Source organism: Paenibacillus uliginis N3/975 (assembly GCF_900177425.1).
Classification (GTDB): domain Bacteria; phylum Bacillota; class Bacilli; order Paenibacillales; family Paenibacillaceae; genus Paenibacillus_AQ; species Paenibacillus_AQ uliginis.
In genome coordinates, this window is record NZ_LT840184.1 from 5,639,787 (window position 1) to 5,697,457 (window position 57,671).

Genomic DNA, 57,671 nt, shown 5'->3' on the forward strand with positions numbered 1-57,671 from the left:
GTTACTTTGTCCATCTATCTACTGTAAACGGGCGATCCGCAAGACAGCGATTGAATATGCTACTAAAAAAGAATATTAAGGGTAAGGATATCCCATCGGAAAAGTTCACGTCCACCTTTGTTCTCCCATGGCAACCTATGAAGTACATTCCAAAGCAAAGGTAGAACAACAGCAGCTGGAAAGGAGATATCCGTCCCACCAAGGAGAGAATAAGCATGCAAATGCAAAAAATATTTAATACTGAAGCGCCTAACCAATCTACACGCATCATTGAAGGCGAATGCTCGGGCATTTTAAACTGGAATGACATCCGGATGCCACATATGTACAAGCTGTACAAAGTGCTGCTGCTGAACCACTGGATCGCTGATGAAATTCCGATGTCCAAAGATGCACAGCAGTTCCCACGTCTGGATCCGGAAGAGCAACGTACATTCAAGATCAATATTTCCCTGCTTGCTGTATTGGATTCGATGCAGACGATGTTCGTCGGGGATGTGAAACGGTACTTCACGGACTCTTCCCTTGAAGCAATCTCGGCGATTATCGGTCAGCAAGAGGTTGTCCACAACCAATCCTACTCCTACGTTCTATCTTCTATCGTTTCTGAACAGGAGCAGAAAGAGATTTTCGAATACTGGAAGCACGATCCGGTTCTGTTAGACCGCAACCGGTTCATCGCTGACATCTATCAGTCTTTCCGTGACAACCCGTCACCACAGACGTTCTTCAAATCGATGGTGGCTGACCTGATTCTGGAAGGTATTTTCTTCTACAGCACGTTCGCCTTCTTCTACAACCTGGCACGTGACCAGAAAATGATGGCGACAAGCCAAATGATCTCCTACATTCAGCGTGATGAGAACCAGCACTGCTACTTCTTCGCCGAAGTGTTCAAACAGCTGCTGATAGATTTCCCTGAACTGAACTCTAAAGAGAACATCGACTACCTGTACCGCACGATTGACCGCGCCGTTGAGCTCGAAACAAACTGGGCTCATTACACACTAAGTGAAGTTCGCGGCATTGATCTGAACGAGCTGTCTGACTACATCAAATACATTGCTAACCGTCGCCTGAAAATGATGGGTCTTGAAAAAGCTTACGAAGGCGTGGATGTGAACTGCATGCCTTGGATCAAGCCTTTCTCCGACGAAGCATTGAACGCAACGAAAACTGACTTCTTCGAAGCTAAATCCCGCAACTACGGTAAAGTTGGCGACGACAACGGATTTGACGATCTGTAAAATCTATCTGTTCAATAAAAACCTCCGTATTTTTCTCATGGAAAAAGTACGGAGGTTTTCTATTCGTATAAGATTGCCTAAATCAACTATCTTCCTCGTTAATAATAGCTAACGTTTGATGATCTTCCCACTTTCCGTTAATTTTGACGTTCTTCCTGGCGATGCCCTCTTTATGAAATCCAGATTTTAAGAGTACATTGATTGAGCCTATGTTGTGAGGCATCACCCCGGCCTCAATTCTGTGAAAATTCAATTCCTGAAAGGCAAACTTCACGACCAGTTTGACCGCTTCAGTCATATATCCCTTTCCGTTATGCTCTTGATCCAGAAAATAACCGATCCAGCAGCTTTGCAAATCTCCCCGCACGACCTCGGACAGTATGACTTCACCAATTATTTGTTGTGTGTCTTTTAACACAATGACAAATACATATCCCTTATCCTCTCTACTCGACTCTACTGCCTCCCGGATTCGTACTAATTGCCCCTGATGCGTGTAAAAGATGTCTTCTCTCAACCCGGTGAACAACTGGAAAAAATCCCTGTTCTGTACCTCAAGCTTTAATAGTGATTCGACATGGAATTCCTCCACCGGTTTTACAACAATACGTGCTCCTTCTAATAACATTCTTGCATCTCCTCTTCCTGTAAAATAAAAAACACCACAGAAGTCCTGTGGTGTACATGTCGATCTATGTAACCACAGGTAGCGACCTGTGGTGTTTATTCCCACTGTATCCTTGTTTAGTTCAAGCTAACCGAAGGATAAAAGTCGCTGAGCATCCAATTTTGGACATACTTCTCCCGTGATTCGTTTGATCAAAGAAAACAGCAGTAGAGTATCCGATTCCTTTAGATAAAGACACCAGCGATCTTTTTTTCATCTGAATACTCTCTCCTCTCTCGTATATCCTTATTATAAAATCCCGCATCAATATTATTAAATCTCATAATTACAATTACTTTATGAATAACAGGATATAGCATTCCTGTAGATATATCAAATCTTATAAAATTACATTACCGTTCCCTTAGGCGCGTCCTTTGCCGGACGTTTACCCAACTTTAGATGCTTCAACTGTGCCACAATAATAATGCTGATCACAACGAGCAGGAACCACGAACTGATCTTGCCGATATGCACCAGACTCCAGACCTTTTCCTGACCTGGATACGTCCAGGCGCCAAGGAAAGTCGAAATATTCTCCGCGATCCAAATAAAGAACCCGATCAGCAGAAAAGACAGCGTCAACGGCATGCGGTAGGTTTTGCCCAGGACATCAAAATGCACTACAGTTCTTAAAAACACCAAAAAGAGTAGTAGAGTCAGCAACCATCGAGCATCCCATACGAAATGGTGAGTGAAGAAATTAGCATAGATTGCAGCACTTATCAATACGGTCAAGATCGGCAGCGGCCATCCCGTTATACGCAAGTTCGTCCGGCGCCATGCTTGACAAATATAGCTTGCAACGCTCGCGTACATAAAGCCGCTATAGAGAGGGACCCCGCCGATTTTGCTCCAGCCCTCTTCGGGATAAGACCATGACCCCATATGCACCTTGTACAGCTCCAGCATTAACCCAATCACATGGAATACGCAAATGACCTTCAGCTCATCGAACGTCTCCAGCTTGGCTGCCACCATCCCGACCTGTGCGAGCAGACAAATGATCAGAATGAGGTCATACCGATGAATACCCGGAACCTCCACCATTTTGGTCACACCGAGCGCAGCGAAAATAATGACCGGAAAAATACAAGACAGCGCCTGCTGAATGCCAAACGCCCACAGCTTGCGAATAAATGTCATACGTCCTCCTGTTATGCAAACTTAATATGTCCCAACGTACTATAAGCCGGACCGCTAAATAAAGTACAATCCAGTAACCATTGTAATCGATAGCAGCCGTAATTTAAAAGGCTCTTGCCAATGGATATGATTACCTACGCCCAAAATCCACTTGAAGCTGAAGCTCATACTTTGTGTTTTCTTGACAAGGCACCCTTACGTGTTACTCATCAGCAAGCAGTTCCCGCAGCATAATTTCGCGATTGTTAATAAACTCTTTCATAATAATAAAGTGGTCCGTCTCCTCCAGACTGCACTCTTCAATGCCGCCCTCGTTCAGCTTCAATATCCGCGCGTCTGGATATGCCATAAGAATAGGTGAATGGGTAGAGATAATGAACTGTGAGTTTTCTTGTACGAGATCATGAATGCGTGTCAGCAGCGCCATTTGACGGAATGGAGACAGCGCCGCTTCAGGCTCATCCATAATATACAGCCCATTCCCACTGAACCGGTGTAAAAAGGTTGCAAAAAAAGACTCGCCATGGGACTGCTGGTGCAGTGACTTCCCGCCATAGGATTGATACAGACCTGGGCATTCCCGTTCCAGTGAATCAATCTCGGAGGCAACATTATAATAGCTTTCCGCACGGAAAAAGAATCCGTCCCTCGGCTTTCTCACACCCCGTACCGCCCGAATATATTGGTACAACTCCGAATGTGTCTCTTCCGTGGCGAATGAGAAATTCATCGTTCCACCCTCCGGATTAAAGCCAAGAGCAGCCGCAATGGCCTCCAGCAGCGTAGATTTTCCCATGCCATTCTCCCCGACAATATAGGTTACCTTCGGGTGAAAATCCAGTTGATCGAGCGTCGATACCGCCGGCAGGTTAAACGGATACTTCTCAAAAGAGGGGATTCGATCTCTCAGCAAGGTTATAGCTCTTAAATATGCGTTTAGAGTGGATATTTCGATCTTTCCCACACCCTTTCCCGACCTTATTGAACCGCGTAAGTAAATGAGTAATATGCTTCATTCCATTATACCGGATAACGGCCTTAGCCCAAAAACGGCGGATTTCCCGTTTACATACCGGAAATCCGCCGCTGTTGTTCGTTATCTCTAATCATTCATTAGGAATTGGTATAATTCCTCGATCTTCTCATCGGTCAAAGCTCCACTATTATCGAACACCTTGATGGATGTTTTCGGAATATCCCAGTTCACATCCGGAACGAAGTCGACACGCTTCTTGAAATCATCCCAATGCTCCAGCTTCCACTGGTCACGCTCGGTTTGTCTGTCGATAATGCGCTCCTTTTGTAGCTCCATGTCCTGAAGTGCAACAACAATTACCTTCACATCGACCTCGTTCTTGGTCAGACCTGCTGCCGAGATAACCTCTTCAATCCATACCCGGTTTTTTAGTTCTGCCGTAAACGGAGAGATCATAAATACGTTCTGACCCGCATTCAGGTTCTCGATACAAATATCCTTCGTCGTGTCATACTCCAAATCACGCAGATTTTCTTTGTAAAATGCGGAATCCCGGTCATTCGGGTCCAGACCGTTAGCCTCCAGAAACTTTTCAACGAAACGTCCGCCTACGGTATCACGATCCAGAAATGCCGCAGGAATACGAACCGCAAGCTTTTTGGCTACGGTTGTTTTACCTGTTCCGGCCACACCAACAAAAAACACTAGCTTTTGCATATCGTACCTCCCTCCCCTATGAGAAAATCTGGTCTTCCTAACGGGTTAACTTGCAAATTTAATTGCGCTGCATTCTCAGGCGCGTTTCCTCTATCAATTCTTCAACAGCGGAATCCAGACGCTCCTGAAGCTCCTCAGCAATATCGAACCCGCCATCTTCCTTGCGATCCACTTGAGCATTGACAGCATACACGCCCCCCAAAATATGACGGGCACCAATCGAGGATAACACCGGCTTTAATGAATAGTCGATAGCCAGCAGATGAGCAAGACTCCCTCCAATGAACAGCGGCAAAATGATTTTGCCTGCCAAACCTTTTTCCGGAATCAAATCCAGGAACGTCTTGAGCACGCCTGTATACGAAGCCTTGTAAACCGGGCTCGCGATAATGACCACATCAGCTTCGGCTACAAGTCCGTTAGCCTTGACGATATGCTCGCTTCCAAACTTGGTATGAATTAAATCCTCTGGTGGCAATTGTGCCACATCAATCCGTGTTACTTCAAAATCAGCAGCAGCCAGACTCTGCTCCGCAAAATCCATAATGGCATTCAGACGGGAGCCTGCTGTAGGACTGCCGTTAATAATGACAGCTTTAGCCATTACCTATCCCCCCCTGTGTAAAAATATCGTGTCGCCCCTTACAGGCGTTCGGTAATATTGTTGTCCTTTATCAGGACCGGCCTTCCGGCCGGAATCCAGAAAAAAAGACTTCACAAGATTACTGTAAAGTCCTCCGGTGGTCCGGTCGTAACCTATATAAGACAAATTCATAGGGAATTCATCAGATTTAGTAACATGTTATCAATCCGTCGCTATATTTGTCAATCCTGTGAAGCCTTATGCCATGCGTCTTTTCCCCATTCCAGCACCCACCAGCCATACTGCAGTACGATCAGAAAGGCAATCACCGTCGAAGGAGCCGGACCGTTAATGCTCTGCGAGAAAGCAAGCAGACCCCCAAGCGCCGTATACAGCAGCACTCTGCAAGCATTCATAAGCAGGGAGTCCCTCTTCGGCAGCAGCAAGAGTAGTGACATCCTACGTGTTGCAAAATCATAAACGCACTTTTTATATATTAGCCAATGGAGACAGCCATGCAGTGCGAACAGAACCATGGGTTGGATAATTAAAAATACATACGGATGACCCAGCAGCTGGAAACGCTCCAGAAGCCAACCTTCTTGATGCTGGGGACCCCAAATGTCTAAGGTGCCTAACCAGTTCCATTGAAGACGCACGACAGCATAGATGGATAAAAGCGAAATAAAGAAGCTCCATAAGAAAACAAACTGTCTTTGTGTCATCTTTACACCCCTTTGATTAAGTACGTTTATACTTCATCACATGACCTATTCAGGAACTGAATTACTCTCCGCCAGCAGTGGGGAATACATCATCAGTGCGTGGTTTTCCGTAATCATCTCATCGCTGATGAAGTCACCATCCATGGTGTACACTTTCCAGCCGATCATGTTATTCCGTGCGTGTTTGGAAATATTTTACCATGCTTTTCATCTTGATAAAGAACATTTTTTTGTGATCAGATCCCTAATTCGTCAAAAATCATGACTTTACCGCACTTCTATCTGGGCATCTGCATAGAGATAAAGCATCCCTGTGAATTCCTCAGGGGAAATATCAAGGAGGAGTTGCCATGAGCAAGGTCTACCCGTACTTCGGGTTCAAAACCGTCTGTGAGGAGCAGCCCATCTCGTTCCCGCCGCAGCATCAGGATTGTCAGCCGGGACTAGAGAGCCTGATGGATCCCCGTCCGATCAGTGAGGACCCTGAATACCGGGGAAGCGGGAAGCTGGCAGGCAAAATTGCCATCATTACCGGCGGTGACAGTGGGATCGGCAAAGCGGCTGCCATTGCTTTTACCAAAGAAGGGGCCAATGTGGTCATTCCATACTTATATGAAACGAGCGACGCGGAGGAGACGAAGGAGCGTATAGAACAGCTTGGACGGCAATGTCTGCCGATCAAAATCGACCTCCGCTTTAAAGCCAACTGCTTCGCTGTGATGGAACAGACGATAGCGAGATTTGGAAGGCTTGATATACTCGTCAATAACCATGCCGTGCAATACGTCCAGCACAGCATACTGGACATCTCAGAACAGCAGCTCTATCACACGTACCACACGAATGTGTTTCCTTTCTTTTTCATGATACAGGCGGCTTTACCTCATCTGTCACGCGGAGATTCCATCATTAATACAGCATCTATTACCGCTTATCAAGGGGCCAAAGAACTCATCGATTACTCTTCGACCAAGGGTGCTATCGTCTCCCTCACCCGTTCCCTTGCCCTCTCTCTCGTTGACCAGGGCATTCGCGTGAACTGCGTAGCCCCAGGACCGGTATGGACACCGCTTATCCCATCCAGCTACTCCGCCGAGGAAGTATCGGTATTTGGTACGGATACGCCAATGAAGCGGGCCGCTCAGCCGTATGAACTTGCGCCTGCTTACGTATATCTGGCTTCGAATGACTCCTCCTTTGTAACAGGTGAGGCCATTCATGTAAACGGCGGAGATATGATCACCAGCTAAGTATTGAGGGTTATAAAATTGACATCACATGTCACTTCACAACAGAATATTGTCCTCCATACAAAGACATCAATTAATGAACCTCTATCGGCGTACCTCAAAGAGGACAGACCCCACTTAGCGGCAGTTTTTCTTGTGAGATAAAGATACATTTCACCCCGAAAGTTATGCTTTCTTAAATAAAGAAAAAAAGCCCGAATTTCTCCGGGCTGAACAACTTTCTGATTTTCTTATCTTTTAATGTCTCCACCATTTCCATAGCAAGGATGGTTCTTCTTTTACGGTGATCCGCTCGTCTTCGGCTGTATCGGAAATGTGCTTAAACCGTTTGCAGCCAAACTCCAGACGGTAATACTCGCCTTCGTGGTCTATATCCATACGGGTATGAATCCGACTGACCACATTTTGCATTTCCGAAAAACCTTCGAACATTTTGCTCGACCTCCCTGGATAATGACCGGCAGCCTTTGTCCTGCCGAGGAGTAAGCTCCCATTCATTTCAGGGGGCCGGCAAGATCTAAGCCGCAGGTGATTTAGTAATCTGAGTGAATTTTGTTTACGCTTTCATTTTAGCATATCCCCCCATTTTTGAGAATGTGATTTCATCGTTTTCGAGCTGCAAAGTCCTCCGTATGAGGACATTTCACAGAACTGAAACAATTGCCAATCCGGGCAATGCTTGGGGACATTCCTCTAAGCTATAACGTACTTTAACTTGGCTTCGAAACAAAATCCTTACAGGAGGTTAAGACTTATGAATTCCGGTAACAAGAGATTGACCGGGCGTATGGATATGGGATTTTATGCGCTGAATAAATTGGCCTGTGCTGGTGCCATTCTGTTACTTCTAACCATTATTTCCTGGCTGTGGCCTGCCAGTGCCGACAGTCCAGCATCTATCCTCGGGGTCTCCATCCCGCTGGAGCATTGGGTGTATGGCTATGCGTTAATCGCATCCCTGGCTGCCGATGCCATTATTTCTCTACTTCCGTCATTGAACAACGTGAAACAAGCCGCCCTATACGGAGCAGCCGGCTTCCTGTTCTTCGCTTTATTTACCGGAGGAGACACCGATACATTTTGGGTACGCGGGTTAGCCGGAGCCTTCATGCTCCTGATGTACTCATGGGGCAAGCAGACTTTCACAAGCCAATCGCTCACCACACCATTTTTTGCGCTTGTGGTCCCGCTCCTTTGCTGGTTTGTAATCTAGAAGCGCGATACGCGCGCAGCACCTAGCTCGTGGTGTGGTGTAGCGCGTTGCATGAAGTCTTCGATCTACGGTAAGGGAATCATAACCCAGTAGCGGCTTCCATGAACGGGCTTGCCCATGCGGAGAACGATAAATGAGTATCCCATGTCACCGTATTTGTGGCTTGGGCACACCCCCAGAACAGAATCCGCTGGTACAGCATATGGACCTTAAACCGCTTCTCAAAAACGTCCTGATCGCATGATTGTAGTCCCGCTTTATACGCTTGGAGGAACTGACGTGCCGTACCTTCCTTTCCGTTTTCCAGATACAAAGCTGTCATTTTGGGAAGATCTGCTATTCCGTCGCCAAAATATGAGGTCGTAAAATCAAACAGCCCGCTCACCTTCCACGAATCTGTCGACTGCTGCAAGAGTAGATTTCCGGGCTTGAAATCACCCATTACAAAGCAAGGGTACTTCAGATCATCAAAGGCTTCTTTCGATTCTTTCAGCAGCTCTTCCACCCATGCTGTGTCTTCAGCAATTATCTCGGAATAACGTTTGGCGTCATCCAGCCAGTACTTAATCGTATCAAACAGCCAGGTCGTGTATGAATCGTGGAAGGGTCGCACGTTCCCTGTAGCGGGATCAAATTCACCGGGTTGGTCCACCTTCCAGCGGTGGAGCTGGAGCAGCGTGTCGGCAAGTAGGACGGCTATGTCTGATTCATCTTGTGGGTTAAGTTCTGCTTCCAGTTCGGGAGAGAACAGATGACTTCCTGGCAGTCGCGGCATAAGCGAATAGCTCCACCCAAAAATATCATCGCCCTCATCCACAAGATACGGTGTGGGCACCGGGATGTCGGTATGCTGATCCAAATATTCGATGAAATATCGCTCCTCCAAAAACTGTCCGGCAAACACAGGATTGCCTTTAAGAACAAACTCACCAGCTGATGAAGACACAAGCAGGGTCTGTCCCATGGCCCCTTGATCCGTCCTACAGAAGGAAATCAGCCTCCCCAGATCAAACCGGTCCAGCACACTCTGCAGCTGTTCCCCGTTGACTTCACCTAACTTATTGGAAGAAAAGTATATTTGTGTAGTCAATAGAACCTCACTCCTGATCTGAAGATTATAAAGCTTACTAATTTCTATTATATATGTACCCTTTAAAGAGGACGAGCCCACGCAGTCCGCAACCTATGACAATTCACTCTTTATTGCTTTACAAAAAAAACGAAGAACGCCGCACCCAGGCCGGATATCGTATCCGTCTGAAGGTGCGGCGCTCTCTATTCTATACATTGTGCACATCAACTTCATAGGTCATGCGTGGTGCTGTAGACAGCGCATAAATCAATACGCCACTGTGAATCGGGTCCGTATAAATTGCGGATCGTCCAGCTCATCCAGCATCGCAACTGCATAATCTTCCGCTGAGATGCGGCTCGATCCGCTCTCATCCGTAATCAGCCGGTCCGTACCAATCCGGAACTGCCCGGTACGTCGGCCTGGCTCAATGATCGCCGCTGGACTTAAATAAGACCAGTCAAGATCACAGTCCTGATAAATGCCATAAGCGTCCGCATGGGCCTTCGCTAGAGTACGAACCTCCTCCGGAAATTCCGGTGTATCCATTAGTGCCTCTCCGCTATCCGTAATCAAACTACCGGCGCCGCCTACAATAAGTAGCCGCTGCACACCCCCGCGTCGTATTCCTTCAATCAGTGCCCGTGCCACTTCCAGCAGTTCTTCCTCTTCGCCGAATCTCGGTCCGTAAGCACTGATGACTGCATCATGTCCCTTAACGGCTTCAGCAATCGAAGAAGGATCAACGGCATCGGCCCGAACGATGTTCATTTTGTCTTTATGTTCACTGAGCTTATCCGGGTTTCGAACTACCGCAGTAACTTCATGGCCTCGCCGAATCGCCTCATTCGCAATCCGCATTCCAATCGTTCCTGCTGCTCCAACAACCGCTATTTTCATGTTTGTCCTGCCCCTTTCAACTATGATCATTTCATCGTCTTTTTCGGTTCAAACCTTGATATTTCACAAATTTTAGCAATAAAGCAACCAAAGACCTATATTAATATGCATTATTTTCACCGATAGTATAGATAGACATGCATAACTACGAAAAATATTTGCGCAAAAATCCCTCGCCCTTTGCGTTGGCCTTATGTTTTGTCGAATAATGATGAATCACATCTAACCATGTCCCTCCTGTCTCTATTTATCAAAACAATGTGTAAGGAGAACATTATTCATGAGAAATCAATCCAATCACCGATTCTACCTGTTGCTTGCCTGCTGTCTATTGTTCCTCGGCAGTCTGGCCCTCCCATCCAACAGAGCCCAGGCTCAGCCGAAACAAAAAGCAACCTGGTTTTGGGACACAGCTATGATCAAGGAATCATCCGAGGATATTCTGTCCTTCGCTTCCGCTAATGGCGTGAACACATTTTATCTGCAAATGAACCGTGATGTACGTCCAGAATACTACAAGAACTTTATCCGTCAAGCCACGGCAAGAGGCATTGAAGTCCACGTCCTTGGAGGCTCACCTAGCTGGTCGCTCGAGTCAGAACGCTACCGTCTGGAAATCTTTTTGGACTGGACCGCTGCTTATCAGGCATCCGCTGCCCCTGAGGAACGTTTTACCGGTGTACATATTGATATCGAGCCGCACGTGCTTGGTGAATGGAGTACAAACCGTTCTTCCCTGATCAAGCAGTGGCAGAGTAATGTTCGCTTTCTGGCCGACGGAGTACGTTCCCTGAACCTTCCGATTACGGCTGATATTCCATTCTGGCTGTATACTTACAATCTGCCAGATGACTCCATGTCGATGAGCCGCTGGATCATTTCCAAAGTAGATGCTGTCGTCGTAATGGCTTACCGTGACCAGGCCACCAACATATATAATCTGGCCATTCCGGAAATGGATGAAGCTACTGAACTTGGCAAAAAAGCAATCATTGCTGTCGAAACGAAATCAGGCGGTGAAGGAAATTTCATCACGTTCTATGAAGAAGGCTCCTCCATCATGAATGAACAGCTGCAACAGGTGGATGCCATGGCAGCTCAGCACGCGTCTTATGACGGTCTTGCCATTCACGAGTACAGAGCTTGGAAGGATCTAGTTGACCGGGGGAATTAAGCATGTATTTCACCTCACAATTCCTTGAAACATCAAACGTTTCACACATAAAAGGCCGCCGGTAACGGCAGCCTTTACTCTTGTTCGCTCTTACGTCACAAACACTCCAATCGAACATCCCCGCTCCAACTGATCATGCTGCCAATAGAAGTAAGAGTACATAACCGAGTGTCAGTTTCGCACGCTTTATGGGACCTTTTTCTATGGGTATATGTGTATTCATACGAATTCCCTCCTTGATTCCGAGTGAAATTTCATACGCACGTGATCCTGTATATTTCAGTATATTCCCCGCATCAATTTTGACCACAACTAAATTTGTTTCCTAAGAGCAAAAAAATAGCAGCAAGGAAGAAACAAAACCAAACTTGCCAATTCCCCTAAGGCATTGAATATGGTGCTTTTTACACAGACAGCCGTCTTCTTCTTGCAGTGCCTGTGATATGTCTTTTCCGTGAAAAAACGAACCTTGTCTCTTCTATAAAAGAGTACAGCTTGTCTTGAAATCCCATCCTTCTTGTGCAATAGTGAAAGAAGAAAATTGAAGGAGGGGTCGGCTTGTCCCTTGCTGAATGGATTGATGGTTTTTTCGGCTCGATGGAAGGTCTGCTGGCAGTGCTGTTGTCAGCGGCCGTATTCCTGGGCATATACATATATAGTGCTACCCGACTTCAGGCCGCCCGAACGGAGACGCTGGAACGCATAAGGCAGTCCTTGACACTTTACACACAGCTGGCCGGACCGCTCACCGCCGTTATCGAACATCCTGACGAGGCAGACCTGCCTGATGAGCAGCTCGTGGGACTCTTGCAGGAATGTAAAGCGGCAGATCGGCTGACGATGGATCTGCTGGAGCAGATCGACAACTATCTGCGCGACCGTGACGATTCAAGGCTGCCGCAGTTGAGCAGAACCTTGGAACGTGAGATGAATGGGCTCGTTCGGGAACGCGGCGAACTTCTTCGCCGCATAGAAACTCCTGGTTGGGGAAGCGGTCTGTGGCTGCTGCTGAAGCCAGCTGTACCTGGCGTAGCTTTTGCTGCTGCTGTGTTCTGGACCTTTGAGCTCATCTCTGAGCTGCAGTATCCAGAGGCATGGACGGCCCCCGAGGTATGGTGCCTGTGGCTCTCCTGGATGATTGCTACTGTTTCCTTTTATCGACTGCTGATGGACTCCAGACGCCGTTCGCTCGGCGTGATCTTCTATGGGCTTCATTTTCTGATTGCTGCAACCGCTCTGCCGAACCTGGTCTGGCCCGAAGCTTCCCCTTATGTGCTGGCCACACAGCTGATGCTGTACCTGACAGGATTCTGGTTCACGTCTACCCGCTCCAGAAAAGAACGGCCTTATGCGGGCCATCCGGAACTGCTGGAGATGTACTCACAGCATCCCGGGGCTGCGTCAGAGGACGACATCCAATCAGCTAAATGTCCCTCCCCCCTGCCTCCCCGCGATGGCAGCACAGGCAGCAAGCATCGTTCTCTTAAATAAATATCCACATAAAGGCGTCCTAGGGTCAATATCGACCAACAGGACGTCTTTTTAATGTTGAATAATCCTGTCAATCCTCCATGAAAGACAATTACCCCTTCATTCTCATCTCGACAAATAACTTTACTTGTGTTAATTTATTTACACAAGTAAATATTCAATGGAACAATCTCACTCATTCCGCATTATCAGAGAAAGGAGACATTCATGAACCAACCTCATATTCCCTTACGGGAACTCAAAAAAGCCAAAACAAGAATAGCCTTGTACGAGGCCGCGATGTCACTGATCGGAGACCGCGTGTTCCGTGAAGTCATGCTGGACGACATTTGCCGGATGGCAGAGGTATCACGGGTAACCTACTTCAACCTGTTCCGCAAAAAAGAAGATCTGCTTCTGTATTTCATGCGAATCTGGCTGACGGGCAGGATCATCGACATCCAAGAGCAGCAACTTCGCGGTTTTGAAGCAGTTCGGCATCTATATCGCCATATTGCAGAACAGTCACGGGAAAAAGCCGGAATTATGCCAAGCCTGATTGCCTTTTTGTCGGAAATGAAAATGCATCCGTGTATGCCGGAACTCAGTCAAGCTGAAGTTCAGCTTCTGTTTCCCGGTCATGAGGAGCTTGGCGCCGAATCTCCCGATATGTTTGCTCTATTTGAACGTTGTATGTCAGAGGCCGCTCAAGATGGCACACTAAAACCCGGGGTTCCCATACCGGAAGCTATACAGTTTCTGTTTATGGTGTTTTATGGCGCTTTTCTTACTTCACAGCTCTACGCTTCGGATGATATTGGATTCTTTTATGAAGCCCAGCTTAAATTGATTGAGAATTAGAGATTTAGGGAGGAGTTAATATGGGTAAAGTGATACCAGGCCGCTATACGGCCCAGATGGATGGTTCGTTTGTTGTGTTTATTATCGGAATGCGGGTCAACCGCCTGTGGGCAATCCACAAATGGCTGCCGGTCTTTCGGGCTATGGGGCCCATGATGCGAGAGCTTTATACGAATCGGGAGATTGGTTTTCTGGATGGGAGCGTACATTTATCTTGGCGCGGCGTAAGCCTCATCCAATATTGGAGATCCTTCGAGGAGCTCGAACATTATGCGCGACATGGAGACAATCATCTTAAAGCTTGGAAAAATTTCAACCGCAGCATTGGAACAGACGGCACCGTCGGTATTTATCATGAAACGTATATGGTGCAGCAGGGTCAACACGAGTCTGTATATAACAACATGCCGATATTCGGACTAGCTAAAGCAGGCCATCACATTCCGGCAACTGGAAGAAAAGAAACGGCGAGCCGCAGACTCGGCCGGGATAGCGAACCTGCTGTACCCACTCCGCCGAATCCTCTACAGCGCGGATGATGTGCAGGATATCAAGAGCCATATGAAAAAAGCACTTCCGGATAAAGATTTCCGAAAGTGCTTTTTATGCGGCCCGGCTCTACTTCGTACCCGAACGAGGTGTTTGCTGCCTGGCTGAAATCCGGCTGGACTTTTCCGGTGGGACGGCGCCAGAGGACGTATTCCCAAAACGCTTGCGCTCCGTGCGTTCCATCTGAACGATCTGTCCCTCATGCACAACGATATGCAGCGAACCGAACTCCATATCGTCCAGAAGGCCTGCAATACGTTCCAGCCACGTTTCATCCACTTTTAAAGGTTTCGCCATGGATACCGCCTCCTTTACCCGGGTCATAAGCCCTTTTATGATACCGCTGCGCTTAACAATAATAATCCCCATCAAGAAATCCGGAAGCATCCGGATTCAAAAAACATCCTTATCCAACCTGTATAGTATGAATTAAACTTAGCATGGTCTGGAAACCTATGTCAATGGGCACTTTTTCGTGATAACCAATTTTTGAGCAGCAATGTAATGAGAGCCAGAAGCAGAAGCAGAGACGCTACCGCGAAGGATACCGAGAATTGGTATTCGTTATACAATATTTCTACATGAAGCGGCAATGTATTCGTCTCCCCCCGGATGTGACCGGATACGACAGATACCGCACCGAATTCTCCCATAGCTCTCGCGTTACACAGGATGATACCATACAGAAGTCCCCACTTGATGTTCGGCAACGTAACCCGCCAGAATATGTGCCAACCGCCTGCTCCAAGGGTTACCGCTGCCTCCTCCTCCTTCGTCCCCTGATCCTCCATTAACGGAATCAGTTCCTTCGCAACGAACGGAAAGGTAACAAACAGGGTGGCGAGGACGATGCCCGGTAGGGCGAATATAATCTTGATGTCATGCCCATCCAGCCATGGTCCGAGCCATCCCTGCCGTCCAAAAACCAGAACAAAGATTAATCCGCCTATCACGGGAGAGACAGCAAAAGGCAGATCAATCAGTGTAATCAGCAATCCTTTTCCTTTAAAGCTGAATTTCGTTATACTCCAAGCTGCAATGACGCCGAATATCGTATTCAGCGGAACGGTGATGACTGCCACGAGCAGCGTCAGCCGTAGCGCCGACAACGCATCGGGATCGGACAGTGCCGCGGTGTAAACGTCCCAACCCTTTTTCAGCGCCTCGGTTAGTACGGTCAAAAGCGGCAACACGATCAGCCACAGCAGCACCATACCCGCCGCACTGATCAAGGTCCATTTCACCCACACTTTCTCCGCTGATGCCGGAGAGGAAGGGACGCTGCCGGGTATTCCCCGTGCCATCGGTACGGTTCCTGCCATGATAAAATCCTCCTTGTTCTCCGTTTAGCGAGCGGTCTTCCGCGTCCAATGCTGTAATAGATTAATGCCCAGAAGCATCAGGAAAGAGATGAGTAAGAGTAGCAGCGCCACAGCCGTGGCTCCGGCATAGTCAAACTGCTCTAGCTTCGACATAATGAGCAGCGGGGCGATCTCGGTCTTCATCGGCATATTACCGGAGATAAACACCACCGAGCCGTACTCTCCAATGCCCCGCGCGAAGGCCAATGCAAATCCCGTCAAGAGCGGTGGAATGAGCGCAGGAAAGATTACTGTGCGGAATGTCCGCCAACGTCCCGCCCCGAGCGTAGCCGCCGCTTCCTCGGCATCCCGCTCTGCATCCTGCAGAACCGGTTGAACAGTCCTTACCACGAACGGGATACCAATGAACATCAGCGCCAGTGTAATGCCAAGCGGCGTGAAGGCCACCTTGATTCCGAGCGGCTCGAGAAGAGATCCGATCCAACCGTTTGCGGAATATATGGCTGTAAGCGCAACTCCCGCCACAGCGGTCGGGAGGGCAAACGGGAGGTCAATCAGTGCATCCCAGAGCTGCTTACCGGGGAACTCATACCGCACAAGTACCCAGGCCAGCAGCAATCCGAGTATCGTATCGATCAAGGCAGCCAGCGCTGCCGTTCCAAGACTGACCTTATAAGATGCCAGTACACGTGGATCGGCCGCAATTTCCCAGAACTTGCCCCAGGTGAGTCCTGTATGGTTCAGCAGCAGAGCAGATAGCGGCACCAATACAACCAGACTCATGTAAAACACAGTGAATCCCATTCCGATTCCAAAGCCAGGAAGCACTCGGCGCCTGCCTCTGCTCTTTGCCTGAAGTATAGCCATCATTCCTCATCCTTTCCCACCTTCAGCCTAATGGGCTGATCAGCTGCCAGGCACGTAAATCTTGTCGAATATGCCCCCGTCATTAAAATGCTTAACTTGCGTCTCTTCCCAAGTTCCGAATATATCCTTCAGTGTAAATAGCTCGATCGCCGGGAATTTATCTTTAAATTTCTCACTTACACTGTCCAGCGTTGGACGGTAGTAGTTCTCCGCGGCAATTTGCTGCCCTTCCTCACTGTACAAATATTTCAGATAGGCTTCTGCCACCTTTCGCGTCCCGTGTTTGTCAGCAATCTTGTCTACCACAGCAACCGGTGGCTCAGCCAGGATACTCACTGACGGATTTACAATTTCAAATTTATCCGGGCCAAGCTCGTTGATCGATAAATAGGCTTCATTCTCCCAAGCCAGCAGCACATCTCCGATTTGCCGTTCAACGAACGTCGTTGTTGCCCCACGGGCTCCGCTGTCGAGCACCGGCACATGGGTGAACAGTTCTTTTACATATTCCTGAGCCTTCGCTTCATCGTTGTTGTTGGCCTTCAATGCATATCCCCATGCCGCCAGGTAATTCCACCGCGCACCGCCCGATGTTTTCGGATTCGGTGTGATAACCTCCACGCCTTCCTTGATCAGATCCGGCCAGTCCTTAATACCCTTCGGATTGCCTTTACGTACAAGGAACACAATGGTCGATGTGTACGGCGCACTGTTATGCTCGAACTTCCCTTCCCAGCCATCCTGGATCAGCCCGGCTTGACGGATTGCATCAATATCATATCCGAGTGCCAGCGTGACCACGTCCGCTTCTAAGCCGTCAATAACGGATCGGCTTTGTTTGCCAGAGCCCCCATGCGATTGTTTGAATGTGACCTTCTGTCCTTTCTCCTTCTCCCAATAAGCTGCAAATGCTTTGTTATAGCTCTCGTACAATTCACGGGTCGGATCATAGGATACGTTCAAGAGCTCCACACTTTTGGCTTCTGCTCCGCCCGTCTCCTCCTTTCCTTTAGCCGAAACGCTCGGGTCAGTTTTATCCGTTGCGCAAGCTGCCAGTGCCGCTGCCATCATGACTGCCAGACCTACCAAAACTCCTCGTTTTAACACCTTTTTCATATGGAATCACTTCCCCTATTTTTCTTTAGACGGATTGCCAAGCTATCACACTTCATTTGACAATCCGTCTTTACTAAACAGGAATACAAAAAGAACGGAGGACCCCCATAAGGATGTGGTCAAATCGGCCGTAGGCCGTATCTGCTTCATCCTTGTGGGTGTTCCTCCGTTCATACGGTGAGAACAATTTATATAATTCCTACCTGTTTAGTGTGTTATAGGTAATTGTAATGACTCCACTGCAACCTGTCAAACCTTTTTTCACAACATCATACAGAAGCTACAATCTGATAAAGTTCTTCCGGTTCATGGATCAGGTATGTAGGTTTTCCCTGAATCAGCAACTCCTCGGCGTCATATCCCCACGTAACCATGGCGCAAGCAATACCCGTGTTCTGGCAGGCCTCCGCATCCCGAAGCTCATCTCCAATGTAGAGTACCTCATCCTTCGAGATTCCCCGCTCCTTCAATAGCTTCCGGAGTGCCTTCTCCTTACCGAATATATTGCTCGCCGTGTATACGAAATCAAACATCTGACTGTCATGAATGCCAAGAAACTTCTGAATGTTATCCTCACTGTTGGACGACAGAATCCCCATCGTCATCCCTTGTGACTTCACCCTGGAGAGGACATCACGTATGCCCGGCACAATGTCCAGATCAATCACATCGTCCTTATATTTCTTCTTCACGTCGGCCACAAGCATCGGCAGCTTGTAGATCGGACATTTCATCACCTTTAGCCGCTCTCGTATCGAGAGGGAAGCCAGGTGTTCAATATCCTCATCTTTAATCTTCTCATAACCGTATTTATCCGCCAGATCGTTCATCAGCTTCACAACCAAGTATTTACTCTGGACGAGCGTTCCGTTGAAATCAAAAATGAGCACCTTGTACACGTCGTTCCTCCTTTATGCCACATATCTTATATAAGATTTTCTACATGGCAAGGAAGATTCCTGTTAAACGACATCCACGTTTTCCACATTTCTAAAGGACATATAAGCGATTAACAGACCAATGATTCCAAGGGTAATCGGAATAACGATAAAAGAGCTGATGTAAAAACCACCGTTATTGTTGAGGAGCGTAATGAGAATAAAGGAAGAAACAATCGTTGCCGCTACCGATTTCTTACGCATTCCGAAATACAGAGGTATCATGCTAATCCCAGCTGCAGACAACCCCTGGATCAACATTTGGATTCCTTCATTTATGAGCAACTCCATAGAAGGAGTCCCAGGAATGATGTGAAGAACAGAATTCAATGCGATAAAGACGGCAATCACCGTTACATTCGAGATCAAGATCGTAATGAAAGTAATCCCCATAATCAGCAAGAGTTTAGCCGCAATCAACTTCTTACGCGGCACCGGATACGTAAACATAATCGAAATCGTCTTGTTGTTGTATTCATTAATAATGAGCTTACCGATCAGGACCGCTGCAAAAATAACAAACACCACTCTCACCATAACGCTCATCGCCGTAAACATTTCATCAAATGTAGAAAAGGCTTCTTTAAGATCCTGTTCTTCAACATAAGATATAAGTCCTATAAGCACAATGATCAAGAAACTTGCGATTAGAGCGCCCTTCCAGTACCATCCCATCTTGTGCTTTTTCAGTTCCAACTTCATCAACTTAAGCATATTTCTCTCCTCCACCCGTCTGATCGATGAAATATTCCTCGAGCGAAGTACGCTTATGATGAATAGACTCAATGGTCACATCGTTCAGAATAAGCGTCTTCGATATTTCAGGCTGCGAAACATCCGATTGGTAAATACGGATCGTATCATCTCCGATGACTTTGAAATTGTGGATATTCAGGCTGTTTTCCAGAACAAATACCGCTTTTCGGCAGTCTGGTGTAACGATTTCGATAAAGCCCAAATTGCGCGTTTTCAAATCGTTCATCGAGGCTTCCTCTTTAAGGACACCGTTCTGGATAATGCCAATCGTATCGGCAACCTGCTCAATTTCGCTGAGCAGATGGCTTGAAATAAACAGGGTCATATTATACTCCTTGCTAAGCATATGAAACAGATCCCTAAAATCCTTGATGCCTGCCGGATCGAGGCCGTTGATAGGCTCATCCAGAATGAGCAGTTCAGGCTTCGTTACGAGGGCTCTGGCCATGCCGAGTCTTTGCTTCATGCCGAGGGAGAATTCCGCGACAGCCTTCTTGTCCGCTCCGGTAAGCTTCACCAGCTCTAGTGCATCACTGATCGCCTTTTTGTTATACAAGCCCATGTACTCACAGTGTATCTCCAGGTTTTCTTTTGCCGTCAGCTTATCGTAAAAAATAGGGTATTCGATAATGCTCCCTATGCGCTTGAACATTTCAACGGAGGAAGGTTTCAGCATCTCTCCAAACAGCTCAATTTCACCACTCGTCGGCTTCACAAGATTCAATATCATTCGCATGACCGTTGTCTTACCTGCACCGTTCGGTCCAAGAAATCCGTAAATTTGTCCTTGGGAAATGTTCATGCTGACATCCGATACCACTTCTTTACCGTTGAATACTTTAGTTAAATTGCGGGTACTGATTATATAACTCATAATGATAAACTCCTCTCGTCACTTGCTTAATTCCATTCTAGACCGAAGCCCTATCATATTTATTTCGCAATTCTTACGAAACTCTTAAGTTCACGAAAGTCGACCCAGTTTGACGGTAAACACCGTAGATTTAAAGGGTTTGCTCCTTACGGTAATGTCTCCATACATTTCCTCCACTAGCCTTTTCGTAATCGTAAGCCCGAGTCCGCTGCCCTGGAACGATTGGTTTCTGGAATCCTCCAGCGTATACATCCGTTCAAAAATAAGCCGCTGATCGCGTTCGCCGATTCCTTTTCCCCGATCCCACACATCCACGTAGACGTGATCGTCATCGCAGCGCAAGGTTACGCCGATCTTGTCCCCATCCCCGCCGTAGCGGATTGCATTCGAGAGAAGATTGTCCAATACCCGGCTGAGAGCTTCCTCGTTCCCTTTGGCATAGACCGGTGTATCAGGAATATCTATTACTGCCTCGAGCTTGCGGGATTGCAGCAAATCGTAGAACATAAGGATGCTACTGCGACATATCTCGTTCATTTCCACCCGGGTCAACGGAATGTCCCGATCCCCCGACTCCAGCTTGGCCAAATCAAAAAATCGATTGATCAGTTCCACAATTTCCACCGCTTTGGAATGAACCTTGGTAAGAAGGCGCTTCTGTTCCTCAGGCTCCATATCAGGCTGATGTGCAATCATCTCAATATAACCAAGCACCACGGTAAGGGGTGTCTTTAAATCGTGTGAGATGTTCGCCAGCATTTTGCGCATCGCAAGCTCTGTCCGGGTAAACTCCACTTCATACTGCCGTTTCAATTCAAGCAGCCGATTGACTGTATTCAACAGTGTGTGCACACCGGGATCCTGGGTGACGAGTAGCACTTGCTCTTGCGAGGAGGACGCCATGACGGCCTCCAGCTTATCGGTAATATACTGTATATTTCGCGCAGTATTTCTCCGTGATATGTACTGAACGATGTTTAATATGGTAAGAAGCACGATGACGCCCAGCAGAAAGAGGGTCAATCCCATGCTAGAATTCCCCCAACCTGTATCCGATACCCCATAGTGTTTTTATATATTGAGGTGCCGAGGGTTCGTCTTCGATTTTCTCACGCAATCGGCTCATATGGACGTTAATGACATTTTCATCTCCGTAGTAATCATCGTTCCAGACAGAGCTGAATATTTGCTGTTTCGTAAATACCTTTTTCGGATTGTTCAAAAAAAGCTGTAAAATCTGCAGCTCCTTCGCAGTCAGCTTGACCTCTACTCCGTTCTTGCTCACAGTCAGGTTATCCATATCCATGGACAGCTCGTGTACGTTGATCACACGGGACTGCTGCGGCAGCTTATCGACATAATGTGTGGCCCGCCGGATCGCCGCTTTCACTCTCGCAGACAGCTCGATCATAGAGAACGGCTTCGCGATATAGTCATCCGCACCGAACCCCAGCCCGATCGCCTTGTCCGCTTCCCCGCCTTTCGCGGATAAAATCAGGATTGGAACATGGCTCTTCTCCCTCACTATTCGGAGGAAGTCCATCCCGTTAAGCTTCGGCAGCATCAAATCCAGCAGGATTAAATCGAACGTCTGATGGCTGAACATCTGCAGCGCTTCCTCCCCGTCATGGGCATGAAACAGTTGAAATCCCTCACCGGATAAGTAACTCACGACCATTTCTCCAATGGAAAGATCATCTTCAACAAGTAGTATGGTACCGTTCATACAGTATTTTCCTCCTATGTATATAAAAAAACTTCCTCTATTACTTTAATCCTAAAACCGCAACCAGTAAATGGATTGGGTCGCGAACCCTGTCATCCCTTTTGTCTGTTGTGAGATGCTACGAGTACGAATCGTTCCTACAATCGCTCTTGCCCCCGAATTTCCTAAGTGATTCTTAGCGGAAGAAATTCGGGGACACGAGCGTATGCTTCCGATGCAGCTTTCCGTTGGAAAGCTTTTAGGAGACCGCTTTCGCTTCTTCGGAATCGTTTCGTCCTCTCCGCTGCTTCCTGCGTATATCTACTTTAAACTTTTATACATAAAGAAACCGTTCTTTAATAAATGGAGGTACGACCCAACCATTTACGAAAGGAACGGTTTCTTAGTACATTCAATATACAATGCTTCAACTTTATTTGCCCATGGATTTGGAAAAAACATGCCTCAAAAACATTTTGTTCGCATTGTTAAGCGGGAAGTACGGGAAGTGTATTCTGCAAATCAAGAATAATCAGGGATAGGGAGCGTCCCAGGCCGGAACACCCCCTAATGACATTCTTTTCAGATGATTCACTAAACTGCTTCAATCTTCAATAAGAGTCCATACGCCTCTACCATTGATACATCTGCACTTACGCCTTCTCCACCGGACAGATGCACACCGGGCGAGGAACCTCGATCGTATATCCGGTTGATTCTAGCTTGCCTGTATCCTTATCGATTTTATAACTTGCGATTAAGCCGTTGTCCTGGTTAGCGGATACGAGGAAGCCGCCTGGCAGAATGTTAAAGTGACGCGGGGTCTTTCCTCCAGAGGAGACCCAGTTCACTGCATGCAGCATTCCGGTATCCGTATCGATCTCATACTGGACAATGCTGTCATGGCCGCGGTTGGAAGCATACAGGAAGCGACCGCATGGCGAAACGAGAACATGGGCGCCCGTGTTATCCATAACCACGTCCTCCGGTAGGGTGGAAATATGCTGCAGCATCTTCAGGTCTCCGAACGTCGCATCATATGCGTACACGGTAACCGTACTGTTCAATTCATTTACACCGTATAACCATTGCCCTGACGGATGGAAGGCAATATGGCGAGGACCGGACCCAGGCGGCAGACTAATCTCCCGGTGGGTCACAAGCTTCCCATCCTCGAGTCGGTACAAGTTGACGTCATCCATCCCCAGATCATTGACCACTACATATTTATGGTGAGGATCCTCGAATATGGAGTGCGGATGTGCCTCGGACTGTCGGTCATCCCTCAGTCCTCGTCCGCTGTGGCGGATAATGGAAGTGATTTCCCCGACGGCCCCCCCTTCTTCCAGCGCGAACACCGTAATCCGCCCGTCACTGTAGCCGGTTGTAAACAAATATTTCCCATCCCTCGAACGGGATACATGACAGGTTCCCGAGGAATCTGTCGGTTTGCGGCTGAGTACGCTCAGCTTGCGCGTTTCTGGATCAGCGCTGTATGCCACGACCTCGCTAGCTTCTTTTTCACTGACTGCATACAGCACACGGTGAAGCTCGTCAAAGTCCAAATAAGTTGCATTTTCAATACCCGATGTTCCGTCCAGCAGCTGCATCTCTCCGCTCTCCCGGTTAAGGGCAGCCAAATAAATACCATTATCTTGGTCAGAACCATAGGTTCCTATGTAAAAATAAACGTCCTGCTCCATCATCACGTCGTCCCACACTCCTTTAATTTCTGAAAGAAACTGTTGTGATTGCTTCCGTTATAATGTATTACCCAACGCCGGCTGACCTTTATCCCTCCTTCCTCAAATTCACGAAAAGATTACTTTCGTATACATCTATTATATATCCAATATTTACATAAATCGAAAGGTATTGCCCCTACTGGGTTTGTCATGTACGATTACCTCTGTGTCATTAATCACATTACCTCTATTTTACTCATCATGAAGGAGATGACAGCTTTGATTAAGAGAAGAATAGGACTGCTGGTTTTTGCCATGTTATTTGTATTTTCCAGCACAATTCAAGCTGCTCCCGCCAAAACACCGGCCCAAATCCGTGTGTTCCTCGACGGACAAGAAATTAAATTTCAAGCTGCACCTGTTATTAAAAACGGTGTTACATTCGTACAATTCCGCCCTTTGTTCCAAACGCTTGGATATAAGGTAAACTGGACTTCCGCCACCAAGCAGGTTACCGGAACACTGGCCGACCAGAAGCTGGTGATGAAGCTTGGATCAACCATTGCTTATGTAAACGGGCAGAAGACGAAACTTCCCATTGCCCCTTATACAAAAGCCGGTAATACACTCGTCCCCCTTCGTTTTGTGGCTGAATCCACAGGATTGCCTGTAAAGTGGGACGCCAAAGCCCACACAATCAAAATCGATCGCAAAACGGTTACGGATAAAGCTAGCGCTGAAATCAAAAAGCTGTATAAAAATCAAGCAGCTGCAGAAAGCAAGGGCGATTTCAAGGGAGCGATGACGGCAATTCATCCGAAATCACCTAGCTATAAAGAGTACGAGCAGAGCTATAAAGAAATGGCTGGATACAATGTCAAAGTGTCCTCCTTCGCTTATGACGTAACGGTAGCTGGCTCATCCGTTGTGGCCAGCGTTGAGAAAACCTACGAGCGTACCAGCGGACCATTTATCTGGGATTACACCATATATTACGATGTAATCTTGAAAAAGAATGCCTCAGGTGCATGGAAAGAATACGACAGTGCCCTGCTCGATATCGAGTATCATGTTCCGGACGGTTTCCTCGAACAGAAGCCAGTAGTGCCAGAAGCGGAACAGACCGCGATGCTGAATACACTTCAAACTCATTACAAGGGAATGAATGAGGAGGACCGCGTAACTCTATTGTCGGCGGTTTATCCGAAATCCCCTTATTTTGAAATGATGAATGAAGCGATTAACGCAGGTATTTTTGATGATTTGAACTTCCATATCCAAGCTGACGCTTCCCATATCGTCCTGTATCAGGATAATGAAGCTGTGATTTATACGGAAGAAACCGATGATGCGGATGGAGACACATACACTTCCTCCTCCCTGTACTGGTTGAAAAAGAATAACGGCCAATGGCTCATTTACGATCTGATTGATATTACAGATTAAGCCCTATACCGATGAACACCCTGTCTTTATACCGTCAAACGGTTAAGGACAGGGTGTTTGCTATCCACTATTTTTGATTGCCCATGCAGACATACTTCCTTTCCACAGACATATATCATAGGTAGTACCTTTAGGGGAGGAAAGATCTCTCGGGTAGACAGGTCCTCACGTATAAGCGATAATAATTCTCATAAATATATTTCTCATTATTCTATCAGGTGGTGATCAAGATGGAACAGACACAGGAACTGTCCACCCGGGATACCATTCTCCATATGTTAAAGACTCAGGGGCCTCTCAGCGCCAAGTCGATAGCTTCTACCCTGCTCGTCACCGAGATGGCTGTCCGCCGACATCTCGGTAGTTTTGAAAAGGATGGCGTCATTGAGACCGAGCTGGTTCGTCAGGCCATGGGTCGCCCGCTTGCCCTGTACCGTCTCTCACCGCATGCAGAGTCGCTCTTTCCGAACAAATACTCCACGCTTTCGCTGGATCTGCTCGACGAGCTGACCGAGGAAGCCGGCGAGGAAATGGTCACACGGCTCTTTGAACGCCGGCGCAACAAGCTGCGGCAGCGCTACGAATCGGGAGTTTCCGGCAAAGAGTTGGCTGATCGTGTTCGCACCCTGACCGACATTCAAAATGACAACGGGTATATGGCTGAATGTGAGCAAACCGATGATGGCAAATATGTTATTAAAGAGCATAACTGTCCGATCTCTCAAATTGCTAACCGGTATAATCAGGCCTGCAGCTGTGAGCTGGAGCTGTTTTCATCTCTGCTACAAGCGAAGGTGGAACGGACGGAATGTCTCGCAAGTGGAGGCTGCCGGTGTGTCTATGTGATAACAGAATAGAAGAAACATGGGTCCGTGTAATCAACGGTCTGCCTGAACAGAGTTTATACTGTAGTTTTCAAAAAGGAGCTATCCTCACCGGTTAGGCGGGGGCAGCTCCTTCTTGTATTGGCAGTCTCTATACCGTTAGCGGTTAAGATTATATGGAATAGGTACCTCGATATCCTTCTCGATAACACCCGGATAGCTGGTTAATGTAAAAGTCAACGGCTGCGGGTACTCCTTCGGTATAAGATACAAATACTCCGTTGTTTTACTCCATCCTGTATCGGAATTTGAGCTCGTTGTCGATCGAACTCCTCTCGATGAATCATCCAGCTTATGTTTGTTCCCTTCCCCGTCAATGAACTCTTCATCATATTGAACACTGCCATAATTCATCTTCTCTTCTTCCTCGTACTCTAGTGTAAGAGTATGACCTTCCTTCTTTCTTGTATATTGTCCAAATTTCATCTTATTGTCTGGCGAGTTTAGCACAACCCTCTTCTCCGTATCCACCACAACACTCATCTTGGCAGGGTCCACTGCATACAGACCACCCGCTTTCAAAGTAATCGAGTCGGGTTGATCCAGTGCATTGGAGGAAAAGAAATAAGTTACTTCGCCATCCTCACCCGGTCCCCAGCCCAAAGTGCTCGTAAGCCGAGTGGTCTTCCCGTCTTTGACCGATTCCAAATAACCTTCCCATAGACCCGACACCTTCATCGTGTTCCCTGCATCAATGTTCCCTTTCAGGGCAATGCCTGCTGGAGAAAACACAACCTCCCTCATCGTCATCTTCTGTCCCTGAATCTCGATCACCTTATTTAGCGGAATGGTTCGGATATACTTCCGGTAGGTATTCATATCCAGAGTCAGGTCAATACTCAGCAGCTCTTCATCCTCTGTCGGGATACCGGCGCGGGCATTGGCCGAATCCCTCGCAACACGGAACTGAACGGATAATTGGTCTGGTATGGAATGGGCGTCCGAGAAAATAGAGTTGCTTTCCAAATGATGAACACCCGGCTCCAATTCATTGCTTCCCTCATAATGGGTACCTACTGGAAGTTCGCTTCCCACAAGATCGGTTAGCTTTGTCTCCCTTATAATCGCCTTCCGGTCAGACCGATTCTCCAGCGTATACAGCACCTTCAGCTGCTGGGATCCGACCAATATACCGTCTACAGTAATAGTGTAGTCCCCCTTCGTTTCGGACTTGCCCACCGGCTGAATCATCCCGTGTTTATTGGCCGTATTCAGTGTAATGTCCTCCCCGAAATCATGCCCCTTAAGCGGAGGATAAGGTCCGGAAGCCATCCGTTCGGTCTGCTGCAGAGAACCGCTCAGCACCAACAGAATTACTACAGCTAAAGCTCCTGCCAGGAGGGCCATTCCTCTGTACCGTACACGGGATCGCTTGGAGTGTCTTCCTTTGCGAATCCCTTTCTGTATAGCGACTTCCAATGCGTCATCCGATACGTCTGCCGCACTGGCTTCAGCGTCTTGAAAATAACTCTTTAGCATCTTCTCTTCTTTCTCATACATGGATCGCCGCACCTCCCGGCTTCATTTTTTGCCTCAGCAGCTTCAATCCCTGGTGTAGTCTTGTCTTCACAGTTCCCTCTGGACAGTCCAGCACCTTGGCAATTTCCGTTACCGTCATGTCCTGATAATATTTCAGAATTAGAACATGACGATATTTAGGCTTCATCCGATTCAGTGCGCGTTCCAGATCAAGCTTACTATCGTTGATCATTTCCCCTGTGCTGGTAACACTTATCTCTTCATATGGGACAACGCGCTTCCTTCGCTTTTGCTCATCCACACAGCAGTTAATTAAAATCCGGATCAACCAAGACACAAACACCTCAGGGTTTCTGAGACGCCCACATTTGCTCCATGCCCGGCAGACGGTCTCTTGAACTGCCTCAAGCGCATCGTTCTCATTGTGCAAGTAGCTGTAAGCAATACCGTACAGCCGTCTCCTCTGCCCCGTAATCAGGGCATGAAACGCTGCTTCATCCCCTCTGCAAGCCGCTGCAGCCAGCTCCCTTTCTTCCATGACGAGGCTCCTTCCCTCGAATTCTAGCCCTCTTTATTGTTAGTTCTGTATAATTAGACTGACCTTTAAGGTAAAACGTTTTATTTTTTTACCAAGTAGAAACGGCCGTCCTTTAAAGACGGCGGCCGTTTCTGCGAAAATACAAGTCAAGTATAAGTCCAAACTTAGACTTGACTTGTATTACAGAAAAAAAGCCGCCGGAATTATTCCAGCGGCTTGCCTGAGCCCTTCAGCATTTTCAGGACTCCATTCTCGTATCCAATCTTATAGGTGACCTCATATTGCCGATAAGAAACGACATCATTTTTGCGCTCTTCCGCTGTAATGAGTCCGCTCACTTCCGTCTTTCCGCCCGTTCCAGTCAGGGCTGATATGTAATCAACTGTCACCTGCTGTGTATTTAAATAGCCTTCACGAAACTGCTTATAGGTCGTTCCCTTTTGCCACTGGCTGCCGAGCAAAGAATACGCCGTTACGTAATCTTCCACACTCAGGCTTAAATAATATTGGATGACAAGACCTTCTGCCTCTTCCTTGCTGATTGAAGCAGGCGCAGAGGACGCAGTGTTTGGGGCGGATGCCGTCTTGGTAGAGTTCGAGGTTCCGTCGATTTGATGTCCTGTCCATTCCTCCACCATAGCCGCAACTTGGCTGATCGGAATACTAAAGCCTATCGTTCCCTGTTTCATGATCGCCGAGTTGATACCGACCACCTTGCCAGTGTCCGAGTTAATGAGCGGTCCACCGCTGTTCCCTGGAGCAATGGGTGCGGAGGTCTGGTACAGATTGCTGTAGACATATTGATCAAGCTCAAATTCCCGATCCAGTCCACTAATGATTCCGGTCGTTACCGTATTCTCCAGACCATGCGGGCTCCCAAGTGCAAGCACCGGATCTCCGACTTCCGCCTTGTTTCGGGTCTCCAGCGGTAGCGGGTCTTTACCTGCCAGTCCTGGAACCCGAATAACGGCTACGTCCATGCTAGCCCCGATCCCAATGACCGTTCCGGCATATTCCTGCTTGTCTAGTCCAGTCACGGTCACATCGCTGTATCCCTCAACAACGTGCGCATTGGTAAGCAGATCACCGTAGCGGTTAAACAGAAATCCTGAGCCGAGGCCATCCATCGTTTTGACGGTGAACACTTTCTTTTGGCTTTGCTTAATGATCTCCTTTACGGTTAAATCCTTCTCGCTGGACTGATCCTTAGCATCATTTCCTCTGTCGTTGTCAGGTTGAGCCGAAGTACTCTTAACATCGTTAGCCTTCGCTTCTCCCCCCTTGCTCTCTTGCGAAGTCTGTACGCTGTCAACAGCAGCGAGTAGCGGTCCCTGTTGCCCTTCCTTCGCTACGGTAACGTAAACCCAGACCGCTCCAACGGCTCCAGCTCCAAGTATGATGATGCAGGACAGGAAGCTTGCCAAAATCCTCTTGTTCATGAACGTCTTCCCCCTATTCCACATACCACGTGATGTTGTCTACAACGGCTTGGCCTTCGGTATAAGCACCGTACAGAACCGACCTGAACTCTCCGCTTTGCCCGCGTTCCAGTACATAAGGAGAAACATCAATCGTTCCGCTTCCAAGGAACGACCCGTCCAAATTATAGACGGAAAGTTCAATCAGAACCGAAGAGATCGGTCTAGTTGCTACATTCCTAACCTGTCCCTCGACTCGCAGATCTCCATAATCATCCAGCACCGTGTTCATATGAACAACTTCTACAGCAGCTGTACGGTTAACCAGATCTTCTTCCGCTGCCTTCTGCCGGGCAATCTCAATTCGCTTGGCCTCCGCCCGTTCAAAAGCAGCCTGTTCCTGAAGAATTCGGTCTTTCTGCTCGATCAACCGTTTATCCTCCTTGGCGTATGCCAGACCACCTTCTACCGCCAGAGTTGCACCGGAGAAATCATTCGATTTCAATCTTTCCGCTGCATCACTCAGACTAATTTCAATGATTTTTGAAATAATCTGTTTCTCAAGCTCTGCAGCTTCTTTTCCCTTCAGTTTATTGATGGTTTCCAGCTTCTCCGCCAGCTTGGGTACTGTCGCCAGCTGATCTAGCTCGGCCTTAACTTTCATAACAGACAATGTAACCTGTAAGCTGGACAAGTCATTCTTCAGCGGCTTGAACAATGGCTCTGAACGGGATTTCAGCTTTTTGCTCAGCTCCCCAAGTTTTTTCTCAGCAGCTGTAATCTTCTTAGCTTTGAGACTACTGCGGGCCTGGGCTAGCTGTTCTTCCAATTCATTAGCCTCAGCCGCAATGCCGCGGTCGAGTAATATCCCATAATGATCCGGTCTCTTCGTAAGCGCTGTATCCAACAGCTTGATGGATTCCTCATATTTCCCTTCCAGTGCCTTCTTCTGAGCTTGCATCTGGAGCTGGTTGACATCCTTATTGACTTTATCTTCATATACATAATACACAGCCAGCCCCATAGCGATTGTTAGCAGCAGCATCAGCGGAATAAGCCATACAAAAGGGCTTCCCTTCTTTCGTACAGACTTCCCTTGGTCATCGGTGTGCTGAGCGCCCATAGAGTCTCCCGATTTTCTAGCGGCTCCTTCTATTTCCTTGGATGAAGCAGAACCTGCGCGCGCAGTTGAAGCGGTCCGAGTATGAACCAACACCTCACCGCATGATGAGCATTTGAGCTGACTTGATGAATTTTTTGCACCACATGCATGACAATACAACTTGTTCTCCCCCATTAGAACGCCGTAAACGATCCGTTTCCGTGAACATGTAATATTTTCCTCCATATCATATAGTAAAATACGACTAGGTAAAAGGGGCTATTCTTCATAAAACGTCACGAAATGACGAATTTCCCTGGAAATAATACAATTTCTCAGCAAACACAAAAAAACTGTCCCTAAGGACAGTTAGCTCTAGTGATATGACAATCAACGACTTCGTCTTCTTTTGTTGCGGAATACATAATGATAGAAAATGTAGCAAAGACCGCATATGAGCAAAATAAGAGCCGCAAACCAGATAATGGGGAGCAAGTAGGGAGTATTCTTCCCCGCTATGTACAATAAGTATGCTGAGATTGTATACATAATCAAAAATATCGTAATACGCTTGTACAGATCCATTAGCACAGCCTCACTTTCTTCTGTGTCGTTGGTCAATTATCTACATTTTTTTCCGTATTCATAACATTATGGTAACTCAAAGTTCACAAAAATGCACTCAAAATTTGGAAGAAATATTAATTTTTTTATCATTTGATCAATTTATATACGTAAGAAAGTAAAAATAGAAATAAACTCCTTGCATAAACTAATGGTATTAGTTAATATATAAATAACATTAGTTCATTGGAGAGTGAATTCGAATGAAAAAAAATATTAAAGGTAAAGTCATACAATTATCGTTCATGCCGCGGCTGTTTCCTATAAATGTATACCTAGTGGAGGAAAATGACGGATTTACCTTGATTGATACCGGTATGTCATTTTGTCAAAAGGGGATTTTAGAGGCTGCCGCCTCAGCGGGCAAACCCATCAAGCGGATCTTGCTTACCCATGCCCATGGCGACCATATCGGTTCACTGGACGGTTTAAAACAGACACTCCCCCAAGCGGAAGTGCTCATCTCCCGCCGGGATGCCGTACTGCTGACAGGCAACACGGAGTTAGAACCAGGCGAGCCACAGACGCCGATTCGAGGCGGAATACCGAAAGGCATTACAGCCACACCCGACCGGCTGCTTGAAGATGGTGATATGGTTGGCTCTCTGCAAGCTATATCCACACCCGGTCATACTCCCGGTCATATGTCTTTTATCGATAAACGCAGCGGATTCCTCATTGCAGGAGATGCGTGGCAGACCCGTGCGGGACTCGCTGTATCCGGAGATAAACGTTGGTTATTTCCATTTCCGGCCATGGCTACCTGGCATAAAGAGACTGCCTTAAAAAGTGCCAAAAAACTGGCAGCACTTCAGCCCACCCTACTCGGCTGCGGCCATGGCTCTCTACTGACGGATCCTTTTGCCTCTATGAACCGGGCAATTCAACAAGCGGAAAACGCGTTTAGCAAGTAAACGTCATTATCCGGTAATATTTTTGACCGAATGACACATTTCAGAAGATTAATATGCTATTATACTGAATTCTTTCCTTCATCGTTCTGTGCTATAATTAATGGGCATGAAGTGTGACATTTTTGATGGAAAGAGGTATTCAATTGTGATTGATCTGAATTCCCCAATTCTTAAAATAGGCTCCACGATTGGAATGCTGGTCATGGCGCTCGCAGTTATCTTTATTCGGATGAAAGCAAGCAATCGTCCTGTTACTATTAAAAAGATTATTATTCCGCCGCTGGGCATGACAACAGGATTCTTGATGTTTGTCGAGCCACAAGTTAGAATCCCGATTCTGTGGGGGATTCTAGCGTTTCTTGTCGGATGGTTTATCTTCTCATACCCGCTCATTCGCGGAACGAAATTCGAGAAGGTGGACGGTCAGATCTTCATTCAACGGTCCCGTAGCTTTGTATACATTCTGCTCGGACTGCTTACTGTACGCCTGCTGCTCCACGGATATATTGAAGAGCATATTTCCATTCCGCAGACAGCTGCACTGTTCTTTCTGCTTGCCTACGGCATGATTACCCATTGGCGTCTTTCTATGTACCGCCAATATCATCAGATTACTCGTCCTGAACCGATGGTGTAATCACAACCGATTCATTGAAATATCAAGTAAAAAAAGGCTATCCGGGTATGTATCCGGACAGCCTTTTTTTATTTCACATGATTGAATTACAATATATCAATCCAAATCTTGATGGCCGTAGCCAGTATCAGAACAGCCAAAATAATCTGCAGCACTTTTGTATTAACCTTCTTACCGGTAGAAGCGCCAAGCGGGGAAGCGATCAAGCTGGCAATAACCATAATAAGAGCGGGGAAATATTCAACCTGTCCGGTCGTAACCTTCCCGACCGTGGAACCAATCGAAGAAATAAACGTGATAGCAAGCGAGGATGCAATGGTCATTCTGGTAGGAATTTTTAATACGACAAGCATGATCGGCACCAGCAGGAACGCACCAGCCGCACCCACAATACCGGCTCCGATACCTACGATCAAGGCCAGTACAGCGGCAAGCCATTTATTGAATTCCACCTGATCCAGCGGGATATCGTCAACGCCTTTTTTCGGGATGAACATCATCACAGCGGCGATCAGCGCCAAAATTCCGTAAATGATGTTGATGCCACCTTCACTCATCGACTTGGAACCAAATCCGCCGATAAAGCTGCCGACCAGAATCGCAGCACCCATGTATATAATGAGCGTTCGGTTCAAGTATCCGCCTTTACGGTAAGCCCACACACCGCTTATCGTTGCGAACAGCACCTGCACGGCACTGATTCCGGATACCTCGTGAGCGGTAAATGCAGCCAATCCAAACAACGGTGGAATATACAGAAGCATCGGATATTTGATTATGGAGCCGCCGATGCCTACCATGCCTGAAATGTAAGAGCCAATAAATCCGATTGAGAAAATGGTTATTATATATGCAAAACTCATATCCATATCATTTATCCTCCTTCTTCAATAACACTTTATCTATTGATGTCTTTAAAAAAGGGAACCGAATCGGTTCCCTTTTTTTTCTATCGAACCGCGCAACGGTTCGGTCCAATTTCCATTTCACGCTGCTTATCTTCGTCCGGATTGATTTTACCCATATTGGTTTGACGAATTTCCTGATAAGCGTTCGGCTGCGGCGGAAGGTTTTTCGTCACCATCGTTCTGAACTCTTCTTCATCCGCAATGTTCAGGCCATGATTCGATGCATACAGCTCATCCAGCTTTTTCGCCACGGTGCCATCATCGTTCAGTTCTTCCATGATCATAAAATGAGCCGGCAGTACGATGAGTTCATCTGATAGCTCTTTATAACGGGCATAAAGCGTTTCGCGCAGATCGCCCACCCAGTCCTCCGCAAGGCCCGCAAGATCCGGTCGTCCGATGGAATCAATGAACAGGCTATCGCCTGTAAGCAGATACTGATCGTCGATCACAAACGATGTGGAGCCGATCGTATGTCCAGGAGAGTAAAGCGCCTCAATGTTAATCTTGGTGCTTCCGATCACGATTTCATCACCGTTTTCCAGCGACTGGTATTGAAATACAACCTCTCCGGCATCTTTTGGAGGGAGCCAGTAAATGGCGTTGGTCTTCTCAGCAATGATCCGTCCACCGGAAATATGGTCTGCATGAAGGTGAGTATCAAACACGTGTTTGATCTCTGCATTTACACTCTTGGCAAAATCGATATAAACGTCCGTCATGCGGGTCGCATCGAATAACGCGGCTTCGCCGTTCGAGATCGCCATATAGGACAAGCACCCTTTACCGATGCGGACGAACTGATACAGCTCACCACCGTCTTTCAGATCCCCGACTTTCACAGGCATAAGATGCTCACTCCATGCCTTCATCCCACCTTTCAAGTACCCGACCGTACGGCCGTGCTCTGTCAGCATCTCTGCAACCATTACAGAGGAGCCTTCCTTCGCACATACTACGATTACTTCCTTATCTGCCGGAATCTGATCCAGAATATCCTCTACACCATCGAGCAGATCAAAATAAGGAATATTCAGATATTCGATATTCTCGCCTTCGATTTTCCAATCTTCAAAGTCTGTCTTATTTCGAACGTCCAATATGAAAAAGTTATCTTTGCGAATTGCCTTCTCAGCTACTTCTTTTGCGTGCATTTCGATGACTGACATCATGTATTGCCTCCTCTATCCTTGGTTGTTTGGTTATTTAATCGTTGCTGCTCGTCGTTGTTCCAGTCCAGCCGCTCATTCCAGGCACTACATTGATCACCCGATCAAATCCACTGGCCGCGAGCTTCTGTGCAGCCATGTCACTACGGGTTCCGGTACGGCATACGACATAGATCTCATCCTGTTTGTTCAGCTCTTCAAGACGGTTATCTAAATCTCCCAAAGGAATGGAGATGGCATTTGGAATGTGTTTGAATGCATATTCTGCAGACTCTCTTACGTCCAGAAGTATGACCGGCTCACCTGCCTGGAGTTTCTGCTCCAGCTGGGTATTGTCCGTCACATGAGGGTATGAGCGTTCAGCCGTTTCCTCACCGGAAGATTTACGTAAGTAATGCTTCAGCACATCTCCTTCTTCAATGGTGCCGAGGTATTGATGGCCGGTGCTTTCCGCCCATGCTTTCATATCTGCCTTGGATCCTTTATCCGTCGCCTCTACCTCCAGCACTTGACCTCCTTCAAGATCTTTCATCGCTTTCTTCGTTCGTACGATCGGCATAGGGCATGCCAAACCTTTTGCATCTAACATCACGTTGGAATCAATAGATTTCATGTATGAATACCTCCTGCATTTTATATACCACCCGGGGTATATTATCATTCAAAAAAAATGGCGCTTTAACGCACCGTTAATAAATCGATACCCGTCACATACAAAGTTTTAGCATCATATCTCATTCTGTTTCCCAGCGTTATTCTGTCTTTCCTTCCCACGCTACCATCCCGCCAGTCATGTTAGTTACGTTGTAACCTTGACTTTGAAGATACTCGGTTGCACGGCCGCTTCTGCCGCCGGAAAGGCATACTATAATATATTCTTTGGATTTATCCAGGTCTTGCTTGCAGTATTCTACCAATCCAAGCGGAATATTGATCGCCCCCGGAATTTTACCTTCTTCCACTTCTTCGGTTTCGCGTACATCGATAATGTTTAGGCTTTTGCCTTCGTCCAACAGCTTCTCTACCTCGGCAGGTGTTATCTCCTTCATTAAAAAGGCCTCCAATAATTATTTTTGTCTATGACCAGGCACTCATGCCGCCCTTAACATTGGTTACTTTTCCAAAACCGGATTTCTTCAAAAGTTTACTCGCTTTATTGCTTCGCATTCCGCTTTGACAGATGACAACAACCTCACGGTCCCGCGAGAGCTCTCCGCTCTTCTGGGCAAGCTGCTGCAAAGGAATGTTCTTGAACCCTCTAATATGGTTCCCGTTGAATTCTCCCAGCGTTCGAACATCAATAAACTGCTTGTTTTTGTCCATTAATTCATTTTTTAATTCCGCTGTAGTGATCTGCCGGATTCCCTTTGCAGGCAGCATGCGCTGGATCAGAAATAAGACAATAAGTGCGATTATGATGATATTGAGATATTCCATATTTGAAATTCCTCTCTTTATATTTTAGGAGAATTAATCCCCGTAAATTCAGATAAACAAGTTCACATTGCCGTCTTGGGCATCCGACAGATAAGCAGCAACACCCGCGTACTCAATGTATTCAAGCAGCTCTTCCTTCTGCAATCCAAGCAAATCCATGGTCATCGTGCAGGCTACCAACTTCACATCCTGCTCCTGTGCCAGTTCAATCAGCTGTGGAAGTGGAACGGCGTTGTGTTTCTTAATAACATCTTTAATCATCTTAGGACCCATGCCGGCAAAATTCATCTTAGAGAGACCCATTTTGTTGGCTCCTCTCGGCATCATCTTCCCGAACATTTTTTCCATGAATCCTTTTTTCACCGGCACCATCACATCTTCGTCTTTACGAAGTGCATTCAGTCCCCAGAAGGTATGAAAAATGGTCACCTCATGATCGTAAGCCGCCGCACCGTTGGCGATAATATATGCAGCCATTGCTTTATCATAATCACCGCTAAACAGCACAATGGTTGTTCTTTTCTGATCTGTCACGTTATTGATTCCCCCTTTTTAAATTTCTCATTACCCCATGGGGTATACAAATATTCAAAAAAATTTAGCCTTTCTTAATCCAGAACTTCAGAACGCCATTGTCTTCCTTATGATCCAGCAGTTCGTTCCCGCTTGATTTAGCCCATGCAGCCAAATCATTCTTCGCGCCTTGATCCGTGCTGTGAATCTCAAGCACCTGTCCCACTTCCAGATCGTTCATCGCTTTCTTGGTCTTGACGATCGGCATCGGACAAGCTAATCCCTTAGCATCCAGTACTTTATTTGCATTCATCACAAATTCCTCCTTTAAGGTTAAAAATCATCTTTCTAATTACCCATAGGGGTATAATAAAATATACAGAAAGGGGTGTCAACCCTTCCGTTATTAGCGGCTTTTTACCAACAAGTTCACTGCCTGGAGCACAAGCTCCTCAGTATTGTGGCCGTTCTCTTCCGCAGTACGTACACATTCCACAAGGTTCGAGCTGACAACGACACCGATGGTCCGGTCAATCGCTGTCCGTGCGGCAGAGAGCTGGGTGATTACTTCCTTGCAATCCTTGTCCTCTTCCATCATTTTCAAAATACCGCGAAGCTGTCCTTCAATGCGCTTTACCCGATTTTTCATTTGATCATTGTAATCCAACGCGTTTCCCTCCTGTCCACTCGATTATATATTGTCATGCCCTTAATTTCATTATATAACACATGTCCATAATGTATACCCCTAAGGGTATTAAGTCAAGACTGGAATGTCTTCCATAAAAATTTATAAGCGTTTATATATTTGTCACTTTCTTTTTTTGCCGTATATGTTATTATACCCCCAAGGGTATTATCACAAACATAACTGGAGGAATTCATAATGGGTAAAAAGATCGTTATTGTCGGCGGCGTTGCGGGTGGAGCATCTGCCGCAGCCCGGCTGCGCAGATTGGATGAGGGTTCAACCATTGTCATGGTTGAGCGCGGAGAGCATATTTCTTTTGCCAACTGCGGGCTTCCTTACTATATCGGAGAGAGTATTAAAGAACGCGGCAAGCTAATGGTACAGACCGTAGAGGGTATGAGTAAAAGATTCAATCTCGACATACGAAACCTCAGCGAGGTGGTGTCTATTCAGCGCGAGGAAAAGACGGTATCCATCAAAAATCTGACCACTGGCGAAACTACCAAGGAAAGCTATGATCATCTGATTTTGTCTCCCGGATCCAAGCCGATCGTACCGAACATTCCGGGGCTGGATGAGGCTGAGGACGTCTTCACCCTTCGCAATATTCCAGACACAGATCGGATCAAGCAATTTGTGGACATGCGGAGACCGGCTCAAGCCGTCGTGGTTGGGGGCGGATTTATCGGCCTGGAAATGGCAGAAAACTTGGCTGATCGCGGCGTCAAGGTAACAATTATCGAGATGGCTAACCAGGTGATGGCACCTCTCGATTATGAAATGGCTTCTATAGTTCATACTCACCTGAAGGAAAAAGGGGTTACCCTCATTCTTGAAGATGGTGTTCAAGCGCTGGCTGATCACGGTAAAACGATTGAGCTATCCAGTGGAACGAAAGTGTCTACGGATATGATCATTCTGTCCATCGGTGTTCGCCCCGAGAATGGGCTGGCAATCGATGCAGGGCTAGATGTAGGTGAGCGCGGCGGCATTAAAGTAAATGAACATATGCAGACCAGTGACGAGAACATCTATGCCATCGGTGACGCAGTGGAGGTATCCGATTATATTCACCAGAGTCCGGCAATGATTCCGTTGGCTGGCCCTGCAAACCGACAAGGCCGCATGGTGGCAGATCATATTTACGGAAAAAACGTATCTTATAAAGGAACGCTTGGCACTTCTATTGCTAAAGTGTTTGATCTGACCGTGGCCGCTACCGGCAGTAATGAAAAAAGACTCAAACAGCTCAATATGCCTTACCGGGCTATTCATATTCATCCAAGCTCTCATGCAAGCTATTACCCTGGAGCCTATCCCATCTCTTTGAAACTGCTCTTCAATCCGGATAACGGACAAATTTACGGAGCGCAAGCGGTTGGACAAGACGGTGTCGACAAGCGGATTGATGTAATTGCCACAGCAATCAAAGGTAAGCTGGACGTATATGATCTGACTGAACTGGAGCTGTCCTATGCCCCTCCTTATTCTTCCGCCAAAGATCCGGTTAATTACGCAGGTTACGTGGCATCGAATATGATGGAGGGCAGTGTTGAAACTGTGCAGTGGCATGAAATCGATGAGTTGATAAAGCGCGGTGGAACCCTGATCGATGTCCGCGAGCCCGGGGAATGTAAAGCTGGCTATATTGAAGGTTCCATCAATATTCCGCTGAACGATCTTCGCAGTCGTCTGGAGGAACTTCCGAAGGATGAAACGTTGTACGTATCTTGCCAAGTCGGACTTCGCGGATATCTGGCATCCCGCATTTTGGCCGAAAATGGATTCAGCGTGAAAAATCTCGATGGCGGTTGGAAAACCTACTCTTCCGTGTTCCGGCAGTAAGAATATTTATCGGCGCGTGTTCGTACGTCATCATTCATTCACTTGTTTCCCGCAAAGACCCATGGTATATTTTTATTAAACTTATAATTTAAAGGCAATGTTATCTTTTAAAAGGTACAACCTCGGCTAATACTTAGTCCTGGGTGTACCTTTTTTTAATTTAAAGGAGGACTTCTTCATGTTCTTAGAAGCTATTTATCATCGTCCGCGCAAAAACTGGTCTTATGCTTATGATGGCCGCACGATTCATCTTCGCATTCGCACGAAAAAAGACGACATCACCGAAATTTACGCTTTGACCGGAGATAAATATTTGTGGGATCAAACGATGGAATACATACCGATGTCCAAGCTGTCTTCGGATGAGATGTTTGACTATTGGGAGTGTGAAGCCCAGCCGCCATACCGCCGCCTGAAATACGGCTTCCTGCTCCAGAGCGGCCGCGAGAAACGCTGGATGACGGAGTATGGTTTCCTTGAGGAGCAACCAGCCAATCCAGACCGCCTGTTTGAATATCCGTTCATCAATCCGGTGGATGTGTTTACAACGCCAGATTGGGTAAAGGATGCTGTGTTCTATCAGATTTTCCCTGAACGTTTTGCGAACGGCGATCCGAGCAACGATCCTAAAGGCACTCTGCCATGGGGCAGCACAGACCCGACACCAAGCAACTTCTTCGGCGGAGATATTCAAGGTGTCATCGACCACCTGGACCATCTAATCGAGCTTGGCATCAACGCTATTTATTTCACACCGCTGTTCACTGCTACTACGAATCACAAGTACGATACTGAGGATTACATGGAAATTGATCCGCAGTTTGGTGACAAGGATACACTGAAAGAGCTTGTGGATTTATGTCATGAACGTGGAATTCGTGTTGTTTTGGATGCTGTATTTAACCACTCCGGCAGAACTTTTGCTCCATTTGTGGATGTTCAAAAGAACGGCGAGAAATCCAAATATAAAGACTGGTTCTATGTCCGCTCCCTTCCGCTTGAGGTAGTTGATGGAATTCCGACATACGACACTTTTGCGTTCGAGCCTCTTATGCCGAAGCTGAATACGGAAAATCCGGAAGTGAAACAATATTTGTTAAAAATGGCGGAATATTGGATCAAAGAAACGGGCATCGACGGATGGCGTCTCGATGTAGCGAACGAGGTTGGCCACCAATTCTGGCGTGAGTTCCGTCAGGTCGTAAAAAAAGCGAACCCCGATGCTTATATTCTTGGTGAAGTGTGGCATGAATCCTCCATCTGGCTGGAAGGCGACCAGTTCGATGCGGTCATGAACTATCCGTTTACCAACGCGGTGCTTGATTTCTTCATTAACCGCACAGTGGATGCTGAGAAATTCTCCTTTATGCTCGGCAAGCAGCTGGCAGGATATCCACGCCAGGCCAGTGAAGTGGCCTTCAACCTGCTAGACAGCCACGATACGGCACGATTGCTAACACTTGCGAATGGCGACAAGCGTCTGATGAAACTCGCATCACTGTTCCAATTCACATACTCCGGAACCCCTTGCATCTACTATGGTGATGAAATCGGCATGGATGGCGGGCACGATCCGGGCTGCCGCAAGTGTATGGAATGGAATGAAGACAAGCAGGACAAAGAACTGTTCACCTTCTATCAGACAATCATCAAATTGCGTAAAGAGCATACCGCTCTCCGCACCGGAACGTTTAACTTCCTGACTGCAGAGAATCAAGGTGGAAAACTGGGTTACTTGCGCGAAGACGACAACGAAAGTATCGTTGTGCTCATGAACAATGATAAAGCTGCCCAGTCGATTACAGTACCAGTCCTTGAGCAGGAATGGAGTAACCTCTGGAACGGAGATTCCATCCAGGCCGTGAAGGGACAGCTTACGGTTAAGCTGCCGGCTTACGGGTTTGCACTGCTTAAGGCTGCTCGATAATATAACTACTAATCACTAAACTAAACTCCATAAATAATTAAGGGAAGCACATATTAAGCACGTTAAATATGGGCTTCCCTTTTTATATCTGTACATAAGAGTCCATAAGCTGCGTTGGATAAATATATCCATAACATTCATATCTTCGAAGTGATATAATGGTCACTCATTATGCATTGGAATTCACCTAAGTAATGATACCGAAAAGTTATTTATGTGTCATGACATCAGGTATAGACTCTGGCCAAAATCGATTTAAACATATCGTGGTGGATGAGTTCCAGCCAAATTATGAAAGGGGTTCACTCCACTTGAAAAAGGTTGTACCAAAGACTGCTTTATCCATTGCATGCCTTGTCTTGATCTGGGGCTTGTCCTGGTCCATTTATAAGATGGCACTGACCAGTACACCGCCGCTTCTTTTTGCCGGCATGCGTTCTCTGCTTGGAGGCCTGCTGTTAGCCTTAATTTTGCTGCCAAGCTGGAGAAAGATCAAATGGCGCCAGAATTGGCATCGATACATTATATCAGCCTTGCTCAATGCGGCCTGTTTCTACGGCATTCAAACGGTAGGGCTGCTGTATTTGCCGGGCGGCCTCTTCTCCGTCTTAGTATATTTCCAACCCGTACTTATTGGGCTATTTGCCTGGTTGTGGCTCGGGGAGAAAATGTCAATCGTCAAAGTTCTAGGTCTTATTATCGGCTTCGTCGGCATCCTATCGGTAAGCTCCGACGGCTTAACAGGCAACATCTCCTTCTTCGGTGTCTTTCTGGCTCTGTTGTCAGCTGTAAGCTGGGCGCTTGGCGTCATCTATGTCAAAAAGGAAAGTTCCCATGTTGACTCCATGTGGATGGTTGCCCTGCAGTTCGTCATTGGAGGAGGTATACTGACAAGCATCGGAACCGTAGTTGAGAGCTGGTCCAGCATTATCTGGAACGCCGATTACCTGCTCGGTCTCGGTTTTGGTGCTACCTTCGGAATTCCGGTTGCTTTTGTCATTTACTACAAGCTGATTAATGCAGGTGATGCGAGCAAGGTCGCATCCTTTACATTTCTTGTCCCACTGATCGCAGTACTGACGGGAACGGTGTTTATGAATGAGCCGTTTACGTACACGCTGCTTGTCGGCTTGATTCTGATTGTAGTCAGTATTTTCTTCGTTAATTATCAAGGTAAGAAAACTGCGAAGCCTATCAGAGATAGAGATGTAGTCTCTTATGATGCTTAACCGTTGTAACGCTGCATATGATTAAAAAAGGGGGTGTCCCAGGTCAATAGACCTTTTGGGACACCCCCTTTTCGTTATCTGAACGACGGAAACCAAACCATCACCCTCTACACTTCCTTGCGCTGGAAGTAGATAAAGCCTGCGATAAAGAAGAGCAGAAACCCACCAATTACGACAGGCATTAACGTTTGAAAAGGTACCGAAAAAGCTCCGAATCCTTCTTCACCAGATGGCATCATTGCTAGCAGCGGCTGTGCCCATGGATAGTACGGGGCGTATGTTGCCGAGTTCGCCACGAGAATATTCGGAATCGTGAATACAACATTCAGTGCTAGCGGTGCTGCAAAGCTGCTCCAGGCTGTGGATACAGCCAACTGAAGTGCCGCCAAAGGCAGGCAGGCTGCCCAGCCGCCAAGCAAGCTTGTCGCTATCATGTCCCATGGTAAGGGCTCCTTAATGCCGTGGAACAATCCTGTGACAAGAACAGCCCCCAGAAACAGCAGCTGTGTAGCAGCCAGTATAAGACCAACGATGGAAAACTTAGCGAAATATACGGCTCCGCGTGAAATCGGCATGACAAGTAGCTGCTTCCAGCCGCCACCAGAATGCTCATATCGACAGACCATGGCGCCCAGCATCCCGGTCAGGATCGGAAGAAACAGCAGAGCATGCATACTGGCCATCAAGGCAACTAAAACGTGCCATGGCATCAAGGAATTTCCTTGGGTAATTCCGATCAGAAGAGCAAGCGCCGGGCTCAGAATGATCTGGAGCCATATGACAGGGCTGGACAATTTCAACCATTCGGAAGATAAAGCTCGAAAGTAGGATGCCATATTAGTTCACATCCCTTCGATTGAAATGAATCAGTCCGGCCAGTGTAATAACGGCACCGAGTAGAAGACCAGCGCTGATCACTTTGGTCTGTCCGGGACCGATGTATGCCATCAGAGGCCACTTCAAAGGCATCCAGTCAGGAAACTTAAGGGCGAACAACGAGACAACCGAAGCCGTAACCCCAAAGCTTACGGCTATCCCCTGATTTTTCGTGGTCAGTGACAACCACAACTGCAGGGCCAGCAGCGGAACGGCGCCCATAAGCGGAACTAACCCGAGGCGTATAAGATCTCCATACGGTATGTTTTGCATATCCATTCCTAAGGCAAACCCAAGTACGGGTGTCCCGACACTCAGCAAAATACAAGACACGCACAAGACCAATAACACCATCACAAATTTGGCACTAAATACAGCAGTTCGTGTGATTGGCAGTGCAAGCAGCTGCTTCCATGAACTGAGCTGATTCTCGACATTCGCCACAAGTGAACACACTAGCGTTATCCCAAGAATAATGGCGATGGGCACAAACATTAAAATATTCTCGATCAATCCGCCCCAAGGATCAGCTGCGTATACTTTCATCAAGTAGTCGTACCGAAGTCCAAAATTCAAGGCCTGCATGGCAATGAGTCCGATCGGGGCGATCAAGGCAAGAAGCCAGATGCCTTTACCGCGAATTTTCAGGAAATCGGCGGACAGTGCGCGGACCATCATTGTACGCTCCCCTTTCCGACGATTTCCATGAAGATATCCTCCAGCGACTTTCGCTTCTCTTCAACACGGTAAACCGCATGTTGATTCTCGACCAGCCGTTTCACGAGCATAGCAACCTTAGCATCCTGCATAGGTTCTAGTTCCAACATTTGACCCTGAAGCTTCCCGTCACACCCCATATCGAACGCAAGCCCCATGGCAAGCTCCGGCTCAGATACAGACAAGCGGAATCCACTCGAAGACTGGGACACCAGGTTTTGGATTGTATCCTGGAACACCATCTGTCCCTCTCGGATAATCCCAACCCTGCCCGCCATCTGTTCCACTTCACTGAGCAGGTGGCTTGAGACCAGCACAGTGATCCCGTGCTGCTTCGGCATATTTTTAATCAGCTCACGGATTTCCTGAATCCCTGAAGGATCAAGTCCGTTCGTCGGCTCATCCAGAATCAGCAGCTCCGGATTTCCAAGAAGGGCGGCCGCAATGCCAAGCCGCTGCTTCATACCAAGGGAATAACCTTTCACCGGACGTTTCGCTTCCTTCGTCAAACCTACAATATCCAGAACTTCCGCGATCCGGGATTTCGGGCCTCCGATAATCCGCCGCAATGTTTCCAAATTCTCAACCGCGGTCAAATGCCCGTAATACGATGGATACTCCACCAGCGAACCTGTTCGGCGCAAAATATTCATTTTTTCTTTCGTCAAATCCTTGCCGAACAGATGAATCGATCCCTTCGTCGGCTTGATCAGCCCAAGCAGCATCCGTATCGTGGTTGTTTTCCCAGCTCCATTCGGTCCCAGGAATCCGTAAATATCGCCTTTTACAATTTCAAGATTCAAATTATCGACGGCCGCGCGATTGCGGTACGTTTTGTATAACCCTTTTGTTTGAATGACTAATTCACTCACGCTCATCACCTCGGGATTAACTTTAAACCCCAAAGGTTAAATCCAGGTCGTCCTTCTGTTTAAAAAAAGTTTAAATTTTGCGTGACAGCGTAATTGACGTCCCCTCGGGAGAGGATTGAACCTGGACATCAATTCCCATTTCTCTGGTCAGGTAATCTACAACAGCCAGTCCAATCCCGGCCCCTTTATCGAACGATCTTCCGCCCATGCCTGGACCTTTGTCGGACACGATGATAGCCATCCCCTTACCAGGCAGCTCCTTCGAATAAATGCCGATGTATTGCCCTGACTTCGCATGACGGACCACATTTTGAAACAGATTGTCCAAAATACGCTTGAACCACAGCACATCGATCGGCCAGATTACCGGCTCATCCTGAAGATCGATATCTGCTTCGATTCCTTCTTTTTCCCACAACGGATACCATCCTGCCGCACTCTCGCGCACCAAACGCAGCACATCGGACGGCTCCGGATTCAGCTCGGCACGCCCGCTAGTGAGCAGGCTGTATGACAGCAGGTTATCGATCAGACCACCCACATCCCCGATCTTCGATTCCATCAGTGTTAGCGACTCTTTTCCCGTATCACTTAACGGCTCGTTCCCCATCGAAAAAATATGACTCCGTATCACCGTCAGCGGCGTTCGCAAATCATGCGACAGATTAGCAATGAGCGATTTCCGCAGCTCCTCTTCTTCCTTCTCCCGCTGACGCCCCTTCTCCAGTTGGGCCACCATATGGTTATAAGCCTCTTCCAGCTGTCCGATTTCATCTGGCTTGTTAAGCTGGATCTGGGTAGGGATTCCCGTCTCTCCCGGGGAAGTCATGGCATCACGCAGATGCAGCAGTCGTTTGCGGATACGCACAAAAAACATCCATGATATGAGAATAAACATAATGAACATGGTGAGCATAAATAAGATATAAATGGCAGTTCGACTACCTATCGGATCCGGTTCATTAATATAACTTCGGGGTAGCTGCATCACCATAAAGCCCTGTCCGCCATCTTTTTTGCCGCCGATCAACGCTACAGTTGTGAACGGATCCGTCCCGACAGACTGTTTCATAAATTGCACGGTATGCTCTGAACTCCACTGCTCAGGAATCTCTTGTCCGCCGGGAAGCTCCAGCCGGGTCCGGCTGCTGGCGTCAACCCAGAAGATTGAAGTTTCAGGGTATTCCTGCCTAATCTCCCGGAGGCGTTCGTTGATCCGCTCTGGAGATTGTCCGCCAAGCTTCGCTGCTTCCTGATGCCACATTTCCTCCAAAACCTTTCCATTGGCGTACTTACCTGGAGGAGTCGGCTCATTATTCAACACGGTATCATTTACAAACCAAAAAAATACCGAGGCCAGTGGAAACATGATCGGCATAAAAATCATTGCAATCAAAATAATGAGCAAATACCGGGAGGTTAACGAGTTGCGAAACCTTCCCTTCTTCCTCTCTTTATACCGCCATTTCATACTCTCACCCGGTAGCCCAGCCCCCGAACCGTCTCAATAATTTCCGGTGATGCGGGGTCTTTTTCCAGCTTCTCGCGCAGATATCGGATATGGACCATCAGCGTTTTGTCCCCTTCGATATAGGACTCTCCCCAGACCGCTTCATAGATCTGCTCCTTCGTCATCACCCTTCCCTGATGCCGGAACAAATACATAAAGATCTGAAACTGCTTGCCTGTCAACATGATCTCCTCTTCTGTCTCCTGATTCACAATCCGGTTCTCATCCTCATATACGGTTAAATGCTTGAGCACCGCCGGCTCCGCAGAATTTACAGCAAAACGGCGAAGTAGAACCTCTACTCTTGCCGCCAATTCATCGGGGTGAAACGGCTTCGTCAAGTAATCATCTGCGAACTGCAGTCCTTCAAGCTTATCGTCAATCGACGTACGGGCCGATAGCATCAAAATCGGCATACCAGGGTACGCCCGTTTGATACGCTGGCCAACTGTGAAGCCGTCAAGTCCGGGCAGCATGACATCCAAAATCGCCAGACTGCACGATGACGCCGACTCCACTGCTTTTTCTCCGCCCGTAAGCCAGATGACACCGTAACCTTTCTCCTTCAAAAAACCGTTTACCCATTCACCGATCTCCCGGTCATCCTCGATATATAACAGAGTTGCGCTCACAACAGCTCTTCCTTTCTATTCCATTTCATCTATTCTATGTTTTGCATTATAACATGTACGAGAAAAAGTGCCTGTACGCAGCCTGAACAAAACAGATTGAAATGTCGTCCGTTATGACAAATAATGAAGCTGATTACCGCGAATACACGGAAAATCACAACATCGACATTAAAGAGAGGTGATCTCATGCCGCAACCATACCTACTCCGGAAGTTCCACAGATCGACTTTTCGAAGCAAGCTTGTATTGACCTACGTGCTCATTATCGTTGTACCGGTCATATCTGCCATGTTCATCTCCGGCATGCAGTTGTACAAGCAAACCAACTCCGACTATGAGGAAATATTGAAGCAATTGGACAGTCGGACACATGTAAGCATCAACGACTTTTTTACCAATCAAGCCCGCTACTCTTTCTTTTATTTAACGAATTTCAAACTGAGCGCCATTCTGGAAAAGTCAAAACGTGCTACGGAAAAGGTGTACATTGATGATGCCAACTACATGCACACCTCCATGGAACAGCTTGTACTTATTAACGGGATATCGCTATGATCTCTGCGCTTGCCCCCAATGGAAGCGTGTACGGGAGCCAACCCGAAAAGGCCGGTGAAATCGTAAGGACGGTTGACGAAATCGGCCCCAGCCGCCTCCAAAACAATCATTTTGTAGTACATATCTCAGAAGGTGAAAATGCGAAGGAGCGTACCAATCATCGTATTTCCATCGTACGCTATTTATCGGACCTGAACGTGAATAACGCTCAGGAAGGATATGCAAAAGTTGATATCTATGATAAAGCCGTTGAAAATATGCTCGGCGGCATCTCAAATGACGGATTAAAGCTCGGAACCATGATTCTGTCAGGGGACACGATGGTCTATACCTCAGATGGAACACTGAATCAGCTAAGTCCGGAGGAATCCAAACCATTCACATCCCGCGCCCCCAATCATACGGCAGGAAACAATCAAATTATGCGAATGAACTGGAATGGACAACCCTATCTGATCAGCAGCACGATCAATACGGTAACCGGTTGGACAGTCATCCATTATATCCCTGTTGCCCAAATAACAGACACCTTTCTCAGCAATACATTGAACTATGTGTTCATTAGCATTTTGGCACTCATAGCAGCACTGGCACTCGCATTCTTTTTCCACCGTTATTTCATCCATCCGATCTTAAAGCTTAGCGGATCAATGAAAATCGTTGATTCAGAGCACTTGGCCCATACCGTTATCCAAAGTAACCGGGAGGATGAAATCGGGAGGCTCATCAACAGCTACAATGCCATGATTTATCGAATAAAGACTAGCCGCGAATCGGAAATTACGGCAAGCAGCCTGCAGAAAAAAGCAGAGCTTAAAATGCTTCAGTCGCAAATTAATCCGCATTTTTTATACAACACGTTAAATGCCATACATTCCATATCAGAACTTCATCGCATGGATCACATATCCACCATGACCAAGAGCTTATCCAGCATTTATCGCTATAACATCAAGTATGGAGATGTGGTCACGGTCGGAAAAGAGCTTGAGCAGGTCGAGCACTATATTCAAATTCAACAAATTCGTTTCTTTAACAAGTTCCAGGTAGAGTACAACATCGATGACGATGTTCTGGATTGCAAAATCATCAAATTTTTAATACAACCGATTATCGAAAACTCCTTCTACCATGGGTTGGAACCGAAAGGCGGCACCGGTGTGCTTCGTCTAACCATCAAGCGGCGTAGACAGTTTCTTTATATTTCCGTCTATGATAATGGAATTGGCATTCCGGAAGAGAAGCTGACTGAACTGAGGGCAATGCTGAAGCAGGATGAGTACACACTGGTAGAGGATCTTGATCGGAACTTTGGGATGAGGAATGTTCACGCCCGGATCAAGCATTTTTACGGTGCAAGCTGCTGGATGAATGTCATCAGTGAAGAGCAAGCAGGTACAACGATTATGATGCATATTCCGTTCAACAAGGAGGTTAGCACACATGAAAATTTTAGTAGCAGATGATGAATTTTTCGCCAGAAAAGCAATCGTTCAGATGATACAAGATTGGGATGCAAGCACACTTGTCATAGAAGCTGAGGATGGCACTGCCGCTCTAAAAATCATTGATGAAGAAGTTCCTGACTTGCTGATAACAGACATTCGCATGCCGGGGATGGATGGTATTCAGTTAGCTGCACATATTCGAAAGAATCACCCTTCGATACTTGTAACGATTATTAGCGGTTATGATGACTTCACTTACGCGCGCGAAGCGATTCAATATAAAGTGGAGAACTATTTATTGAAGCCCGTAGATCGGCAAGAGCTAACCCCTTTACTGAAGCAACTGAAGGAGCGTGTCGCAGATCGGCAAGAAACGTCGCTTGAATTTGCCATGTCAGCCTGCTTCTACGAAGAAGCAGGTCGCAACCTTCCGGCTTTGGAGGCTGCATTGGGCAGCAGGAACTATGAATCTCACACAATGGTATTTCTGCATCACCCATCCCAGTACAGGGAACTAACGACCATCGCAAAGGAAGTATTCCTGCGAAACAACCTCCAAACATTTATCATGACCGATAAATTCCAGCCACAGCTTCTGATTGCCTGGATTCGCTCCAAAACAGCATCAGGTCAGGGACTGCATGACAGCGTCCATTCACTCTGTGACAGAATTAATCGGAAGTTAACAGGCATTACAGGAGAGTCCTGCGCTGCCATCGGAATTAGTTCTGCTCTAACCGATCTGCGTCAGCTGGACGTATCCCTGAAGGAAGCTAAACTTGCGGCGCTGCAAAGCTTCGTGCATGGCCACGGCAAAACTGTAAGGATCGAGCACATTGGCAATGTGTATCACTATGATGCTGCACTAATTCAGGAATGGACTGGCGTATTCAACCAAAAAGCGATCAACCATCAAGTCACTGAAATGGCTGGCATGATTCGCTCCTGGCTTGCCGACTCCGCTAAAAAGCAGTTCTCGGTTCATATGGTTCAAGACTCGCTTGCTGCCGCTGTAAATATGATCAACACCCTTATCGGCCGTTCCAACAGCGAGACCGCATCTTCCTACATAGAACAGCGGAACCTGTTCGAGTTCACTTCCATCCACGAAGCCGGTGAAGATTTAATCGCGAAGCTAAGCACGGTTATTGAGCAATTGAAACGAAGCGAAGCCAAGAGAGATATCGTTCAGGACATTAAAGACTTTGTCGAGGCCAATTACAAAAACCGAATCGTTCTTGACGATCTTGCGAAGCATCGCTATTTTGTCGACCCAAGCTATCTTAGCCGGTTGTTTAAACGAAAATGTGGAATGGGATTTACCCAATATCTTTTATCCGTTCGAATGGACAAAGCCAAAAAGTTGCTTGAGAGCACATCCTATCATTTGCCGATTGCTACAGTGGCAAGCGAAGTCGGCTTTAATGATTACTCTTATTTCATCCAGATGTACAGAAAGGTTTACGGTGCAACGCCGGGAAAATCCAGAAGCGAGAAAAATCCTAAAAATTATTGAGAAGCCAAGGAATGAATAAAGAACAGTTTTATCCTATTCATACAGTCAGTTCTCTCCTATTTTCAGCTGCTGACCGCTTGCTACAATGAACCCGTGCACGTTACATACTTACTCAAAAGGAGCTGAAATAATGAAAAAGGGGTTTTTGAAAAGCGGATTAGCAGCACTGATCTCCCTTGCGATGTTGACAGCAGCCGGCTGCTCTGGCGGAGGCTCGAAGAGCGCAACAGACAACGCGCCGAACAGCAGTGATGCTAATTCCGGAGGAGCACCCGTCAAGATTGAGTACTTTCAAATGAAACCGGAGGCCGTTAATGTTGTCAACGAACTCATAACGAAATTTGAACAGGCCAACCCGGGCATAACGGTCGAACAAAACAATGTTCCTAATCCGGAGAATGTATGGACGATGAGGGTCTCTACCAATGATGCCCCCGCCGTCTTCACCCACTATCCCCATAACTCTATTTTTCAGAAAATGGCAAAGGAAGGTCGTGTGATCGACCTTACCAATGATCCACTGATGGCTAATGTACAGCCTGCCATTGCGGACTTGAGTAAAATCGACGGCAAAAATTACATGGTTCCGATCGGAGTAGCAACACTCGGCATGTATTATAACAAGGACATTTTCGAAAGTCAGAACCTTCAGATTCCTACAACTTACTCGGAGCTGATGGAGACTGCAAAGAAGCTTCAGGATGCTGGCATTACACCGTTCTACTTTCATGATAAAGATTTCAACGGTATCCGTCAGGAAGTCGTCTATAAAATGGGGCAAACGATACCGGACGTTGAATCATTCCTTGATGATGTCATGAATGGTAAAGCGCATATTACAGACAACCCGGCTTTCAAACCTTTCGCAGAAAAACTTCTAGCCCTTCGCGAGTATGGACAAAAAGATAATATGGGGACCGGCTATGATGACGCGCTTCGTGATTTCGCAAACGGTAAAACAGCCATGTGGTTCACAGGTATTTGGGCAATTAAAGAAATCAAAGAGTCAAGTCCCGATTTGAAATTCGCAATGTTCCCGCTCCCTACCGAAAATGCTGCAGATTTGAAAACACAGGTTTCGGTAGATACGGCTATTGGTATTCCTGCCGATGGAAAAAACAAAGAAGAGGCCAAAAAGTTCATTGAGTTCATGTCCTCAAAGGAAAACGTAGAAACCTATTTGAGCATCGCCGGATATCCTTCCGGTATCAAGGATGTACAGACAGGCCTCCCGGAGATTAGCACGCTGACACAGCTTATATCGGACGGCAAGGTATATCCGACCATCGAGCGACTCTGGCCGCCAGGAATGAATGCCGAAGTGGGCAAAGCAACTCAGGAAATGTTCCTCACCAAAGACATTGACCAGTATTTGAAAACACTCGATACGATATTTTTCAACAAATCTAATCAATAACAATGCCAATGAGGCGGAAATACCTTGGTTATGAGGAATCACTCCAGGATTTCCGCCTCTTTTGCTTGATGGAGGTCGATTATGAACATTCGAGGCTTGAAGCCGGGTACTGTATTTTTCTTGCTGACCTTACCTGCAGTACTACTGTATTGCTTATTCTTTTTAGCACCGGTATTTATCGGGTTCTACTATAGCTTGACGAATTGGGACGGATTTTCACTTTCCTATGACATGGTCGGATTACAAAATTACATAGACATTTTGCAGGATAAACGTTTCTTGAACGGGCTTACCTTCACTATGCTGTATACCGTTATTGTCGTGATTGGAAAGCTCAGTGTTGCACTCATTCTGGCCTTGCTGCTGAGCCGTTCCCTGAAATTCCGTGGTTTGTTCCGATCCATTTATTTCTTCCCCGCTGTGTTGAGCATGATTACAGTCGGTTTGATGTTCAACCAGTTCTTTTACTCATTGTTTCCGCCGATTGGTGAACAGCTCGGTATCGAATGGCTATCCCGCAATTTGCTTGGAAATCCGGACACAGCAATCTTTGGAATTGCTCTGACTAATATCTGGCAAGGCTTTGCCATTCCGATGGTCATCTTTATTGCCGGCTTATCCAATGTGCCGAAGGATATTATCGAAGCGTCCGTTATAGACGGTTCAACGCCTGTGCAACGATTTTTCTCGATCACCATTCCGTTCCTGATTCCGATGCTGACTGTCAACGTGGTACTTGCCATTAAGGGTGGTCTTACGGTGTTCGATTACATCGTGGCTATGACGAACGGCGGACCCTCCCAATCAACGGAATCCCTGGGCTTTCTCATATACCAGCATGGCATGAGCGAGATGAAGTTTGGCTACGGGACAGCAGAAGCAATCTATGTATTTATACTCATTGGTATCATCTCGTTTATACAGATTAAGCTTCTATCTAGAAAGGAGGTCGGACAGCAATGAAGACACGGTTACCGTTTAAAATGGTCAGCTATGCTTTTCTGGGAATCGGTGCATTGTTTATATTGGCTCCGATCTACCTGACTCTCTCGATTGCCATGAAGACACGGGCTGAGACGACAACGAATTTTTTCTCACCTCCATCCAGCCTGTATCTTGATAATTTTATTTCGGTTATCAACAAGGCCAACTTCTGGGGAATGGTTCAAAATTCCGCCTTTATTACGATCGTATCCCTGCTGTTTATGCTGATCGCTATTCCCATGGTGTCCTATGCAATCTCTCGTAACATAAACAATCTGTACTACAAATGGGTATACACCATCATTCTTATGGGAATTTTTGTCCCGTTTCAAGCCATTATGCTGCCAATATACAGACATATGGGCAATTTGGAACTTCTTAATCAACCTGGATTGATTATCATGTATGTAACCTTATCATTTTCACAGGGATTGTTTCTATGTGTCGGCTTCCTTAAGAATATTCCACTCGAACTTGATCAAGCTTCGAAGATCGATGGCTGCGGCGTCTGGCTGACGTTCAGCCGAATTATTTATCCATTGATGCTTCCAATTATCGCCACTATACTAATATTGAATAGTCTATGGATCTGGAACGACTTCCAGCTGCCGCTAATTATGCTTAACCGTCATCCTGATTTTTGGACATTGCCGCTGTTTATTTACAATTTTAAAACCGAAAGCAGTTTTGATTATACTCTGGCTTTCGCAGCATTCTCGCTGTCCATGGCTCCAATTGCAATCGTGTACGTTTTTACGCAAAAGTATATTATTGGTGGATTGACCGAAGGGTCCATTAAATAGAGATGGGATGGATAAACAATGAGTATAACCGCTATGACATTCAACTTACGTGTAAATGTTCCCACTGATGGCACTAACGCATGGCCTTATCGCAAGCACCGCGCGGCTGCAATCATCGCAGCTTCTGCTCCTGACATCTTTGGTACGCAAGAAGGTACTTCCGCTATGCTGAAGGATCTGGATGAAGCTTTGCCTGACTATCATCGAATTGGAAACGGTCGCCTTGGAGAGGGAAACCACCCGAACGATGAATACTGTGCCATCTATTACAAGCATGCTGTATTAACACCATTAAAACATGGACAATTCTGGCTGTCCGAAACAAGTAGCGAGCCTGGAAGCATCAGCTGGGACAGCAGTCTTCCCCGTATTTGCACCTGGGTTTGCTTCCAGAGTAAGAAGATTTCCGATTTCCAATTTTATGTCCTTAACACGCACTTTGACCATATGGGTCTGATTGCAAGACAAAAAAGCGCACAGCTGGTGCTGAAGCAAATCCAGCAGTATCGCGAGAAGGATCAAATTCCCGTCATTCTCATGGGTGACTTTAATGCTTCCCCTGAACAACCGGAAATCACCACGCTAGGGCAGCAGCTGCAGAACGCCTATACCCTTCTCAGCGAGCCAGTCGGCTGTACGTTCCATGATTTCAAGGGCGGCCAAGACGGTGAGCCGATCGACTATATCTTTGCTACGTCAGATATCGAAATGACGGAAACCCATATACATCGCGATCAGATCGACGGTGGATTTCCCTCAGACCACTATGCTATTTCAGTTACTTGGAGACCTGCGACCTCATAATCGAGTAAGGCTGTTGTAAAGTCGCTACAAGTACGAATCATTCCTCCACTCGCTCTTGCCCCCAAATTTCCTGAAATCAATGTAATATGGTTGAAATTTGGGGACAAAGGAGCGCCTGCTTTCGATGCGATCATTCCTTGGGAAAGCTTTTACCGCTATCGCTTCTCCGGAATCGATTCGTCCTCTCCGCTACTCCCTGCACATCCCCACTTTTAACCTGCGCTACAAACAGCAAGGCGAGCGAAAATTAAGCTCGCCTTCAATCCACTTTGGGAGAAGCTCTACACTTACTCCAGCACAACCGTCGTGTATGGCGGCAAAGTAAGCTTGCTTCCGTTCAAAGCAGCTGCATCCCCCGTCGTTTTGGAAAGCACGGAAAAGGCAGGCTGGTCGCTCTTCGCCGCCAAATCGACCGTTTTCTCAACATCAGACAGGTTATGGACGACAAGCGCCTGTTTTTCCTTCGTGCGCCTTACATAGGCCATCACCTGTTCGTCGCCAGATGTAAACGAATTAATGGTTCCGTTCCGCAGAGCTGGCATCTCATTGCGCCACTGAATCAATAGGCGGTAGCGGGACAATAATGAATTCGGATCTTCCAGTTGTTGCTTCACCCCCTGAGTCCGGTTTTCCTTGTTATATTTCAACGCCTCCCAGGTCGTTTGACCCTGATCGCTACCCGTATTCGACCAGATCATCGGCTCCCGAATCTGCTCATCCGGTTTACCTCCCTGCATTCCAATTTCCTCGCCGTAATATATAAACGGATTTCCCGGCATCGTCAGGAGAATACCTGCCGTCATTTTAGCCTGATCCACTTTGTTGTTCAGTTGTGTCATGACTCGGTTCTGATCGTGATTTGTTAGAAATACAGCATCTGTAAACGCCCCGCCTGACACTTTGCTGAACAAGTTGTACGTACGTTCCAGAGTAAAGGCCAGATTGTTGTCCTTCCCGTTCTGAGCGGCACTGATCATCTTCTCTCCCAGACCGAAGTTAAAGCCTGAGTCAAACGCTTTATCGAGATACGGAGCGATAGAACTGACGGCATTCTCCCACACCTCTCCAACGATATATGCATCGGGATTAATCTCGTTCATGCCGCTCCGGAATTCCTGCCACCAAGCCACATTCTTAGCTGTTGTGGCTTCGGATTTATCGGAAGCCAGATCCTCATAAATATGCTTTGCCGCATCCAGCCGAAATCCGTCGACTCCTTGCTCTAGCCAAAATTTCCCGATATCCTTCATTTCCTCTCGAACAGCTGGGTTGTCAAAGTTCAAGTCGGGCATGCCGCCCCAGAAAGTGCCCATGTAATGGGCTCCGTTCTTCTCATGCCATGGATTTCCGCTCCCAGCGGCACTGGAACCGGACGGCTCCTTTCCCTGATCCTCAGCCCACAGGTACCAATCCCGTTTAGCGGACTTCTTATCCGAAGCGGCCTCAATGAACCACGGATGCTCCGTGCTGGAATGATTCACGACTAAGTCCATAATCACTTTAATCCCACGTTTATCAGCCTCCGCCAACAGGTTTTTAAAATCCTCCATCGTTCCGTAATCGGGATGAATCTTACGGTAGTCGGTTACGTCATATCCGTGGTAAGAAGGCGATGGATTAATAGGCATAAGCCAGATCCCCGTCACACCGAGATCGTCTGTCGTTTCAGGATTCCCGTCATTCAAATAATCGAGCTTCTCTGTCACACCATTCAAATCGCCAATCCCATCACCGTCAGAATCGTAAAATGAACGGACAAAAATTTCGTAATAAACATCCGAAGGCTGCTCGTCAACTTCCGCCTGTGCAATGACCGTCCCTTCCTTCTCCTTCGACTGTACCGGTTCCGTGATAGGAACTGGAGTCTCCCTAGCTTCAAGCTTTTCTCCACTGCCACAACCGGACAACAGTCCACCAAGGAGCGCAGCACTTGCAAGCCACGCTGTCATTTTTCGTATATGTATTTCTTTTAAATTCTTCATAATCATCTCCCTTTCCATCGTCATCAATCTCAAATCCCAACACTACACAGAATAAATGCAAACGTTTGATCAATTTTGACTTCAAAACAAGGAATACAGCGGTTATACTTGTAATAAACGCCAGTAAACGGCGTTCAATCATATATGTAGCCGCTTTCTTATTTATTCCATCATAACCTACACGGCTAATTTGTTAAATCGTTTGCACGAGTTCAGATTTAGCGGTTTTTAGCTTTTAAACAGCGATAATAAAAGCATTTCTCCGCTTTTCTAACGCTGCCTTCATTTTTTGAGAAGTTTGTGAATTTGTACTCCTACTGTCTTCGATACGTATTTACAAGGGTCCTGTTTAGAGATAAGATAACAGTGTGAAACCGTTTAAAAGACACTAGTTTATTGTCATTTCTACCAAGCGAAGCATATCAGTTCTTTAATATTTCGAAAAAAAGCAAACGGTTCCACTGGAGGTTTTTTATGTCTGTAACGATAAAAGATGTAGCGAAAAAAGCGGGCGTATCCCCCTCCACCGTGTCCAGAGTTCTCTCCAATCATCCCAGAATCAGTCGAGAGACTTCACGTAAGGTCAAGGAAATCATGGAGGAAATGGGTTACCACCCCAATATAATGGCTAAGAGCCTCGTCTCAAAGACGACCGAAAGCATCTGTGTCATTCTTCCTAAACCAGCTGAAGAATTGTTCCTTAACCTGTTTTTTATGGAATTAATCCGGGGGATCGTTACCCAAGCGAATCGATCGGGCTATGACGTGCTCATAAGCTCTGGTGGTAATGAGAAGGAAGAAGTCGAAGCCGTATCACGCCTACTTAACGGGCGTCGTGTAGACGGAGCCATTTTGCTGTATTCACGGCAGGAAGATCCTGTAGTGGAGTTTCTGAAGTCTCACAATTACCCTTTCGTGCTCGTGGGAAGAAGCGATAAATATCCCGATCTGCTGTCCGTGGATACCGACAACGTGCAGGCC

59 protein-coding genes and 1 pseudogene (1 of these 60 only partly in view) are annotated in these 57,671 nt (G+C 46.9%); 22 read left to right on the plus strand and 38 right to left on the minus strand.

Going from position 1 to position 57,671, the window contains the following annotated elements; translation table 11 throughout:
• Positions 1-215 precede the first annotated feature (215 nt).
• Entirely contained in the window at positions 216-1,247 is a 1,032-nt protein-coding gene (locus tag B9N86_RS26300) for a ribonucleotide-diphosphate reductase subunit beta (protein WP_208916017.1), read from the plus strand.
• An 88-nt stretch (positions 1,248-1,335) separates the two neighbouring features.
• On the opposite strand, the pseudogene B9N86_RS26305 reads toward B9N86_RS26300, so the two are convergent.
• The 7 genes and pseudogenes from B9N86_RS26305 to B9N86_RS30725 form a co-directional block, all read right to left on the minus strand.
• Positions 1,336-1,875 (minus strand): annotated as a pseudogene (locus tag B9N86_RS26305) (GNAT family N-acetyltransferase); the annotation flags it as partial.
• Between the two features lie 387 nt (positions 1,876-2,262).
• A complete protein-coding gene (locus B9N86_RS26315; protein WP_208916019.1) occupies positions 2,263-3,060 on the minus strand; it encodes a DUF817 domain-containing protein in 798 nt (265 codons plus the stop codon).
• 202 nt (positions 3,061-3,262) lie between these two features.
• A complete protein-coding gene (locus tag B9N86_RS26320) occupies positions 3,263-3,973 on the minus strand; it encodes an AAA family ATPase (RefSeq protein ID WP_425298555.1) in 711 nt (236 codons plus the stop codon).
• 189 nt (positions 3,974-4,162) lie between these two features.
• Positions 4,163-4,753, minus strand: coding sequence for a P-loop nucleotide/nucleoside kinase family protein (locus B9N86_RS26325; protein WP_208916020.1), 591 nt, complete (start codon positions 4,751-4,753; stop codon positions 4,163-4,165).
• A gap of 58 nt (positions 4,754-4,811) precedes the next feature.
• Positions 4,812-5,357 (minus strand): NADPH-dependent FMN reductase, encoded by a 546-nt coding sequence (ssuE, locus tag B9N86_RS26330; protein ID WP_208916021.1) that lies wholly within the window; start codon positions 5,355-5,357, stop codon positions 4,812-4,814.
• A gap of 221 nt (positions 5,358-5,578) precedes the next feature.
• A complete protein-coding gene (locus tag B9N86_RS26335; protein ID WP_208916022.1) occupies positions 5,579-6,061 on the minus strand; it encodes a hypothetical protein in 483 nt (160 codons plus the stop codon).
• 45 nt (positions 6,062-6,106) lie between these two features.
• A complete protein-coding gene (locus tag B9N86_RS30725; protein ID WP_280174959.1) occupies positions 6,107-6,229 on the minus strand; it encodes a hypothetical protein in 123 nt (40 codons plus the stop codon).
• 182 nt (positions 6,230-6,411) lie between these two features.
• Between B9N86_RS30725 and B9N86_RS26340 the strand changes: the two genes are divergently transcribed.
• Positions 6,412-7,311, plus strand: a complete 900-nt coding sequence (locus B9N86_RS26340; RefSeq protein ID WP_208916023.1) for an SDR family oxidoreductase — start codon at positions 6,412-6,414, stop codon at positions 7,309-7,311.
• A gap of 237 nt (positions 7,312-7,548) precedes the next feature.
• Here the strand turns inward: B9N86_RS26340 and B9N86_RS26345 are convergent, their stop codons facing one another.
• Positions 7,549-7,743, minus strand: a complete 195-nt coding sequence (locus tag B9N86_RS26345) for a hypothetical protein (protein WP_208916024.1) — start codon at positions 7,741-7,743, stop codon at positions 7,549-7,551.
• Between the two features lie 322 nt (positions 7,744-8,065).
• Between B9N86_RS26345 and B9N86_RS26350 the strand changes: the two genes are divergently transcribed.
• Positions 8,066-8,524, plus strand: a complete 459-nt coding sequence (locus B9N86_RS26350) for a hypothetical protein (RefSeq protein ID WP_208916025.1) — start codon at positions 8,066-8,068, stop codon at positions 8,522-8,524.
• A 79-nt stretch (positions 8,525-8,603) separates the two neighbouring features.
• On the opposite strand, the gene B9N86_RS26355 is transcribed toward B9N86_RS26350, so the two are convergent.
• Complete coding sequence (locus B9N86_RS26355) at positions 8,604-9,614, minus strand: phosphotransferase family protein (RefSeq protein WP_208916026.1); 1,011 nt, start codon at positions 9,612-9,614, stop codon at positions 8,604-8,606.
• Between the two features lie 249 nt (positions 9,615-9,863).
• A complete protein-coding gene (locus B9N86_RS26360; RefSeq protein WP_208916027.1) occupies positions 9,864-10,496 on the minus strand; it encodes an NAD(P)-dependent oxidoreductase in 633 nt (210 codons plus the stop codon).
• Between the two features lie 280 nt (positions 10,497-10,776).
• Between B9N86_RS26360 and B9N86_RS26365 the strand changes: the two genes are divergently transcribed.
• The 4 genes from B9N86_RS26365 to B9N86_RS26380 all read left to right on the plus strand — a co-directional run bounded on the left by B9N86_RS26365 (position 10,777) and on the right by B9N86_RS26380 (position 14,540).
• Positions 10,777-11,670, plus strand: a complete 894-nt coding sequence (locus B9N86_RS26365) for a hypothetical protein (RefSeq protein ID WP_208916028.1) — start codon at positions 10,777-10,779, stop codon at positions 11,668-11,670.
• A gap of 558 nt (positions 11,671-12,228) precedes the next feature.
• Positions 12,229-13,161, plus strand: coding sequence for a hypothetical protein (locus B9N86_RS26370; protein WP_208916029.1), 933 nt, complete (start codon positions 12,229-12,231; stop codon positions 13,159-13,161).
• Positions 13,162-13,368: 207 nt separating this feature from the next.
• A complete protein-coding gene (locus B9N86_RS26375) occupies positions 13,369-14,001 on the plus strand; it encodes a TetR/AcrR family transcriptional regulator (RefSeq protein WP_208916030.1) in 633 nt (210 codons plus the stop codon).
• 20 nt (positions 14,002-14,021) lie between these two features.
• Positions 14,022-14,540 carry a DUF4188 domain-containing protein gene (locus B9N86_RS26380; protein ID WP_208916031.1) on the plus strand — a complete coding sequence of 173 codons (519 nt, stop codon included), beginning with the start codon at positions 14,022-14,024 and terminating at the stop codon, positions 14,538-14,540.
• Positions 14,541-14,619: 79 nt separating this feature from the next.
• Here B9N86_RS26380 and B9N86_RS26385 read toward each other — a convergent pair whose 3' ends face one another.
• From B9N86_RS26385 to B9N86_RS26430, 10 genes are all read right to left on the minus strand, one after another.
• Positions 14,620-14,847, minus strand: coding sequence for a YezD family protein (locus tag B9N86_RS26385; RefSeq protein ID WP_208920799.1), 228 nt, complete (start codon positions 14,845-14,847; stop codon positions 14,620-14,622).
• 161 nt (positions 14,848-15,008) lie between these two features.
• Positions 15,009-15,872 (minus strand): sulfate ABC transporter permease subunit CysW, encoded by an 864-nt coding sequence (gene cysW, locus B9N86_RS26390; RefSeq protein WP_208916032.1) that lies wholly within the window; start codon positions 15,870-15,872, stop codon positions 15,009-15,011.
• A 24-nt stretch (positions 15,873-15,896) separates the two neighbouring features.
• Positions 15,897-16,739, minus strand: a complete 843-nt coding sequence (gene cysT / locus B9N86_RS26395; RefSeq protein ID WP_208920801.1) for a sulfate ABC transporter permease subunit CysT — start codon at positions 16,737-16,739, stop codon at positions 15,897-15,899.
• A gap of 39 nt (positions 16,740-16,778) precedes the next feature.
• Positions 16,779-17,855, minus strand: a complete 1,077-nt coding sequence (locus tag B9N86_RS26400; RefSeq protein ID WP_208916033.1) for a sulfate ABC transporter substrate-binding protein — start codon at positions 17,853-17,855, stop codon at positions 16,779-16,781.
• Between the two features lie 269 nt (positions 17,856-18,124).
• The gene (locus tag B9N86_RS26405; RefSeq protein ID WP_208916034.1) at positions 18,125-18,754 is read right to left on the minus strand and encodes an HAD-IA family hydrolase; all 630 of its coding nucleotides are present in this window, start codon (positions 18,752-18,754) and stop codon (positions 18,125-18,127) included.
• Between the two features lie 63 nt (positions 18,755-18,817).
• On the minus strand, positions 18,818-19,507 hold the full coding sequence (locus tag B9N86_RS26410; RefSeq protein ID WP_208916035.1) for an ABC transporter permease: 690 nt from the start codon (positions 19,505-19,507) through the stop codon (positions 18,818-18,820).
• A complete protein-coding gene (locus B9N86_RS26415; RefSeq protein WP_208916036.1) occupies positions 19,500-20,423 on the minus strand; it encodes an ABC transporter ATP-binding protein in 924 nt (307 codons plus the stop codon). Before B9N86_RS26415 ends, B9N86_RS26410 begins: the two co-directional genes overlap by 8 nt.
• Positions 20,424-20,513: 90 nt before the next feature.
• The gene (locus B9N86_RS26420) at positions 20,514-21,446 is read right to left on the minus strand and encodes a sensor histidine kinase (RefSeq protein WP_208920803.1); all 933 of its coding nucleotides are present in this window, start codon (positions 21,444-21,446) and stop codon (positions 20,514-20,516) included.
• 7 nt (positions 21,447-21,453) lie between these two features.
• On the minus strand, positions 21,454-22,149 hold the full coding sequence (locus B9N86_RS26425) for a response regulator transcription factor (RefSeq protein WP_208916037.1): 696 nt from the start codon (positions 22,147-22,149) through the stop codon (positions 21,454-21,456).
• A 632-nt stretch (positions 22,150-22,781) separates the two neighbouring features.
• Positions 22,782-23,834 carry a lactonase family protein gene (locus tag B9N86_RS26430; protein WP_244563172.1) on the minus strand — a complete coding sequence of 351 codons (1,053 nt, stop codon included), beginning with the start codon at positions 23,832-23,834 and terminating at the stop codon, positions 22,782-22,784.
• Between the two features lie 249 nt (positions 23,835-24,083).
• Here B9N86_RS26430 and B9N86_RS26435 point away from each other — a divergent pair, with 249 nt between their 5' ends.
• Together B9N86_RS26435 and B9N86_RS26440 are read left to right on the plus strand one after the other, a co-directional pair.
• Positions 24,084-25,259: a copper amine oxidase N-terminal domain-containing protein gene (locus tag B9N86_RS26435; protein ID WP_244563173.1), complete on the plus strand. Its 1,176-nt coding sequence runs from the start codon at positions 24,084-24,086 to the stop codon at positions 25,257-25,259.
• Between the two features lie 230 nt (positions 25,260-25,489).
• Positions 25,490-26,116 (plus strand): helix-turn-helix transcriptional regulator, encoded by a 627-nt coding sequence (locus tag B9N86_RS26440; RefSeq protein ID WP_208916039.1) that lies wholly within the window; start codon positions 25,490-25,492, stop codon positions 26,114-26,116.
• A gap of 126 nt (positions 26,117-26,242) precedes the next feature.
• Here the strand turns inward: B9N86_RS26440 and B9N86_RS26445 are convergent, their stop codons facing one another.
• The 4 genes from B9N86_RS26445 to B9N86_RS26460 all read right to left on the minus strand — a co-directional run bounded on the left by B9N86_RS26445 (position 26,243) and on the right by B9N86_RS26460 (position 30,701).
• Positions 26,243-27,643: a DUF4179 domain-containing protein gene (locus B9N86_RS26445; RefSeq protein ID WP_208916040.1), complete on the minus strand. Its 1,401-nt coding sequence runs from the start codon at positions 27,641-27,643 to the stop codon at positions 26,243-26,245.
• Positions 27,636-28,160 (minus strand): sigma-70 family RNA polymerase sigma factor, encoded by a 525-nt coding sequence (locus tag B9N86_RS26450; RefSeq protein ID WP_208916041.1) that lies wholly within the window; start codon positions 28,158-28,160, stop codon positions 27,636-27,638. Before B9N86_RS26450 ends, B9N86_RS26445 begins: the two co-directional genes overlap by 8 nt.
• Positions 28,161-28,363: 203 nt before the next feature.
• The gene (locus B9N86_RS26455) at positions 28,364-29,599 is read right to left on the minus strand and encodes a S1C family serine protease (protein WP_208916042.1); all 1,236 of its coding nucleotides are present in this window, start codon (positions 29,597-29,599) and stop codon (positions 28,364-28,366) included.
• A 13-nt stretch (positions 29,600-29,612) separates the two neighbouring features.
• Positions 29,613-30,701 carry an FxLYD domain-containing protein gene (locus B9N86_RS26460; protein ID WP_210190618.1) on the minus strand — a complete coding sequence of 363 codons (1,089 nt, stop codon included), beginning with the start codon at positions 30,699-30,701 and terminating at the stop codon, positions 29,613-29,615.
• A gap of 806 nt (positions 30,702-31,507) precedes the next feature.
• Between B9N86_RS26460 and B9N86_RS26465 the strand changes: the two genes are divergently transcribed.
• Positions 31,508-32,218 carry an MBL fold metallo-hydrolase gene (locus B9N86_RS26465; protein ID WP_208916044.1) on the plus strand — a complete coding sequence of 237 codons (711 nt, stop codon included), beginning with the start codon at positions 31,508-31,510 and terminating at the stop codon, positions 32,216-32,218.
• Between the two features lie 145 nt (positions 32,219-32,363).
• Positions 32,364-32,855, plus strand: a complete 492-nt coding sequence (locus B9N86_RS26470) for a cytochrome c biogenesis protein CcdC (RefSeq protein ID WP_208916045.1) — start codon at positions 32,364-32,366, stop codon at positions 32,853-32,855.
• Between the two features lie 86 nt (positions 32,856-32,941).
• Here the strand turns inward: B9N86_RS26470 and B9N86_RS26475 are convergent, their stop codons facing one another.
• The 8 genes from B9N86_RS26475 to B9N86_RS26510 all read right to left on the minus strand — a co-directional run bounded on the left by B9N86_RS26475 (position 32,942) and on the right by B9N86_RS26510 (position 37,549).
• Positions 32,942-33,718 (minus strand): sulfite exporter TauE/SafE family protein, encoded by a 777-nt coding sequence (locus B9N86_RS26475; protein WP_208920808.1) that lies wholly within the window; start codon positions 33,716-33,718, stop codon positions 32,942-32,944.
• 86 nt (positions 33,719-33,804) lie between these two features.
• Positions 33,805-34,932 carry an MBL fold metallo-hydrolase gene (locus B9N86_RS26480; RefSeq protein ID WP_208920810.1) on the minus strand — a complete coding sequence of 376 codons (1,128 nt, stop codon included), beginning with the start codon at positions 34,930-34,932 and terminating at the stop codon, positions 33,805-33,807.
• Between the two features lie 37 nt (positions 34,933-34,969).
• Entirely contained in the window at positions 34,970-35,545 is a 576-nt protein-coding gene (locus tag B9N86_RS26485; protein WP_208916046.1) for a sulfurtransferase TusA family protein, read from the minus strand.
• A 139-nt stretch (positions 35,546-35,684) separates the two neighbouring features.
• Entirely contained in the window at positions 35,685-35,981 is a 297-nt protein-coding gene (locus B9N86_RS26490; protein WP_208916047.1) for a rhodanese-like domain-containing protein, read from the minus strand.
• 28 nt (positions 35,982-36,009) lie between these two features.
• Positions 36,010-36,369, minus strand: a complete 360-nt coding sequence (locus B9N86_RS26495; RefSeq protein ID WP_208916048.1) for a rhodanese-like domain-containing protein — start codon at positions 36,367-36,369, stop codon at positions 36,010-36,012.
• 48 nt (positions 36,370-36,417) lie between these two features.
• Positions 36,418-36,903, minus strand: coding sequence for a DsrE/DsrF/DrsH-like family protein (locus B9N86_RS26500; protein ID WP_208916049.1), 486 nt, complete (start codon positions 36,901-36,903; stop codon positions 36,418-36,420).
• Between the two features lie 64 nt (positions 36,904-36,967).
• Positions 36,968-37,195, minus strand: a complete 228-nt coding sequence (locus B9N86_RS26505; RefSeq protein ID WP_208916050.1) for a sulfurtransferase TusA family protein — start codon at positions 37,193-37,195, stop codon at positions 36,968-36,970.
• Between the two features lie 93 nt (positions 37,196-37,288).
• On the minus strand, positions 37,289-37,549 hold the full coding sequence (locus B9N86_RS26510) for a metal-sensitive transcriptional regulator (RefSeq protein WP_208916051.1): 261 nt from the start codon (positions 37,547-37,549) through the stop codon (positions 37,289-37,291).
• Between the two features lie 219 nt (positions 37,550-37,768).
• Here B9N86_RS26510 and B9N86_RS26515 point away from each other — a divergent pair, with 219 nt between their 5' ends.
• From B9N86_RS26515 to B9N86_RS26525, 3 genes are all read left to right on the plus strand, one after another.
• Positions 37,769-39,418: a CoA-disulfide reductase gene (locus B9N86_RS26515; RefSeq protein WP_208916052.1), complete on the plus strand. Its 1,650-nt coding sequence runs from the start codon at positions 37,769-37,771 to the stop codon at positions 39,416-39,418.
• Positions 39,419-39,596: 178 nt separating this feature from the next.
• The gene (locus tag B9N86_RS26520; RefSeq protein ID WP_208916053.1) at positions 39,597-41,345 is read left to right on the plus strand and encodes an alpha-glycosidase; all 1,749 of its coding nucleotides are present in this window, start codon (positions 39,597-39,599) and stop codon (positions 41,343-41,345) included.
• Between the two features lie 311 nt (positions 41,346-41,656).
• Entirely contained in the window at positions 41,657-42,574 is a 918-nt protein-coding gene (locus B9N86_RS26525) for a DMT family transporter (RefSeq protein WP_244562854.1), read from the plus strand.
• 107 nt (positions 42,575-42,681) lie between these two features.
• Here the strand turns inward: B9N86_RS26525 and B9N86_RS26530 are convergent, their stop codons facing one another.
• The 5 genes from B9N86_RS26530 to B9N86_RS26550 all read right to left on the minus strand — a co-directional run bounded on the left by B9N86_RS26530 (position 42,682) and on the right by B9N86_RS26550 (position 47,181).
• Complete coding sequence (locus B9N86_RS26530) at positions 42,682-43,410, minus strand: ABC transporter permease (RefSeq protein ID WP_208916055.1); 729 nt, start codon at positions 43,408-43,410, stop codon at positions 42,682-42,684.
• Between the two features lies 1 nt (position 43,411).
• Complete coding sequence (locus B9N86_RS26535; RefSeq protein WP_208916056.1) at positions 43,412-44,128, minus strand: ABC transporter permease; 717 nt, start codon at positions 44,126-44,128, stop codon at positions 43,412-43,414.
• Positions 44,125-45,039 carry an ABC transporter ATP-binding protein gene (locus B9N86_RS26540; protein ID WP_208916057.1) on the minus strand — a complete coding sequence of 305 codons (915 nt, stop codon included), beginning with the start codon at positions 45,037-45,039 and terminating at the stop codon, positions 44,125-44,127. Before B9N86_RS26540 ends, B9N86_RS26535 begins: the two co-directional genes overlap by 4 nt.
• A 70-nt stretch (positions 45,040-45,109) precedes the next feature.
• Positions 45,110-46,510: a sensor histidine kinase gene (locus B9N86_RS26545; RefSeq protein ID WP_208916058.1), complete on the minus strand. Its 1,401-nt coding sequence runs from the start codon at positions 46,508-46,510 to the stop codon at positions 45,110-45,112.
• Positions 46,507-47,181 (minus strand): response regulator transcription factor, encoded by a 675-nt coding sequence (locus B9N86_RS26550; RefSeq protein WP_208916059.1) that lies wholly within the window; start codon positions 47,179-47,181, stop codon positions 46,507-46,509. The genes B9N86_RS26545 and B9N86_RS26550 overlap by 4 nt, the downstream gene beginning before the upstream one ends.
• A 186-nt stretch (positions 47,182-47,367) precedes the next feature.
• Here B9N86_RS26550 and B9N86_RS26555 point away from each other — a divergent pair, with 186 nt between their 5' ends.
• The 7 genes from B9N86_RS26555 to B9N86_RS26585 all read left to right on the plus strand — a co-directional run bounded on the left by B9N86_RS26555 (position 47,368) and on the right by B9N86_RS26585 (position 54,708).
• Entirely contained in the window at positions 47,368-47,736 is a 369-nt protein-coding gene (locus tag B9N86_RS26555; protein ID WP_208916060.1) for a hypothetical protein, read from the plus strand.
• A complete protein-coding gene (locus B9N86_RS26560) occupies positions 47,733-49,202 on the plus strand; it encodes a sensor histidine kinase (protein WP_208916061.1) in 1,470 nt (489 codons plus the stop codon). The genes B9N86_RS26555 and B9N86_RS26560 overlap by 4 nt, the downstream gene beginning before the upstream one ends.
• Complete coding sequence (locus B9N86_RS26565; RefSeq protein WP_208916062.1) at positions 49,180-50,700, plus strand: response regulator transcription factor; 1,521 nt, start codon at positions 49,180-49,182, stop codon at positions 50,698-50,700. Before B9N86_RS26560 ends, B9N86_RS26565 begins: the two co-directional genes overlap by 23 nt.
• 130 nt (positions 50,701-50,830) lie before the next feature.
• Entirely contained in the window at positions 50,831-52,117 is a 1,287-nt protein-coding gene (locus B9N86_RS26570; protein WP_208916063.1) for an ABC transporter substrate-binding protein, read from the plus strand.
• 81 nt (positions 52,118-52,198) lie between these two features.
• Positions 52,199-53,080 carry a carbohydrate ABC transporter permease gene (locus B9N86_RS26575; RefSeq protein WP_208916064.1) on the plus strand — a complete coding sequence of 294 codons (882 nt, stop codon included), beginning with the start codon at positions 52,199-52,201 and terminating at the stop codon, positions 53,078-53,080.
• The gene (locus tag B9N86_RS26580) at positions 53,077-53,904 is read left to right on the plus strand and encodes a carbohydrate ABC transporter permease (protein ID WP_208916065.1); all 828 of its coding nucleotides are present in this window, start codon (positions 53,077-53,079) and stop codon (positions 53,902-53,904) included. Before B9N86_RS26575 ends, B9N86_RS26580 begins: the two co-directional genes overlap by 4 nt.
• A gap of 18 nt (positions 53,905-53,922) precedes the next feature.
• Positions 53,923-54,708: an endonuclease/exonuclease/phosphatase family protein gene (locus tag B9N86_RS26585; protein WP_208916066.1), complete on the plus strand. Its 786-nt coding sequence runs from the start codon at positions 53,923-53,925 to the stop codon at positions 54,706-54,708.
• Between the two features lie 287 nt (positions 54,709-54,995).
• Here B9N86_RS26585 and B9N86_RS26590 read toward each other — a convergent pair whose 3' ends face one another.
• Entirely contained in the window at positions 54,996-56,690 is a 1,695-nt protein-coding gene (locus B9N86_RS26590) for an alpha-amylase family glycosyl hydrolase (RefSeq protein WP_244562855.1), read from the minus strand.
• Between the two features lie 474 nt (positions 56,691-57,164).
• Here B9N86_RS26590 and B9N86_RS26595 point away from each other — a divergent pair, with 474 nt between their 5' ends.
• Positions 57,165-57,671 carry the 5' end (the start) of a LacI family DNA-binding transcriptional regulator gene (locus B9N86_RS26595; RefSeq protein ID WP_208916067.1) on the plus strand. It continues 525 nt past the right edge of the window, so the window shows 507 of its 1,032 coding nt (coding positions 1-507); it begins with the start codon at positions 57,165-57,167; the stop codon falls past the right edge of the window.

Coding starts and splice junctions, on each gene's coding strand:
- B9N86_RS26350 (WP_208916025.1), top strand. CDS start 8,066: ATGAATTCCGGTAACAAGAGATTGACCGGGCGTATGGATATGGGATTT.
- B9N86_RS26575 (WP_208916064.1), top strand. CDS start 52,199: ATGAACATTCGAGGCTTGAAGCCGGGTACTGTATTTTTCTTGCTGACC.
- B9N86_RS26560 (WP_208916061.1), top strand. CDS start 47,733: ATGATCTCTGCGCTTGCCCCCAATGGAAGCGTGTACGGGAGCCAACCC.
- B9N86_RS26460 (WP_210190618.1), bottom strand. CDS start 30,701: ATGGGCGCTCAGCACACCGATGACCAAGGGAAGTCTGTACGAAAGAAG.
- B9N86_RS26400 (WP_208916033.1), bottom strand. CDS start 17,855: ATGAAAAAGGTGTTAAAACGAGGAGTTTTGGTAGGTCTGGCAGTCATG.
- B9N86_RS26450 (WP_208916041.1), bottom strand. CDS start 28,160: ATGGAAGAAAGGGAGCTGGCTGCAGCGGCTTGCAGAGGGGATGAAGCA.
- B9N86_RS26410 (WP_208916035.1), bottom strand. CDS start 19,507: ATGCTTAAGTTGATGAAGTTGGAACTGAAAAAGCACAAGATGGGATGG.
- B9N86_RS26455 (WP_208916042.1), bottom strand. CDS start 29,599: ATGAACAAGAGGATTTTGGCAAGCTTCCTGTCCTGCATCATCATACTT.
- B9N86_RS26495 (WP_208916048.1), bottom strand. CDS start 36,369: ATGGAATATCTCAATATCATCATAATCGCACTTATTGTCTTATTTCTG.
- B9N86_RS26545 (WP_208916058.1), bottom strand. CDS start 46,510: ATGAAATGGCGGTATAAAGAGAGGAAGAAGGGAAGGTTTCGCAACTCG.
- B9N86_RS26340 (WP_208916023.1), top strand. CDS start 6,412: ATGAGCAAGGTCTACCCGTACTTCGGGTTCAAAACCGTCTGTGAGGAG.
- ssuE (WP_208916021.1), bottom strand. CDS start 5,357: ATGGCTAAAGCTGTCATTATTAACGGCAGTCCTACAGCAGGCTCCCGT.
- B9N86_RS26580 (WP_208916065.1), top strand. CDS start 53,077: ATGAAGACACGGTTACCGTTTAAAATGGTCAGCTATGCTTTTCTGGGA.
- B9N86_RS26325 (WP_208916020.1), bottom strand. CDS start 4,753: ATGCAAAAGCTAGTGTTTTTTGTTGGTGTGGCCGGAACAGGTAAAACA.
- B9N86_RS26415 (WP_208916036.1), bottom strand. CDS start 20,423: ATGAGTTATATAATCAGTACCCGCAATTTAACTAAAGTATTCAACGGT.
- cysW (WP_208916032.1), bottom strand. CDS start 15,872: ATGGCAGGAACCGTACCGATGGCACGGGGAATACCCGGCAGCGTCCCT.
- B9N86_RS26585 (WP_208916066.1), top strand. CDS start 53,923: ATGAGTATAACCGCTATGACATTCAACTTACGTGTAAATGTTCCCACT.
- B9N86_RS26555 (WP_208916060.1), top strand. CDS start 47,368: ATGCCGCAACCATACCTACTCCGGAAGTTCCACAGATCGACTTTTCGA.
- B9N86_RS26425 (WP_208916037.1), bottom strand. CDS start 22,149: ATGAACGGTACCATACTACTTGTTGAAGATGATCTTTCCATTGGAGAA.
- B9N86_RS26505 (WP_208916050.1), bottom strand. CDS start 37,195: ATGAATGCAAATAAAGTACTGGATGCTAAGGGATTAGCTTGTCCGATG.
- B9N86_RS26485 (WP_208916046.1), bottom strand. CDS start 35,545: ATGAAATCTATTGATTCCAACGTGATGTTAGATGCAAAAGGTTTGGCA.
- B9N86_RS26490 (WP_208916047.1), bottom strand. CDS start 35,981: ATGAAGGAGATAACACCTGCCGAGGTAGAGAAGCTGTTGGACGAAGGC.
- B9N86_RS26515 (WP_208916052.1), top strand. CDS start 37,769: ATGGGTAAAAAGATCGTTATTGTCGGCGGCGTTGCGGGTGGAGCATCT.
- cysT (WP_208920801.1), bottom strand. CDS start 16,739: ATGGCTATACTTCAGGCAAAGAGCAGAGGCAGGCGCCGAGTGCTTCCT.
- B9N86_RS26440 (WP_208916039.1), top strand. CDS start 25,490: ATGGAACAGACACAGGAACTGTCCACCCGGGATACCATTCTCCATATG.
- B9N86_RS26570 (WP_208916063.1), top strand. CDS start 50,831: ATGAAAAAGGGGTTTTTGAAAAGCGGATTAGCAGCACTGATCTCCCTT.
- B9N86_RS26465 (WP_208916044.1), top strand. CDS start 31,508: ATGAAAAAAAATATTAAAGGTAAAGTCATACAATTATCGTTCATGCCG.
- B9N86_RS26380 (WP_208916031.1), top strand. CDS start 14,022: ATGGGTAAAGTGATACCAGGCCGCTATACGGCCCAGATGGATGGTTCG.
- B9N86_RS26445 (WP_208916040.1), bottom strand. CDS start 27,643: ATGTATGAGAAAGAAGAGAAGATGCTAAAGAGTTATTTTCAAGACGCT.
- B9N86_RS26565 (WP_208916062.1), top strand. CDS start 49,180: ATGAAAATTTTAGTAGCAGATGATGAATTTTTCGCCAGAAAAGCAATC.
- B9N86_RS26480 (WP_208920810.1), bottom strand. CDS start 34,932: ATGTCAGTCATCGAAATGCACGCAAAAGAAGTAGCTGAGAAGGCAATT.
- B9N86_RS26430 (WP_244563172.1), bottom strand. CDS start 23,834: ATGATGGAGCAGGACGTTTATTTTTACATAGGAACCTATGGTTCTGAC.
- B9N86_RS26300 (WP_208916017.1), top strand. CDS start 216: ATGCAAATGCAAAAAATATTTAATACTGAAGCGCCTAACCAATCTACA.
- B9N86_RS26435 (WP_244563173.1), top strand. CDS start 24,084: ATGACAGCTTTGATTAAGAGAAGAATAGGACTGCTGGTTTTTGCCATG.
- B9N86_RS26335 (WP_208916022.1), bottom strand. CDS start 6,061: ATGACACAAAGACAGTTTGTTTTCTTATGGAGCTTCTTTATTTCGCTT.
- B9N86_RS26365 (WP_208916028.1), top strand. CDS start 10,777: ATGAGAAATCAATCCAATCACCGATTCTACCTGTTGCTTGCCTGCTGT.
- B9N86_RS26475 (WP_208920808.1), bottom strand. CDS start 33,718: ATGAGTTTTGCATATATAATAACCATTTTCTCAATCGGATTTATTGGC.
- B9N86_RS26345 (WP_208916024.1), bottom strand. CDS start 7,743: ATGTTCGAAGGTTTTTCGGAAATGCAAAATGTGGTCAGTCGGATTCAT.
- B9N86_RS26385 (WP_208920799.1), bottom strand. CDS start 14,847: ATGGCGAAACCTTTAAAAGTGGATGAAACGTGGCTGGAACGTATTGCA.
- B9N86_RS30725 (WP_280174959.1), bottom strand. CDS start 6,229: ATGATCGGCTGGAAAGTGTACACCATGGATGGTGACTTCATCAGCGAT.
- B9N86_RS26520 (WP_208916053.1), top strand. CDS start 39,597: ATGTTCTTAGAAGCTATTTATCATCGTCCGCGCAAAAACTGGTCTTAT.
- B9N86_RS26375 (WP_208916030.1), top strand. CDS start 13,369: ATGAACCAACCTCATATTCCCTTACGGGAACTCAAAAAAGCCAAAACA.
- B9N86_RS26535 (WP_208916056.1), bottom strand. CDS start 44,128: ATGATGGTCCGCGCACTGTCCGCCGATTTCCTGAAAATTCGCGGTAAA.
- B9N86_RS26590 (WP_244562855.1), bottom strand. CDS start 56,690: ATGAAGAATTTAAAAGAAATACATATACGAAAAATGACAGCGTGGCTT.
- B9N86_RS26315 (WP_208916019.1), bottom strand. CDS start 3,060: ATGACATTTATTCGCAAGCTGTGGGCGTTTGGCATTCAGCAGGCGCTG.
- B9N86_RS26360 (WP_208916027.1), bottom strand. CDS start 10,496: ATGAAAATAGCGGTTGTTGGAGCAGCAGGAACGATTGGAATGCGGATT.
- B9N86_RS26530 (WP_208916055.1), bottom strand. CDS start 43,410: ATGGCATCCTACTTTCGAGCTTTATCTTCCGAATGGTTGAAATTGTCC.